Genomic DNA, 56,146 nt, shown 5'->3' with positions numbered 1-56,146 from the left:
GCTCCATCTCCTGGCTCCGGATGATGGGCGCGGCTGCAGCGGTCTTGCAGCACTGAGCTTCAACAACTTCACGGCCGACCGCTCGATTCCCCTGCTCGGGACCCTCGCCCCGAAGCTCGGAGTGGTCACCGAGTTCAGCCCCGGGCCAACGGAAACACTCAACATGATCGAGCGTTTCTACAGGCAGGAGCGCAATCTGGTTGTGCGTTTTGGAGACGATGCCCTCGATCAAAGTGATGATCTGATTCAGGCACTCCAGCGCAGACCCGGGGACCAAAGCCGCTTTGTACAGACATCAGGCGACCACCTCACTCCAGCGAGTGCAGGACTCAGGCAGGGACTTCTCGGCGACTGGGCTGATGACCCAAGCCGCAGCCGACGAATCCGTCGGTTGGTCGACCTTCTCGTTGCGTGGGCCTGAGATCAGGCTCTCAAGCGATCCAGTACGGAGCGATCTTCCAGGGTGCTGGTGTCCCCTGTCACATCCTCCCCAGCAGCAAGCGCCCTGAGAATCCGGCGCATGATCTTGCCACTCCGCGTCTTGGGAAGAGCATCACTGCAGCGGATTTCATCCGGACGGGCGATCGGACCGATTTCGATGCCCACATGGGCCCGCAACTCAGCGATCAGAGCATCACTGGCTTCGCGATCAGCCTCAAGAGTGACGAACGCCACGATGCCTTCGCCTTTGAGATCATCAGGACGACCGACCACAGCGGCCTCAGCCACCGCAGGGTGACTGACCAAGGCTGATTCGATTTCCATGGTGCCGAGACGATGACCGGAGACGTTGATGACATCGTCCACGCGTCCCATCACCCAGAAGTAACCATCAGCATCCTTTCGGGCGCCATCGCCTGCGAAGTAGATGTGGCTGCCATCCTCAGGACGGATGTGTTCCCAGTAACTCTGGCGGAACCGCTCAGGATTGCCATGAACGGTACGCATCATCCCTGGCCAAGGACGGCGCACAACGAGGTAGCCCCCTTCGTTGGCGGCCACACTGTTGCCCTCGGCGTCCACCACATCGGCTTCGATCCCGGGAAGTGGAAGGGTCGCTGACCCGGGCTTGGTGGGGGTGGCCCCGGGCAGAGGGCTGATCATCACGCCACCCGTTTCGGTCTGCCACCAGGTGTCAATGATCGGGCAGCGGCCACCGCCGATCACATCCCGATACCACATCCAGGCTTCGGGGTTGATGGGTTCGCCAACGGTTCCGAGCAGTCGCAGGCTGCTCATGTCGAACTGATCAGGCACGGTCCGGCCGTTTTTCATGAAGGCCCGGATCGCCGTGGGAGCGGTGTAGAAGATCGTGACCCCGTGCTTCTGGATCAACTCCCAGAAAGCTCCCGGTTTGGAAGGTCGTGGAGCTCCCTCGTACATCACCGTGGTGGCCCCATTGGACAGCGGGCCGTACACGATGTAGCTGTGTCCGGTGATCCAGCCCACATCCGCTGTGCACCAATACACGTCGTTATCGCGGAGATCGAAGATCCACTGAAACGTGAGATGAGCCCAGAGGTTGTAACCCGCTGTGGTGTGCACCACACCCTTGGGTTTGCCGGTGGATCCGGAGGTGTAGAGCACAAACAGTCGGTCTTCGCTTGCCATCGGCTCGGCGGGGCATTCATGGGACTGACCCTCCACCAGCGCATGCCACCACTGATCACGGCCCGGCACCATGTCCACCGGCTGTTTGGTGCGCTGCACCACCAGCACGGAGGTCACCGACGGACAGGCACCGTCGGCCAGAGCGGCATCGACAGCAGGTTTCAGAGAAACGGGCTTGTCCTTGCGGAAGCCACCGTCGGCGGTGATCACGGCCTTGGCCTCACCATCGATCAACCGGTCCCGGAGCGCTTCTGCGGAGAACCCTCCGAACACCACTGAGTGGGGAGCTCCGATGCGAGCGCAGGCCAGCATGGCAATGGCCGCTTCCGGAACCATCGGCATGTAAAGGGCCACCAGATCCCCTTTGCCAACGCCCATGGACTTGAGCGCGTTGGCCGCCTTGCACACCTCAGCGTGCAGTTCCCTGTAGGTGAAGCGGCGGACATCGCCGGGTTCCCCCTCCCAGATCAGGGCAGTCTTGTCAGCCGTCTCACCGTGAAGATGGCGGTCAAGGCAGTTGTGGGAGAGATTGGTGGTGCCTCCCTGGAACCAGCGCGCGAAGGGAGGGTTGGACCAGTCGAGGACCTGATCAAACGGAGTGAACCAATCGAGTTCCTGACGAGCCGCATCGCCCCAGAACGTTTCCGGATCCTTTCTGGCCGCATCGGCCATGGCTTGGTAGGCATCCATGCCACCAATTCGGGCTGACTGAGTGAGCTCAATGGGCGGAGCAAAAACGCGCTGTTCCTTGAGCACGCTTTCGATCGTGGAACCTTCGCTCATCGCCAGCAACCGCTTGCAGTGTCTCGGCAAGGTTATCCAGCACGAAGCGCCATCGACAGTGCGTCGTTGCCAAGCGTTGCCAGGCTCCCTTCACCGTGATTGAAGCCAGACGCTACCGGTTGCAGAATGCAGATAGGAGCCGATTGACCCGCATGCCTGAGCCGGCGTCAACGCTTGCTGGAACCACAGTTCCTGAGGCATTTCTCTTCGACCTGGATGGCGTTCTTCTGGATACAGAACCCCTGCACGCGATCGCATGGCGGCAAGCAGCCTCCCACTTCGGGACTGATCTAACCGATGCAAAGCTTGCGCAGTTGCAAGGCCAGCGCCGGCAGGAGAACGCCCGGCTGGTCTGTTCTTGGATCAGTCAGCCCATCAGCCCCGAGCAATTGCTCGCGGTGCGTCAACCGCTTGCCACTGATTTGATGACCGCAGCCCCGGCGATGCCGGGAGCCGAGTCTCTCGTGCGCTACATCCATTCCCTGGATCTGCCGATGGCACTGGTCACCAGCAGTGATCAAAACTCCTTGCGACAGAAAATCCGTCACCATTCCTGGGTGAATCTGTTGCAGGTGCAGGTTTGTGGGGACGACAGGGCACTGAAAGCTGGAAAACCGGCTCCAGACCCTTACCAGCTGGGAGCCTTGAAGCTGAATGTGCAACCGGAGAATTGCTGGGCCTTCGAAGACTCCGATGCCGGTTGCCAATCGGCGCAACTCGCTGGCTGCAACGTGTGGCGTCTTATGCCATCGGCTGGACTTTCTAAGCCCAACAACTGCGAAGGAATCACCAAGATTCAGGCACTCTCCGAGGTGGAGACGCGCTTGCGAACAGTGTTCAGTACAGGCGACTGAGCACGAAGTCAGGCAATTCGAGCAAAGCCGTGCGGCAAGTGGATTCCGGCAGCCATCTCAGGGCCTCACGGGATTCCTGGGCAAAGCGTTCGGCAAGCTGACGGGTCCGAGCAATGGCATCGGATTGACGCACGATCCGGAGAGCTTCGTCGAGATCACCCTCGTTGCTGAATTCCCTTTCAATCAACACGCCGAGAGAAGGATTTTCTTCGAGCGCGTAGAGCGCTGGGGCGGTGAGGTAACCACTGGAGAGGTCACTGGCCGCGGGCTTACCGAGCTGCTGATCACTCCCGGTGAAATCGAGAATGTCATCAACAACCTGAAAGGCCAAGCCCAGTTGCCGGCCGTAGTGGTAAAGAGATTCCAATTGAGGCTCGGTGCAGCCACTGAGAACGCCCGCCGCCCTGGCACTGTTGGCAATGAGGGAGGCTGTTTTGCAGTAACTCTTCTCGAGGTAGGTCTCGAAGGTCTGCCCCGTGTCGTAACGGAACAATCCCTGCTTCACCTCTCCATCAGCCAGATCCATGATCACGCGGCTGAGGAGCTTCACCACATCGAGATTGTCCAGATTGGCAAGGTGCCAGCTGGCCTGTGCGAAGAGAAAATCGCCAGCAAGGACCGCGACGCGATGGTTGAAACGGCTGTGGACTGTTTCCACACCCCGGCGAGTCCCCGCTTCATCCACAACGTCGTCGTGAACGAGGGAAGCGGTGTGGATCATCTCGGTGATCTCTGCCAGACGCCGATGCCTTGGCGAGAGCTCTCCATCGGGGGATAAACCGCGTGAGACGAGCAGCACAATTCCCGGTCTTAACCGTTTCCCGCCGGCACTAAAAAGATGCTCAGCAGCAGCTTGCAAAATCGGATGTCCAGCACCGATCAGGCTGCGCAGATCGCTCAGCAGAATCTCGAGATCCGCCTCGACCGGCTGCAGCAACTCGGTGACGGTGGTCATGGGTCCCCTCGGTGGCGAGATCCTAGAAGGCATCGACCGAAGACTGCAGAGCAATCTGTTCGACCCGCGGGCATTGCCCCAGCCACGGCGTCGCACGATCAGCGAATCCCTGCGGATCCGATGTCACACAGATACGGGTGGCCTCGAGGGCCAGCGGCTGATCGAGGCCACCTGGCAACGGCTTGCCGAGCAGAGCATCGAGCTGGCTTGCCACGCCCAATGCCGGATCGATCAGTCGGATCGAATCAGGCAACAGATTGGAGAGGAGGGGAAGAAGCAGCGGGTAATGGGTACAACCCAGCACGATTGATTGCACCGAGGCCTCCAGAAGAGGCTGGAGATAGCCAATGGCTGCGCTGCGCAGTTCGTCACAGCTCAGGTCCCCTGCCTCGATGAGCGGAACGAAGTCCGGACAGGCCTGCTGCACCACAAGCGTTCCAGGGTGAAGGGCTTCGATGCTTTCTCGATAAGCACCGGATGCCACGGTCGCTGGAGTGGCCAAGACACCCACCCGCGACTCCCGCACCATGGCGGCAGCGGCGCCGATCAGACCGACCACTGGAACCCCGGCCTGCCCTTCAGCCACATCGCGAGCGAGAGCATTGGTGGTGTTGCAGGCCATCACCACAGTGGTGACCTGCTGATGACGCAGCCAGCCGACGACTTCGGAGGCGATAGCTCGGATCTCGGATGGAGAGCGACTGCCGTAGGGGACCCGGGCCGTGTCTCCCAGATAGATCGTGGGAACTCCCCCATGGCGTTCAAGCACACGCCGAAGCACCGTGAGCCCCCCCAGGCCGCTGTCAAACAAACCGAGACGGATGGTCAACGAACCCCCTGCAGATACTCAAGAATGCCGGCTGCAATCGCCAGTGCCAGCCTGCGACGATGGGAAGCGGTGGCGAGGCGAGCCGCATCGATATCACCGGTCACAAATCCCGTTTCCACCAGAGCTGCCGGCATGGTGGTGCGTCGAATCACAAAGAATCGGCCCCGACGCACCCCTCTGTTCGGGCTGCCTGGCGACACATTGAGCACTTGCTGCTGGATATGGGCCGCAAGACGGGCCGATCGGGGATCAGAGAAGTAAAAGGTCTCGATTCCATTCACATCCGGGCGCGACATGCTGATGGCATTGGCATGAATGCTCACGAACGCTGTGGCCCCAATCCGATTGGCCAGTGAGACCCGTGGTGGCAGGTCCACATCCACTTCAGCCGTGCGCGTCAGTGTCACCTGAACACCTTTGGCTTCCAAGAGGCGGGCGACCTGCAGGGAGATATCGAGAACGATCTCAGCCTCACGAATTCCGTTGATGCCCACCGCACCGGGGTCAGGACCTCCATGCCCTGGATCCACCACAACCCGGTACCGCCCCCGAGCGACGTCAGGCAAGCCCTCAGCGTTCACAGGTGTTTGCGTCGGCCGGATGCGCACGCCACCCCAGCGCCCGCTGCTGGCACGGTTGAGATCCCCCTCGCCGATTGACCGCAACCCCTGGGTGGGAAGCCCCTCAAACATCAATTTCCATCGATCCGGTGCCGTCCCCACCAGCCGTAGGTTCCCCGGATCAAGCGTCACCCCCTGCTGAAACTCGATCACCAGCCGGGTTGCTCCGGGTGTTGGCTTGCCAAGACGGATCTCACGAACCGGCCCCGACCCTGGAATCCGCCTGGGACGACTGAGCTCACCAGGAAAATCAATCCAAACCCGCGGCCCCTGACGACGATCACCGGCCTCGAAGAATGCATCCAGACGCGCGCCGGTCGACGTGCGCAACTGCAGAACCCCATCGTTCCCGAAGGACCAGGCCGCTAGAGCACTGGCAGCCCGAGCAGGCAATCCCACGAACCATCCAGCCGACTGCAGAGCAGCGGCAAGCAGCAGTGCGGTGAAACGACAGGGCAGCCGGGGCATGACCAAGCTCAGAACACCGTGGTTCGGCGGTGCTGCAGGCAAGGCATCTGACTGCGAATGCGAGCGAGGTGATCCAGATCCACTGGAGCGACGGCAGCCCCCTGGGACACCCCCGCATCCGCCAGAACGGTTCCCCAAGGATCGATCACCATCGAGTGACCATGGCTGAACCGACGACCGACATCGCTACCCGTCTGCGCTGGAGCCAGCACATACGCCGTGTTCTCGATCGCACGGGCTTGCAGCAGCACCTGCCAGTGGTCCTTCCCCGTAAAAGCCGTAAACGCAGCTGGAATCATCAGCAACTCGGCGCCGGCGCCGACGAGATAGCGATAGAGCTCAGGGAAGCGCACGTCGTAGCAAATGGACACCCCCACCCGACACAGTCCAGGCACATCCACCACCGGAGGGAGGGTGGAACCAGGCGAGAAACTGCTGGATTCCCTGTAGGAACTTCCGTCGGGCAGGTCCACATCGAAGAGGTGGATTTTGTCGTAACTAGCCAGAATTTGACCATCCCGTCCCACCAGCTGAGCTCTCTGCCAGGTGTGAGCACCATCACCCACCGGAACGGGAAATCCCCCGCCGAGAATCACCACCTGGTAGCGACGCGCCATGGTGATCAGAAACTGGGACGCCTGATCGGCGAGTGCCGGTGCGATCGCGAGACGCTGCTCAGGTTCACCGATGAAGGCGAAATTCTCAGGAAGTCCGATCAGCTCGGCACCCCGACGGGCCGCCAGATCAATCTGTTCTTCAGCAGCACTGAAGTTGGTCTCGGGATCTGACGTGCTGGTGAGTTGCACGGCAGCCGCCAGAAAATCACTCACAGCCATCGAATGCGTTCGATGCAAATGGTATGGCTGCTCAGACGCGGATGGCTCTTAAAACCCCTGGTTCAGTCTGTGTTGGCACCACACTCAACTGATCCAGACCGGCGCAGCAACTGAAATCGGCGTCGTGATTCCCGAGGCGCGTCAGTCGCTGGCCGTGGGACGCGACACGCAAACAGGCCTCAGGGTCGTGCTTCCACTGCGCCCACAGGGCCAGGGCCGCCTGCAGTTCATCGTTCGCAGCCTGGGCTCCGGCCGCCACTAAGGCGTCGGCCAGTGCCCCTGCCGCCAGGGAATCTTCAAGGGAGTAGGTGCCTTCCCAACCACTGCCAACCATCCACACACGCTCTGGCTTGTCGCGCAGGAGTCGCTGCGCAACCGCCATGCGGTTCGGGAGAGCCACTGTCATCACAACGGACACATCGCGAACTCTCTGAAGGGCGCGGGTGCCATTGGTGGTGCTCATGAACAGGCGTTTTCCCTGCACCACCTCCGGAATCACGGCAACGGGAGAATTCCCGAGATCGAATCCTTCGAGCATCCGGCCGCCTCGCTCTCCCAGCAACAGGCGGGTCTGTTCCGGCCAATCGCGGGACTGCAGGCGCAGCTCATCCAGATCGGCAAAGGCCTGAACCGCCTCGGCTCCGTTATGGAGTGCCCAAGCGATGGTGGTGGTGGCGCGCAGCACATCAATCACCACGGCGGCATCAGGTCCATCCGGCGAGCCAATGGCATCAGGAACATCGGCTGCCACATGGAAATAGGAAACCTGCATGGCCACGCTCATGATCCGCGTGCGTCACAGTACCGAGACCACCCACCGCTGAGGTGTTGTCTTCATGGCTCTGTTCCGCCCCGGCCCCGGCACCCGGGATCTGCGTTCCTTCATCCAACTCTTGGAAGAGCGTGGACAACTGAGGCGGATTCAGGCCCCCGTCGATCCCGATCTCGAACTGGCCGCCATCGCCGATCGCGTTCTGGCCAGTGGTGGACCGGCGCTTCTCTTCGAGAACGTGATCGGCTCCTCCATGCCGGTGGCCGTGAACCTGCTCGGAACGGTGGAACGGGTGGTGTGGAGCATGGGCCTCGATCGCCCAGAGCAACTGGAGGAGCTTGGAGAGCGGCTGGCCCTGCTGCAACAGCCCCGTCCTCCCAAAGGGCTTGGAGAAACCAAGAAGTTCGCGCGGGTGTTCTGGGATCTGGTGAAAGCACGACCCGACCGGGATCTGCTGCCTCCATGCCGCCAACAGATCTACAAAGGGGATGAGGTTGATCTCGGTCAGATCCCGCTGATCAGGCCCTGGCCAGGCGATGCCGGCGGCGTGATCACCCTGGGACTCGTGATCACCAAGGATCCGGAAACCGGGGTGCCGAATGTGGGGGTGTATCGGCTGCAAAGGCAGTCGGTGAACACCATGACGGTGCACTGGCTAAGCGTGCGTGGTGGTGCGCGCCACCTGCGCAAGGCCGCGGCCATGGGCAAAAAACTCGAGGTGGCTGTAGCCATCGGCGTGCATCCACTGCTGGTGATGGCAGCGGCCACACCGATCCCCGTCCAACTGAGTGAGTGGCTGTTCGCAGGGATTTATGCCGGCGAAGGTGTGCGGCTCTCACCCTGCAAAACCCTCGATCTGCAAGTTCCAAGCCACAGCGAAGTGGTGCTGGAAGGGACGATCACCCCTGGAGAGGTTCTGCCTGATGGCCCCTTCGGCGATCACATGGGGTTCTACGGCGGTGTCGAAGACTCCCCCCTGGTGCGCTTCCACTGCATGACCCAGCGCCGTGATCCGATCTTCCTCACAACGTTCAGCGGCCGGCCACCCAAGGAAGAAGCGATGTTGGCCATCGCTCTCAACAGGATCTACACGCCGATCCTGAGGCAGCAAATTCCTGAAATCAAGGATTTCTTCCTGCCCATGGAAGCGCTCAGCTACAAGCTGGCGGTGATCTCGATCGACAAGGCCTATCCAGGGCAAGCAAAGCGGGCAGCCATGGCCTTCTGGAGTGCCCTGCCCCAGTTCACCTACACCAAATTCGTTGTGGTGATCGACAGCCATCTGAATGTGCGCGATCCCAGGCAGGTTGTTTGGGCCATCGCTGCTCAGGTGGATCCACAGCGGGATCTCTTTGTTCTCGAGAACACGCCGTTTGACACCCTCGACTTCGCAAGCGAGCAATTGGGTTTAGGGGGTCGCATGGCCATCGATGCCACCACCAAGATCGGCCCGGAGAAAAATCACGACTGGGGAGAGCCCCTGAGCCGACCCGACGATCTCGAACAACGGGTGTCAGACCGGCTGGAGGAACTGGGGCTGGACGATCTAGCGGCTCAAGAGCCGGATCCGAGCCTGTTCGGCTACGCCCTCGATGCTCTCTTGCAGAACCGACCCATAGGATCGCGAGCATCCAAACCTTCCTGAACCACGTGACGGGATCCACCGCCGCTGCCCGTGAATTGAAAGCAGGCGGAAGCCTTAAGGGGCGTGTCAGGGTCCCGGGAGACAAGTCGATCTCTCACAGGGCCCTGCTGTTCGGAGCGATTGCCGAGGGTGAAACCACCATCGAAGGCTTACTTCCAGCCGAAGATCCAATCAGCACCGCCGCCTGCCTGCGGGCGATGGGAGCTGAGATCAGCCCGATTGCTGAAGGCGATTTGATCCGCGTCACCGGCGTCGGCCTCGATGGACTGCAGGAGCCAGACACCGTGCTCGACTGCGGCAACTCAGGCACCACCATGCGCCTGATGCTCGGGCTGCTGGCAGGCCGTCATGGGCGCCACTTCGTTCTTACCGGTGACGCCTCACTACGCAGGCGACCGATGCAACGGGTGGGCCACCCCCTAGCCATGCTCGGCGCCGAGGTCCGAGGCCGTGGTGATGGCAACTTTGCGCCGCTGGCCGTGCAGGGTCGCCGTCTGCGGGGGGCTGTGGTGGGAACCCCTGTGGCCAGTGCCCAGGTGAAATCAGCGTTGCTACTGGCGGCACTCACCGCCGAAGGGTCCACCACCGTGATCGAGCCCGCTCCCTCCCGTGACCACAGCGAGCGCATGCTGAAGGCGTTCGGAGCCGATCTCACCGTGGGAGGAGAAATGGGGCGGCACATCAGGGTGCAGCCAGGTGCTCAGCTGAAGGGACAGCACGTGGTGGTCCCGGGGGATATCAGTTCAGCAGCCTTCTGGCTAGTCGCAGGTGCTCTGGTCCCAGGTGCTGATCTCACCGTGGAGAACGTGGGGCTGAACCCCACGCGCACCGGCGTGCTGGATGTGCTGGAACAGATGGAAGCGAAGATTGAAGTGCTCAACCGCCGCGATGTGGCTGGAGAGCCCGTCGGCGATCTGCGCGTGACCAGCGGCCCACTGCAACCCTTCCGCTTCGGGGAGGACATCATGCCCCGGCTGGTGGATGAAGTGCCGATCCTCACGGTGGCGGCCTGTTTTTGCGATGGCGAAAGCCACATCAGCGGAGCTGCCGAGCTTCGAGTCAAGGAAACAGATCGCCTGGCCGTGATGGCCCGTCAACTGAAGGCCATGGGCGCTGACCTCGATGAAACACCCGATGGTCTGGTGATTCGCGGAGGTCGTCCCCTGCGAGGGGCGGCGCTGGACAGTGAAACGGATCACCGCGTGGCCATGAGTTTGGCGGTGGCATCACTGCTAGCAAGCGGTGACTCAACACTGAATCGAAGCGAGGCCGCGGCGGTGTCTTACCCCTCGTTCTGGGATGACCTTGCACGACTGCGGACCTGACCTCGGAGCACTGCACGCCTATCCGACTGCGGACGGGAGTTTCAGCCTGCAAAGCGAGCGGTTTGGTGAGGCCTTTCACAATTCCGCCGGTGCCCGCAACGAAGCCATCGCGAAGTTCGCCGTGCCAGCCCAGCTGGAGCGATTTCGCAACGGGACAGCGCTCAGGGTTCTCGATGTCTGTGTTGGCCTTGGATACAACAGCGCCGCGGTGTTGGAAGCGCTTCCCTCACCAGCTCCTGAGCTGATGTGGTGGGGGCTGGAACTCGACCGGCGACCTCTGGAGCTGGCCTTAGCCCAGCCGCACTTCCGCAGCAGCTGGTCGACATCCGTTCTGGAGATCCTCGAACAGATGCGTGATCACGGGGGTTGGCATCACACCTGCAGCAGGGGCGAGCTGCTCTGGGGAGATGCCCGGCGCATGTTGCAGATGATCCCCGGTGAACAGCATTTTGATCTAATCCTCCAGGACGCCTTCTCACCGCAGCGCTGTCCTGAGTTATGGACTGAAGAGTTCCTGGCAGGCCTGGCTGGACGCCTGGCACCAGGCGGCCGTCTGCTGACCTATAGCCGTTCAGCGGCGGTGAGAGCCAGCCTGCGACGAAACGGTTTAACCCTGCTGTCGCTCCTGCCAGCTCCGGGTGAACGACCAGGCTGGAGCAGCGGCACAATGGCCGTACGCCCCGGACCGCCGATTCCTGATGCAGGACCGGGCTGGAGAGCGCTGTTGGCCATGGAGGAAGAACACCTCCACACCCGTGCCGCCGTGCCCTTTCGTGATCCCAGCAGCGCTGATGACAGCGCTGCCATCCTGCGGCGCCGGAGCCTTGAACAGGCCAGCTGCAAGCTGGAGGCAACCAATGCCTGGCAAAGGCGCTGGCGGCAAGACGCCACCGGCTGATCCCGGTAGATTCCCCCGGGTTCGTTCTGCAGACCATGCTCGCCGTTGCCGTTCTGGCCGCAGGAAAAGGCACTCGCATGAAGAGTGCTCTGCCAAAGGTGCTGCAGCCCCTGGCAGGAGCCACGCTGGTGGAGCGGGTTCTGGCCAGTGCCAGAACACTGGCACCAGAACGCCGGATCCTGATCGTGGGGCACCAAGCCGAACGCGTAGAAGAGCAACTGAATCATCTCGAAGGTCTGGAATTTGTTCTCCAGCAACCGCAGAACGGAACCGGCCATGCCGTTCAGCAATTAATCGCTCCTCTTCAGAGCTTTACCGGGGAATTGCTGGTCCTGAATGGAGACGTTCCCTTGCTTCGAGCCGAAACGATTGAGCAGTTAGTGGAGACCCACCGCAACAGCGGTGCCGACGTGACCTTGCTCACGGCACGTCTGGCCGATCCGACTGGATACGGGCGTGTCTTCGCCGATGACGACGGTCGCGTGAGCGCCATTGTTGAGCACCGTGATTGCAGCGAAGAGCAGCGACGCAACACGCTGACCAACGCTGGCATCTACTGCTTCAACTGGAGCAAGCTCCTGGCCGTGCTGCCCAACCTCAGCACCGACAACGACCAGGGTGAGCTGTATCTAACCGATACCGTCTCCATGCTGGAGCGCGCCATGCATCTCGAGGTGGCAGACGCCGATGAAGTGAACGGAATCAACAACCGTCGTCAGCTAGCGCAGTGCGAAACCCTGCTCCAACAGCGCCTTCGCGACCATTGGATGGATCAGGGAGTGACCTTCGTGGATCCAGCCAGCTGCACCCTGAGTGAGTCATGCCGGTTTGGACGCGACGTTGTGATCGAACCTCAGACCCACCTGCGTGGTGTGTGCAGCATCGGCGACAACTGCCGCCTCGGACCTGGCAGCCTGCTGGAGGATTCCGAACTGGCCGAGAATGTCACCGTGCTGCATTCGGTGGTCCGCGGTGCCAAAGTCGCTCGCGATGTAGCGGTTGGCCCTTTTGCCAACCTGAGGCCGGCAGCAGACATCGGCGAAGGCTGCCGCATCGGCAACTTTGTTGAAGTGAAGAAGAGCACCCTGGCCGCAGGCACCAAGGTGAACCACCTGAGTTACATCGGTGATGCAGAACTTGGAACAGACGTGAATGTGGGCGCCGGAACGATCACCGCGAATTACGACGGTGTCAACAAACACCGCACCGTGATCGGAGACCGAAGCAAGACAGGAGCCAATTCGGTGCTGGTCGCCCCGGTCACCATCGGCGCCGATGTAACGATCGGAGCAGGATCCACGATCACCAAAGATGTTCCAAATGGCTCCCTGGCACTGGGTCGTGCCAAACAATGGGTGAAAGAGGGCTGGAATTCCTGAAAAAAACGTGATTGCGCTGCATTAAGAGTCAGCGATTCCGCATCAGATTGCCCCCTTGAGAAGACAAGTTCAAGGGACAATTAACTCCCAAGAAACTTATTCAAATCACCAGAATCTCTTCACGAACTGATGATGGCAAAGGGCCTTCGATGCGTGAGGTTGGAAGCATCCATCCACTGGATCCATGCACGATCACAAGCGCTACACCGTGCGCTACCGCGATGCCAACAGCAATCGCATCGAGGGCTGCTATTACGCCGGCGATGCTTTTGAGGCTCGGGTCTTGGCCATGGAAATGATCAAGTACATCAAAGATCACCCCAACGCGATCGATCTGATCCGCTGCGAAGAGGGCCACTCCAGCCTGATGGCCGCCTGATCACCCGATCAACGAGTTCTGCAGGGGGGGAATCAGGCGCTCCAGCGCCACACCACGGCTGGCCTTGAGCAGCACCGTGTCTCCTGGCTTCACCCATGCGCATAAAGGCAGAGCCGCTTCCTCAGGGGTCTGAACCCGTGCAAAACGACCCAGGGAGCAAGCCGTGGCCTCCATCGCCTCGCCTTCGTCTCCGTCCGCGACGACCACCAGGCCATCGAGCTTGAGATCAACAGCTCTCTGAGCCACACGCCGGTGCAGTTCAACGCTGCGACTGCCGAGCTCCAGCATGGTTCCCAACACAGCAAAGCGACGCCCCGGTTGGTGAGCGAGCAATTCAAGAGCGGCCAACACCGCTTCCGGTGAGGCGTTGTAGGTCTCATCGAGCAGGGAAATGCCGCCCACGCTCAGACGCTTGTTCCGTCCACCCGGCATCGCCACATCCATGGCCTCAAGAGAGTGCAGGGGCACCTCGAGTTCGGACGCAACCGCCAGAGCCAACATGAAGTTGCGGGCGTTGTGACGCCCCTCGAGAGGGCAGCGGAAGCGCAGACCTTGGAACGCCAGCGATTGATCCTCCGGCTGGAAATCACCAACAAGATCGGGATCCGGCAGCGCTGCTGAGGTCAGTCCACTCACCTCAGGGCCGCCCTCGGGCTCATCTCCCTCGAGGGCAACGCGCAGAATGCGGCCCGTCCAGCAGCGCGATAACGCATCCTCCAGAAGCGCATCGCCAGCCGGGATCACCACAACCCCACGGGGCGAGAGTGCGGCAGTGATCTCACATTTCGCGGAGGCAATGGCCGCGCGGCTCCCGAGCCGCCCGATGTGCGCCGTGCCGATATTGGTGATCACAGCGATCTCCGGTTCCGCACAACAGGAGAGACGTTCAATCTCACCGGCTCCGCGCATTCCCATCTCCACAACCACGGCCGCATGGTCGCGGTGCGCTCCAAGGAGGGTGAGCGGCACACCGATGTCGTTGTTGTTGTTGCTGTCGCTGGCTTGCACATCGCCCAGGGGTGCCAGTGCCGAGCGAATCAATTCGCGGGTGGTGGTTTTTCCGGCTGATCCGGTCACTGCCACCACGGCAGCGTTCAGTTGGCGGCGATGGAGGGTGGCCAGCTGTTGGTAGGCCTCGAGCGTGTCCGCCACTTTCCAGTGCAGCAGCCCGTCTGGCACAGCATGGGCGCAGTCGCTGGCCACAAAGGCAGCCTGTGCTCCTTTCTCAGCAGCACTGCTGAGAAAGCGATGGCCATCGAATCGCTCCCCGCGCAGCGGGATGAAGAACGATCCCGGCTCCAGTGTGCGGCTATCGGTGCAGACCGGTCCAAGGGCCTGCGACAGATCCGGGGAAGGACCACCCGCCCAGAGGGGCTGCCCCCAGAGCTCCACCAGCTGGGAGAGCTGCAGTGTCACGGTGTTTTCTGCGGATCGAACATGATCATGCCGTTGCCGACGCGGGATGGCCGTGCCAGCAGATGGTGGCCGGCATCCTCCAGGGTGAGATCGTCGTAACCCTCCTCCTGAAGCTGCTGCCACCAGGCTTCAGTGCGATCAAGCCGTTGGGATGGCGCCAGGGCCGCCCACTGCTTGGCATCAAGCGTCAGCACAGCTCCATTGCGCTCCGGGACCGGTTGCGCTGTCAGCAGCAAGCCCTCCGGGAGGGCGGAATCACGATCCGCATCAGCCAGAAGCCTGAGGAGGGGGGTGACCTGCAACAGCGGGACCTCTGGCTCGGCAGCCGCAGGTTCGGCAGCGATGGAATCGAGTGACAGATCCTGAGGAGGATCGATGGGAGCAGCAACAGGCTCAGACGGCACGGGCTCCGGAATCGCTGCCAGAGGTTTGGCCTCGGGCAGTGGTGTGGTGAGAATGCGCTCGATGCCTGGAGGATCCGGGGCCTCCTCAGGCGCGAGCGCTCCCTTGAGCTGCAGTCCCCCCAACACCAGCAAGGCGACCACGAGCACCAGGAGCAGCGGCCAGAACAGAGGCGCTAGATCCTCGGGCCAGAACGCCGGTGTGGAGAGATCTCCCTCCCGATTGCGGCGCCAGAGTTCCTGAGCCCGTAGGCGCAAGTCAGCCAGTGCAGCGGGCACATCACGGCGCAGGGCTTCCCATGGACTCTGGTAGGGAGCTGGTAAGGCGCCTTTGTCCTGGGGTTCAGCCATACACAATCATCGTCGCTGTTTGCCGAGCAGCCTGGCGAGGGGGTTACGACTGGTGCGCACCGGGGTTGATGCACTCGATGCCTCGCTGCTTTCGATGGGGCCTTCATCAGCAGGGGAGAGAGCCTGTGGGGCTCCACCGTGACGGGAGGGATCGGCTTCCTGACCCTGGGAAAACTGCTCCACTGCAGCAGCATCAGGACTGGGCTCCTTGAGGCCGCAAACATCGCGGTACAGATGGTCGTACTCCAGTGCTGAACGAGCCCAGCTGTAGTCCTGCTCCATCCCCCGCAGCTGAAGATCCTTCCAACTCTCCTGATGGCGGAAGGCCTCCCAGGCACGAACCAAGGCGGTGTAGAAATCCACTGGCTCGAATCGGTCGAAGCAGAATCCCGTACCGGTCTTCTGCCGGGGATCGTGGGGGGGCACCGTGTCCACCAACCCGCCAACCTTGCGCACCACAGGCACGCAGCCATAGCGCATGGCATAGAGCTGACTGATGCCGCAGGGTTCGAAGCGGCTGGGCATCAGGAAGGCATCGCTGCCTGCATAAATCAAACGCGAAAGGGCATCGTCGTAGGTGAGGAAGACGGCAACACGTCCTGGGTGGCGTGAGGCCAGTTGCCACAGACCGGACTCCAGACCACGATCCCCGGTTCCCAGAACAACAATCTGTGAATCGGTATAGGCGAGAAGACGGTCCGCCACCTGCAGCAGCAGATCCACTCCCTTTTGATCCACCAGACGGCTCACCATGCCCACCAGGAAGGTGTCAGGGTTCACTGCCAGTCCCATGCGTTCCTGCAGGACCTGCTTGCAGGTGGCTTTCCCAGCCAGGTTGGTGGAGCTGAAGGTCGCCGGCAAAGCCTTGTCTGTGGCTGGATTCCAGGCCTCGAGATCGATGCCGTTGAGAATGCCGCGCAGCTTGCCGGAGATGTAGTTGAGCAAGCCCTCTAACTTCTCGCCGTATTCAGAGGTGCGGATTTCCTGGGCGTAGGTGGGCGATACGGCGTTGACCCGATCGGCGTAAAGAAGCGCAGCGGCCATGGTGTGGTCTCCCTGCATGTACCAGGGACACCAGGTGATGCGATCCAGCTTCCAGCGCCAGGGTCCCTGGTACTTGAGGTTGTGGATCGTGAACACCGTGCTGATCTCAGGATCCTGGTGCATCCACACCGGAATCATGCCGGTGTGCCAGTCGTGGCAATGCAGAACCTGGGGCTTCCAGACATTCCAGGCGAATTCCGCCGTTGCGCTGGCGAAGAAAGTGAACCGCCAATCTTCGTCTTCACCGCCATAGATCCGCTCGGGATCAAACACAGGGTGACCCACTAGGTAGAGCGGCAAACCATTCGTAGGGTGTCGCGTCTCAAAGACAGCGAATTCCGTCCCCATGGTCTGGGCACGCCAGATCGGTTCCGCAGGGATGTCGAGAGAGCTCCAAAGCTTGCCGTAACCAGGCAAGATCAAGCGCACATCGTGACCGAGCTGTGCCAGGGCCGGCGGCAGCGAGCCGACCACATCGCCCATGCCACCCACCTTCACCATCGGTGCACATTCGGCGGCAGCAAAGAGCACGCGCATGGTCAGTCAAACCGGTTGGGCGGCGCGACTTTAAGCGCATACAGCTGGGTTCAGAGGTCGGTCAAGGAAGCACTGTCACGGGAGTGCCGACCCGGACCATCTCAAAGATCTCCTGCACGTTCTCTTCGTAAAGGCGAACACAGCCATGGGACACAGCCCGTCCCACCGTCCAGCGGTAGGGGGTGCCATGAAACCCTGCCACCGTGCAGCCATCGATATCGAGATACTGCTCACCATCCCATCCTTCGCGGCCCTTACAGTCGCGATGAAAGCCGATCCATCGGGATCCCAACGGATTGGTGGCCTCCTCCGGGCCCAACAGTTCGCCGCTGACAGGGTGCGTCCATACCGGCTCTTTCACCTTCTGCATCACACGGAACCGCCCAGCAGGGGTTTCCCAGCCAACCGTGCCCACGGCCGCGGGGAATCGGCGCGTGAGTAAACCATCGTGGAGCACAAGCACCTGCCGGTGCTGGCGATCGAGCACAAGTTGCAGCCCCACACGCTGCAGGAGATCCGCCGGGACGCGGGCCATCGAATCGGCATCGCTCACCGGTGCTGCCAGGGGAGGAATCGGATCCGGTTCCCGTTCTGTTGAAGTCTCAGGCGCCTCAACCTGGGGGAGATCGGCCGCCTTGACAGCCCTCAGCGAGGCGAGCGGCTGGAGCGCAACCAAGGCAAGCAGTGAAAAAGTTGCTGGAAGGATGCGTTGGAGCATCGCGGCGCCGAGACGGAGTGAACGATGCAACTTTTTTAGCTAGGGGAGCCAGGGGGAGGCCGAGAAATCAGGATCTCGCTTCTCAAGGAAGGCGTTGCGCCCCTCCTGCCCCTCCTCCGTTCGGTAGAAGAGATGGGTGGCCTGACCAGCCAGCTCCTGAATGCCCGCCAGGCCATCGGTTTCGGCATTGAAGGACGCCTTCAGGCAGCGGATCGCCGTGGGGCTGTGCTGCAGAACCTCCAGGGCCCAACGCACGCCCTCAGCTTCAAGCTTGTGCAACGGAACGATGGCATTGACCAGTCCCATCTGCAGGGCCTCCTCCGCTCCGTAGCGACGGCAGAGAAACCAGATTTCCCTGGCCTTGCGCTGACCCACGACCCGGGCCAAGTACCCGGCACCGAAACCGCCATCAAAGCTGCCGACCCGCGGGCCGGTTTGACCGAACACGGCATTCTCTGCGGCAAGGCTTAGATCACAGAGCAGATGCAGCACCTGTCCGCCACCGATGGCATAGCCAGCCACCAGGGCAATCACCACCTTGGGCAGGCTGCGGATGATCCGCTGCAAGTCGAGCACATTCAGCCTGGGCAGGCCGTCCTCATCGAGATAGCCGCCATCACCGCGCACGCTCTGGTCGCCACCGGCGCAGAAGGCATAGCCACCATCGTCCGCAGGACCGACACCGGTGAACAGCACCACGCCGATGCTGCTGTCGTCGCGGATGCGGGTGAAGGCATCACAGAGTTCCACCACCGTGCGGGGGCGAAAGGCATTGCGCTTGTGCGGGCGATTGATGGCCACCCGCGCGATGCCCGGCTGGGCTCGATGCAGCAGCACGTCGCTGTAATCCCCCCAGGGCTGCCACACCACACCCGGATCACCAGGAAGCACGGATTGGGAGGTGGGATCGGCCATGGAGGCGGTGGAGATCAGCCTTCTTTTGTACTGCCTTGAACAGCGCAGAGCGCCTGTTCCACCTCTCGCCGCAGCCTCTGCCGCAGGGCGGCATCAGCCATGCGATTCGTACAGACCCGCAGCAGCACCGGTCGCCTCTGGTCCAGTCCCCACTCCAGGGCATGGGGCAGATCCTCGAGGCAGGCCAGCTGACGGGTGGGCACGCCGTGGGCCCTGGCCAACGCCAGTGGATCCACGGCCTGGGGCATGGCGAACAGATGGTCAAACGCAGCGGCCGGCACGGTTGGAATCGGCAGTTGCCCGAAGATCCCGCCGCCGCCGTTGTCGATCAACAGCACCAACAGAGGCGGAGCTGAGGCCGACGCCAACAGCCAGCCATTGCTGTCGTGCAGGAGTGCCAGATCGCCGGTGAGCAGCACCAGGGGGCCGAGCTCCCGGGACAGACCGACCGCGAGGGAGAGAGTGCCATCGATGCCGGAGGCTCCGCGAAAACTGAAGCACCGGCGTTGGCCGGAGTCGGCTGCTGCAAAAGCCAGCCAGTCCCGCACGGGACTGCTGGCGGCCAGCATCACGGGCAGGGCTGGCGGCAACAGCTGCGGCAGACGCCGCATCAAGGCCGGTTCGCTGACAGGGCCGGCTGGGGGCAAGTGCTGGGCGAGCGCACGCTCCACACTCGCCTCCAAGGCACGCCATGCCGTGAGCAAGGCGCTCGGACGCTCCCCAGTACGCACCTGCTGGGGACAAACGCCCTGCCACCAGCTGGACAGCCCCAGGCTGCACTGGCTGGCAAGGCCCAGGGGGTCGAGGCTGCGGCAGTCCCCCTCACTGATGAGCCATTGGCCTGGTCCCAGCGCGCGCAGCCAGGCTTCAAGCCGGCGGCTGGCCGGGAGAGGACCGAGGCGCAACACCTGAAGCGACGGCTCAGGCGTGGGCAATCCGGCCGGCAGCATCAGGTCCCAATAGCGGATCACCCCCGGTAAGTCCTGGGGTGCAGCAGCCAGAGGATCCAACAGCACAGGCCAGCCGCTGGTGAGGGCCAACTCCTGCAACGCCCGCTGGTAAGCCGGAAGGTCCGCCTGCAGACCACGCCAGGGTCCTGCCACCACCACGCCCGGACGGGACCAGTCCGGAACCGGACCATCCCAGGGTGTGGGGAGTGGCTCAGCAGGACAACGCTCGCCACCAGCGGCCGGTAGGAGTTGCCACGCCGACCAAAACGCCTGCTGCTCGCTCTCGCTGGGATGGAGTGGTTCCTCGAACGGCACATTCAGGTGCACGGGCCCAGCCGATCCCAGCGCCCTCTCCCAGAGCGTCGACGCCAGGGTCTGCAGCTGAACGTCGCCCTGGTGGTGAAGCCCCTCGCCTGGGGTGCTCAGAAACGCGCGGCAAACAGGAGCAAGAAACTGCTCCTGATTCACGGTTTGGTTGGCGCCGCAGTCCTTCAGGCGCGTCGGTCGGTCGGCCGTGAGCAGCAGCAGGGGAATGCAGGAACGATCAGCCTCGACGGCTGCGGGCAGAAGATTGGCCACAGCCGTCCCAGACGTGGTGATCACCGCTGTGGCACGACCGGACGCCAGGGCGAGCCCGAGCGCATGAAAACCAGCTGAACGCTCATCGATCGCGGTCACCAACGTCAGCCCCCCCTGCCTGGCCAAGCCGCCGGCCGCCAGGGCCAGAGGTGCGGAACGGCTGCCAGGGCAGAGCACAATCTGCCGAAGTCCCTGGTGCTGCAAATGGGCCAGGAGGCTCACAGCTGCCTTGAGATTGGCGATGGCGTGGCTCAGACCGATCGGCAGCGCTGATGCGATCCTCGTTCAGCGCCTACCCCCGGGTCCGTCCCTTCGATGCCCAGCCAACCCGATCAGACCGACTCACGCCGGAGTGGCTGGATCTCCCTGCTGCTGTGGGTCGTTCTGGCACTGCTGCTGCGCTGGCAGGTGCTGGAACCTCGCTGGATTCCATCAGGGTCGATGCTGCCAACCCTGCAGCTCCAGGATCGAATTCTGGTGGAAAAGCTGAGGCCGAGGTTCGATCGCGCCACCCACCAGACCCTGCCCCTGAACAGCATCGTGGTCTTCGCCGTTCCTCCCCAACTGGCAGCTGCCGGCTACGACCCGAATGCGGCGCTGATCAAACGGGTGGTGGGTTTGCCCGGCGATCAGCTCGAGGTTCGTGATGGACAGCTGCTGCGCAACAACAGCGTGGTGAACGAGCCCTGGCTGGATGAAGCGATCGACTACGCCATGGAACCAATCACCGTGCCTGATGGCACGGTGTGGGTGATGGGCGACAACCGCAATGCCAGTCTCGACTCCCATCTGTGGGGCTCCCTGCCGGACAACCTGGTGATCGGAACAGCTGTGTGGCGCTACTGGCCCCTGGCACGGTTCGGTCCGATTCGGTTCTCACAACCGGATTCAACTGTGACGCAGCACACAGCTGCGATAGGTTCAGGGTCCTGACGGAGAGCGGCGGGATGTTCAACCCGGAGTTCCTGACCACGGACAGCCAGGACGGACAACCCGTCAACGGACTGATTCAGTACCTGCAGGATCAATCGCCTGATGTGCTGCAACGCGTCGCGAAATCCGCGAGCAACGACATTCAGGATGTGATCCGACACAACGTGCAGGGTCTGCTGGGAATGCTTCCTGGAGAGCAGTTCGAAGTGAAGGTCACCGCCAATCGCGACAACCTGGCCAACATGCTGGCCTCCGCAATGATGACGGGGTATTTCCTGCGTCAGATGGAGCAGCGCAAGGAATTGGAAGAAGCGATGTTCGGCGACGAAGACATGGCCATCGGCCCCGACGACGAACTCAATCTTTGAAGGGGTCAGGCGGTACGAGCTTGTAGCGCAACAACGTTGTGTCGATCCCGGCAAGAAAGTCCCAGCTCCCCTGATCTGGGGCCCAGGGCCTCTGGAGTAGTTCCGCCTTGAACGCACTGACGATCTCAGGGGTGAACGCCAGAGGAGCGCTGTAGTGCGCTGGCACCAGCCAACGCATGGACTCAAGGCCTGCCAATTCATCCAACCAGCCGAGCAGGGCTTGGCGTGCCCGCGGTAGCACCAGCCGCTCCAAAACCGGAGCGACCTGCAGACGCGGTGCAGGGTCCCCCATCAAGGCCGCCGCCGCCTGTTGCCAGCCGTCCTTCCAGGAAAAGGGATAGAGCCCGAAGTGCTCACGGGGCGAGCGCAAACCGGGACGAAACGCCTGGCGAAGCACCTGTTGCAACGAAGGAACGTCCAGGGGTTCCGGCCTCAAGTAGGAGGCGAACAGCACAAGCCGGGCCCAACCGCGACGTCGTGCTTCAACTGAATCCAGAAGCGGCTCATCGCCCCGCTCGCGGGCATGGAACAACAGCGGGGTGGGGTCTGGATCGAACACCGCGGAGGGCTCAGCACTGATCCCCACCAGTGCATCGGTCACCAGAAGGGTCCCGGAAGGACGGTGAAAACAGCTGATCTCCTGAAATCGCCCCACGCCGAGGTCCAGTGGACCGAGAGAGACCCAGTGGCAGATCTCTGGATGGGGCACCCCGTCGTCGAGCAGAACCCGGGTGCGACGTTTCGGCACTCCTAACCAGCTGAGGGGAAGTTGCACAGGGAAACTCCACTGGCCAGGGCACACCCACAGATCGGCCTGCGGGAACGCGCGAGCCAGAGGTCCTAGAGGAAGCTTGTGCTCGAGCCCCGATGCCGTCGGCATCACGATGGTCTGCACGGGTCCATGGACAGCCTCCAGATCCGCGAGTTTCTTCAGAAGCTCCCGGGTGGGCGGCAGGGGATTCACCAACATCAAGCCGCCGGGAACCCTCACCACCGTGAGACGAATCGGCACAGCCACGTAGTACACCCCTTGAAGCTGCTCAAAGCTCCAGAGCTCACCGGGGATCAGCTCACTGAACACCGTGCGGCGGCGTCCATAGGGATAGAGCGGCAGCAGCGGCCACCAAGGCCAGCGTTGGTCGGCTGGCGAGATGCCCTCAGTTGCACTCAGATCACTTGCCATCACTCAAATTGACTGTTCCGTTGTTCCAGGTTGTGCAAGTGGGCATAACCTTGTGCAAGTGGTTTTAGGGACAACTTAGGGATAAAATAGGCAGACAAGCCGCCCTGTCCCTAGATGACAGACACCACTGGGCAACGCCGAAACAGCGCAAGGCTGAAGCAGCTCTCCCAGTATCTCCGGACCGTTCATTCAGAGCGGTATGGCCTATCTCTCAGGCGCAAAAGCAGACCTAACGGTCAGGAGCTGATCTACCTCTCGTTCAGGACGCGACCTGATGGGGGGGGAGATCAGAAGTGGCTGAAACTCAATGCGTCCTATGAGGACACAGACCTCGCTATTTCGCGTGCCATCGATCAGGCCTTAGCCGACTTCGACAGCAACGTCAAAAGGAATGCGGGTGGTCCTGTTGGTAGCTCACTTGGTGTCTATCAAAGACAGGCTTTAAGCCGCATCGAAACAGACGGGAACTCTGAGAAGCACGCTGCTCGTCGTGTGAAGTGGCTTAAGAGCTGCGTTCAGTGGCTCTCCGAAAACAACGGCAGGGCTACGAGCCGAGAGGATCTGCTGCGTTGGATCGCAAGTTGGCCAGCAGAAGCGAGAAGTCGTCGCGATGCCATCTCCTCTGCATGCCTGATCTTCGGGATCGCGACAGATGGCAAGCAACTCAACCCAGGCAAAGAGTTTGCTTACCAAGAACCCCAGGCAGGGCAGGGACGACCGATTGATCCTGAAGAGGTACAGCGCGTCATCTTGAAACTCTGGGATCGAGCTGAAACCTCTGAGCTTGCTCATGCAGCCGCATGGCTGACGTCTTGGGTTGCTCTCACCGGTGCTCGTGGCGCGATGGTAATGGCCTCACAACTGTTGTGGACTCCTCCAGGAAGGGTGGAAGTAGTCGTTGGGGGTTATGTGGAATGCCGTGATAGCAAAAGGGGTAGGAATCGGCAGGCACAACTCTGTCCTTCATGGAAAGAGCTTCTTGAAGCCGTTGGGATTGAAAAACTGAGCACTCCTCCGCAACGCCTCCGAGATGCCGCCAGTCCATGGAATGAGAAACCCAACCAAGAACAACAGAGGAGAACAGAACAAGAGCTCAACGCCATTCATGGCTGGATCTGGCGAGAATTCTCAGAAGAGCGCGGATTGAGAGCTGATCGCGATTTCATCGGGCTACGCACTCTTCGGCACAACGCTGCGCGACGACTGCTGGAGGTGAAACAGCTCGACCTTCTACAGATTGCAGGTCTTCTCTCAACATCTGAGGACATGCTCAGGAGGACGTATTCCGACCATCACCGCTTCCGCTCGAACGAGATCATCAGAGAGGTCTTCGGGTAGATCTCTGAGTTCAATAAAGGCTATGAAAGAAATCTCCAACGAAGATCTGAGAGACATCCAGATTCCTGATCCTGAAAGTGGCAGTGATCGATGGATCCACTTCGCACACACCATTAACGGCTACGAAGTTGACCCATTGATCAAGCAGACAGATCAACGCTCTTCTATTCACACTGCACGAACACTTACTGAACTTCGATGCGCCTTATTCCATCTCGCGAGAGCCGATCGATGGCAGGGAGCTACAGCGCCTGTGCCGGGCCTTGAGGAAGATGTTGAGACGCTCCTACGGAAGATTCGCGCAAAAGTTGCTGCGGGCGAACTGGAATAGAGGCTTGCCAAGCCACTTAAAAGACAGCAATCACTGTGGCAAGTCTCATTTTGTCCCTGAAATGGCACTCAGGCCGTCACAGACGCCCCAATGTCATCAGAACTGCTTCTTGATTCCAGAGGAATTCGCCGCGCGGTGACAACGGGTTGATCTTGCGGCGGTGAAGCCCATCCCGAAGAAGACCTGCCCTGAGCATGTTCCCAAGAGTGTTGCGATGCACCCCGAGACAAGAGGTCAACTCTCTTGTACGCATCCAAGTAATCGGAGTGTTCGACATGTGAATCAACCATCTACTACAAACTACCCGTGTTGATCGAAGGAGCTGAAAGTGAAGCCATCAGCGAACTTAGTTGTGTCTTCTCACCTTTGCGGATAATCGCCTGCAACTCAGGTGATATTCAGGATTCGCATCAGCTCAGTTGTCATTCAAAAGCTCAGATATTCCGAGCGCCGTTGCCTCGATGTTCATTGAACCCTCTACTGCTTTGCAGATTGCGGCAATCACGGAAGGTAGCTCTCGTCCATGGAGGACAGTGCCGGCCTCGAGATGGTGCTTCAAGCTGCGCTCGACCAAGGCAAGCAGCTCGTCCGCTCGTTCTGCAACGGTTCGTGCTCTTGCGAGCTGTTCTTGTCTAAAGGTCTCGAGCTGTTCCTCATATCGCTCGAGCTCTGCTTCAGTTCGTGCTTCTGAGACTGTCTTCAGCTGCCCTGAGTCGTAGTCAGCTAGGCGCTCACTCCAGTTCCAATGATCCGCTCGTCGGCGAAGGGTTGACTCAGAGCAACCCACGACAACTGCTGTCTGCCTGAACTGACGAGCAGGTCCAAATTCCCGGTGCACAAGGAGCTGCTCGAAGGAATCTGCGGGCTCGCCGGGAAGCTGGGGAAAGGAGGTCATCGTTAGCTGCTCTTTCCTTGAGGGTTCCAATAAGCGTCAGAGAGACCTAAACGGCTTCAACTACATCTCGATCTAAAAGCAAAGAGAAGCTCAAGTAACCCCCAGTAATTTGAAGAATCAGCTCTCTAGTCGTTGGTAAGCAAATCACGTCCTCACAACTCCTCTGATCGGCAAGGTGGTCATCAGAGACTTGGTAAGCCCGGATATGACTCTCAGAAAGTCCAGGCAGAAATCAGGCGAATTCCCGAATTTCTTGAAGCGATAGGCATTAAGGCATCGGAGGTATGTCTCACGCTCTATGGCGGAGATGGCGGCAACTGGCACTGGCAAAAGGTTGATGGTGCAACCCACTGCAGGCCTGTCGATATCAATCTGATCCAGGAACAAATTCTGGACTGGTCAATTGATGGATTCCATCGTCAGGGTCACCAACTCGGTTTTTACCCGATGTTTGGCGGCAGCACCAAGGCGCAGTCACAGGGCTCGCCGTGCCTCAAGGTTGAGTGCGACATGCTGCCAAAGGATCAGCAACTTGCAGTGCTGCGGGCCTTCGAGCACACCTACGACGTCCGCTTCACGATCGTCGACACAGGAGGTAAATCGCTTCATGCCTATCTCTCAATAAATGAGGTCATCACCGTGGAGCGCTATCAGCTGGTGTGCCGGTGCTTCCACGAACGGCTAGTAGATGTGGCTCGCATAGACGACATCCACTACAAGGCCGACGACGCCGTAAGCCGAATCACTCAAGCCATGCGGCTGCCTGGTGCAATTCATAAGAAGACCGGAGAAGTCGCCACAGTGCTGCAACTCGGCAAGCAATGCTCCCTCGAGCAGATCGAGTGTGGCCCTAAGGATGTCGATGACTTCCGAAAAGAGTCGACCACCCGGCGAGCAGTCGCTTGCACTTGCACCGCTGGCCGTGTCCTCGGTTACGAGGGCGACGAGGCCATGCAAATCCTCGCGACGATTGCTCAGGTCTGGGACAAGCGCATTCCAGGTGAGGCCACTTATCCGAAGGTTCTGCCACTGGTCGCCAATCTCACATCTGTTTTAGGAGCCGAACAAGCCGCCCAGCTCCTCTACGACCAAGGCCATTACGACAAGGTCGGTGAGCATGACCTCAAGGGCCTATTGGAGTGGTGCTCGTCGTTTGTAGAGCCAGTAAATCCAGCAGATGCCACTGCGCGGCTCATCTCGATGGCCGCTACCAGGTACGGCTGGGAACGTCCCAGGGCCTCCACCTCAATCGTTGCTGACCCCGCTACAGAGCTCATCAACAGTGAGGAGGAGCTACGGGCAACTCTCAAGGGACGATCGATCCTGACCAACTGCCGGACCGGGAAGGGCAAGTCAAAGCAAGCCCTCGGGGAGGCAGTCGACATGCACCGGGAAAGCCGCCAGCGGAATGGTGATCGCTCGAAGTTCTCTGTTGGCTGCATCAGCCCCCGTCGAACAATCAACGCACAGAACGCTCAGATCACAGGTGGCCGCGACGTTTCCACAGGTCGCGGGTCTCTAGAGGACTTCTACATAGCCTGCCTCCAGTCTTGGGGTTTAGATCACAAGCGCCATGGCAACGAGCTGCTCTGGCGCGACGGTGTCATGCCAGCAGCAGGGTTGTTGATCATCGACGAGCTCCGCCAGGTAATGGAGGCCGTGTTGTTAGGCAAGGCTGGGCCAGGGGAGTTCTGGGGGTCGCCTGGGGAGCGCGTTGAGACGTTCTGTCGGTTGGTCTGGACAATCCGCAACGCCGCCCAGGTCTACGGGATGGATGCTCAGCTAGGCGCACCTGAGATCGACTTCATAAACAGCGTCCGCGAGGTAAATAGGTCTCTGCCTGTGATCGGCAACCCAAGGGAAGAAAACGGCGGGGTGTTCCGCTGGACGAACAAGCAGAACATCTGGAGAGCAGCGCTACTGGAGACGATTCAGGACGCCGATAGAACAAAGCCTGTACTGGTTGTCACGGGCGCTAAGGGGGAGGAGAAAGACGACTCCACTAGGGGCATATCTGCCTGGGCACTTAAGCGTTTCATCGAAATCGAGACAGCCGAGGAGATCACTTCACCCCAGCTGGACCATCCGGTGACCTTCTCACGTTTGCATGTTGTCGTAATCGACAGCCTCAATAAAGACGAGACCGAGCAGCGGAAGATCCTGATGGAGAAAGACATGGGCATCGCGGACGTCGTCATTGTCACGCCCGTCGCTCAGTCGGGTTTCTCCTTTATCGGTGACTTCCATCAAGTCGGCTTCGTTGCTGGTGGCCTGACTCTGCCGCCAAACTGCGTCTCGCAAGGCGCGCGCAGAGAGCGGACCCTGGGGACTTGCTATGGCTACCTGCCTCGCACCGAGGTCGACCAGAGCTGTCCGTTCTTCACTTCAGATCCAGAGGAGAATGCCAAGGTCATCCATAAGGCGTTGCTCGAACATGACCGCGACATCAACACCCTTGGCCCGGTCGAGGAGCTGATGATCGCTACATCACTCGCCTATTACGAGCGGTCGATCACAGAACTTGCGTTGTTCACTGACTATGCCTTGGCGTACTTACATCAAGACGGTTGGACCTTAGAAGCATTAGGCGATTTTGAGCACGGTCAGAGGGGACGTAAACGGGTCGCCAAAGTAGCCAATATTCTGGGAATGACACCCTTTGAGGAGCTGTCACCTGTCAAGCAGCTGATTCTTAAGGGTCTGATTGGTCTATTGAACGCGGAAGAAGTCGCAGCCATTGAACGCAAGGCAGTTGGCGGTGGCCTCGTTGATCTGGTCGGAGCCAACGCAGCCAAGGTCGTTGATCTCTTGCAGCGCTCAGGGTTAGTTCAGCTATGTGACGGGACGCCTAGACCCAAGAACGACCCCCAGATCGTTGCCTGTGGTCAGGTTCTGCAGTCACCAGAGGCAATAGAGCTGTTTAAGCGGTCCAGCACTCTCCAAGTTCGGGCCAGTCGCTCAAAGCACAAAGCAGCCAACGCGGTAAAAGCCATTGGCGTCATCGTCAAACAGCTCGGTGGCCAATGGAAGCGCTGCGGAGACGGTCGGTCCAAGATTCTGGGGGAATTACCGCTACCTAAACAATGCCGTTAAGGCAAAACGCTCTATAGAAGACTTGCCTTAAGCGCATTTTTTGAGAGATCGACGTCACCTCACCAGGTACAGGCCCTGCATCACCGACGATCAAGCACCGGCATCGCCACCATCCAAGGCAAAACCGTCACACCTAAAACAATCGCTTCTAACCCCAGGCTGCAGTTGCACACACTCCTGCCCAGTTGCACAACAAACGAGGGACATTTCAGAGACACGACCCTTAAATCCACTGCAAATAAACACTCTCAAGCGGCAGCAGCGGCCAGAAACCCCAGTACTGGTCGGCACGACTATTCATGGCCAAGCCTCTCGCGCACCCTGGATTCGATAGCTCCACCCCCATGATCACAGGTCTTGATCACCGATCGAGCACCCGCAGCAAAAGACCAGATTCAACCGAAGCCTGAGCACTGCGCTGATCGCGCAACGCATCAACGGCCGCCGCAGCGCTCCCAGGTGTTCAGCATCGTGTTGAGTTCGGCTTCCAGGCTCTGTAGTTCGTGGACGCGCTGCTGAATCTCGGTGAGCTTGCCGCGGATCGTGGCCTGGAGATCGTTGCAGGTGCAATTCCCGGATCGCCGTGCACCCAGCACAGTGCCAACCGTCGCCAGCGGTAGATCCATGGCCCGCAGACGGCGGCAGGTGGAAAGGGATGCCCCAGGACCCAGGCAAGAACGAGCATGGGCAGCGATGCACCCAGTGCCTTGACGGTGGCAATCTGAATCGGATCGCGCAGACTCAGGCGTTGGCTGAGGTTGTTGTCGATCCCCCAGGCCAGGGTCGCCAGAGCGATCAGGGCAGCTCCGGTGGCATTGACACCGCCGAGTGATCCATCCGAAAGAACGATGGCCCCAGCGATGGTGAGCGCTGCTGCCGCAGCGCCGCGTTTGCCGAGATGTTCACGCCCCACCAGAACAGCGATGGCCAGGGTGAAGACGGTCTCAAGGTTGAGCAACAGTGAACTCGATGCGGCTGGTAACCGCGCCAGGCCGTGAACCAGGGCAACGGGCCCGACGATCCCGCCCAGAAGGATCAACCCAGCCAAGGCAGGCGCATCACGCCGTTGGAGGGGGCTTTCATCCTGGGTTCGGCCTTTCATCAGCCGAACAATCGCCAGAGCCAGAGTCGTCCCTGCGTAGAGCAACCCGGCAATGCTCAGGGACGAACCGCTGGCCGTGAACGTACTGATCAGTGGGGCGCTGCATCCGAACAGCACGGCCGCAGCGAAGCCAGAGAGTTGACCGCATCTCAAGGATGCCATCGGTTTGATCGGGTTGCTGAACTTCACTCAGTTCTGGCTGCTGTCCTTGGAAGCATCCAGTGCGTTGCGCAACATCTGCGTGTTGCCTCTCAGGAGCACATCACCTTGACGAACACCCTGAAGGATTTCCGCTTGCCCCGCCGTTTGCTGGGCCACCACCACAGCAACCTGTTCCACAGCCCCCCGTTGATAGCGAAAGACCACCGGTGATCCATTGATCAGGGCAATGGAATCCTGCGGAACAATGAACCGTTGCTCGGAGGATGGGATCTGCACAAAGGCCGTGATAGCTGTTCCGATCGGTGGGAGTTGAGCATCAATAGGTTGCGCGCGGAGCAGCATCACGCGCCCGGCGGTTTGCGCATCAGGTGCCACAGCGATCACCCGTGCCTGCAGCGTCTGAGCTCCCGCTCGAACGCGCAGCAGCTGTCCGGTCCTGATGTTCGTGGCGAGTCCCGGTGACACGAGGAAGCGAAGCTCACCCCCTGTGACATCACTGATCTGGGCCACGTCTTCCCCCACAGACAGGACGGCACCGGGTGAGGTGCTCACAGCAGTGACCTGACCGGCAATTGGACTGCGAATCAACAGACGCCCTGAATCATCAGGCTTCCCTAGCGCTGAAGCCTTGGCAGCGGCTGCCCTGGCTGTCGTCGCGGCTGTAACGCTGGCGATGCGGCGGCTTTCCAGCTCCTGGGTCGAGAGTGCACCTTGCCGTGCCATGGGTTCGGCAAGGCGGTACAGGTATGCGAGCGAGTGCGCCGTGGCCTGCGCTGCATCGGCATCGGCGCGTACAGCAGCCGCATCAGCGCTTTGGACTTCTGCGATCGGTTCGCCAGCACGAACACGGGTGCCCGGTGACACCATCAGACGTAAAACACGTCCCGCCACAGGCATCCCCACGCTTGAGCGCGACGATGTTGCTGCTTCAACAAAACCAGTGATCGGACGTTCCGTGCCCGAGCTCAGTTCGGGGCGAACAGTGGTCAATCCCAATCGCCGAAGCTGGTCTTCGCTGAGAGCCACGCTGCCATTGGCATCCGCACGGTCCATCGCCGCAACCGATGGCGCAGAGACCGGCCGGCTGCTCTGGCGACCCACACCGATTCCAACCAGCAGAGATGCGGAGATCGCCAGAGGAAGAAGCACGCCGGGTTGGCGCAGGTGATGCGTGAGGTGGTTAAGGCTCAGGTTCATGACGGGAGAGAGGCAAGAGACGACGCCGAACCGTCGCGGGCGGGCAGCAGCCAATGGCCAAAGCGTGCATAGAGCGCCGGGAGCACCAGCAGGGTCAGGGCCGTGGAGGTGGTCAATCCACCGAGCACCACCACAGCCAACGGTTGCAGGATTTCATTCCCGGCCCCGAAAGCGAGTGCAAGAGGCAAGGCTCCGAGTGCCGAGGAGAGGGCTGTCATCAGGATGGCGTTGAGGCGCTCCAGGCTTCCCTCACGGATCACCTCGCCCAGGGGTTGCCCTGCGCCGTGGCGGCGGTTGTAGTTGTCCACCAGCAACAACCCATTGCGCACGGCGATGCCAAACAGCGTGATGAAGCCGATCAACGAGGCGATCGATAGCACTCCTCCCGTGAGCAACACCGCCACCACACCTCCGATCAGGGCCAGGGGCAGGTTGAGCATGATCGCCACTGTGGCGGGCACTGATTTCACCGAAATCACCATCAGCACACCGATCACCACTGCGGCAACAGCGCTGTAGAAGACCAGAGACGCGGTTGCCCGTTCTTCTGATTCGAACTGGCCGCCGTAGCGGATCGTGTAGCCCTGAGGCAGTGGCACCTCACGGGCAATGGTGCGCTGGATGTCTTTGACGACAGTGCCGAGGGGCCGGCCGCTGACGTTGGTGGAGACCACGATCATGCGGGAAACATCTTCTCGGTTGACGATGTTGGCCCCCAGACCTTCCTCAACCCAGGCAACACTGCCGAGAGGAACGGTCATGCCAGAACCTGAAGGCCACCGGCAACGAGCGGATGGCCTCCAGGTTCTGGCGAGCATTCTCCTGAAGCTGCACGAGCACATCGCTGCGCACACCCCCTTCCACCACGTGGCCCACCACCTTGCCGTTGAGCGCGATCTCCACTGCTTGCGACAGCTCCTCCACCGTGAGCCCCAGCGCCGCCGCAAGCGGGCGGTCGTAGTGGATCTGCACCTGGGGAATCGGCAGCTGCGGTTCCAACTGCAGATCCACCACTCCATCAATGGGTTTGATGGCCTTCTCCACCGCCTCACCGATGCGGCGCAGTTCGCCTAAATCGGTGCCGTAGATCTTGATTGCAATCGCGCTGCGCACCCCCGAGAGCACCTCATCCATGCGATGCGAGATGAAGCCGCCGATGTTGGGCGCCACACCGGGCAGCTTTAAAAAAGCCTGCCGCAGCTCGGCAATGGCAGCGGGCCGATTGGCCATGGCTTGATCGCTCAGTTCCACATCCACGTGAGCTAGGTTCACGCCGGCCCCATCGGCATCACCGGGGGCGCGGCCCGTGCGCACCTGCACCCATGCAAACAACGGGTTGTTCTGCAGCGAACGGGTCAGTGCAAGCCCCGCTCGGTTGGTCATCTCCAGTGACACCCCGGGGTAGAGCACCATCGAACTCACCAGCGATTGTTCGCGGAATTCCGGTAGAAACACCCGGCCCAGTGCCGGCAGGATCGTTGTGGTGGCGACGATCAGCGCCAGAGCGATGGCCAGCACGCGCTGCGGTGATCTCAGCGCTAGATCCAAGATTGGCCGGTAGAGCCGCTCAGCCCGGTTAGCCAGCCAGGTGTTCTCCTCTGGCAGCTCCGCAGGCGCAAGCAAGATGGCGCACAACGCGGGAGAGAGCGTTACCGCTACGAGGGTGGAGGCCGCGATCGACAGCAGGTAGGCCAGGCCCATCGGCGCAAAGATGCGCCCTTCTACGCCGGTGAGCGAAAAGATCGGCGCAAACACCACCACGATGATCACGGTGGAGAACAGCACGGGCTGGCGCACCTCTACCGAGGTGTCGAACACCACCTGCAGGGGCGATTTGGGCGTGTCGCTGGCCCGGTTGCGGCGCAGCCCCCGATAGCAGTTCTCCATGTCGACGATCGAGTCGTCGACCACCGAACCGATCGCCACCACCAGCCCACCCAGGGTCATGGTGTTGATGCCCAGGCCCAGGCTCTTCATCAACATCAGGCCAATCAGCAGTGACAGCGGAATGGCGCTGAGGCTGATCACGGCGGCGCGCCAGTTCATGAGAAACAGCACGATCACCACCGAAACGATCACCACCCCCTGGAGCAGCGACTCGCTCACATTGCGGATGGCACTATCGATGAAATTACTCTGACGAAATGTGGTCTGGACCTGCACATCGCTCGGCAGCGTGCGGTTCAGCTCGGCCAAGCGCTGCTCCACTGCCCGGGACACCGTGGGGGTGTCCACATCGGGCTGCTTGGTCACCATCAGCACCACAGCTGGCTTGCCGTTGAAGCTGGCGTCACCGCGTTTGAGCGCTGCACCGCGCTTCACTTCTCCCAGTGTTGAGAGCAGCACCGATCGTCCCTGCTCGCTCTTCACCGCCGCATCCGCCAGATCGCTCACCTGTGTGACCTGAGCCAAGGGGCGAATCAACCGCTCCTGGCCACCCCCGATCAGAAAGCCTCCAGGGCTGGTGGCCATCGCCGAGCCAACACCCTCCATCACCGCCTTGAGCGAGACAGCCTGAGCCTGCAGCTCCTGGGGATCAAGGAGCACCTGAAATTGCTGCTCATCGCCGCCGTAGATCGTCACCTGGGCGACGCCGGGCACCGCCAGGATCGACTGGCGATAGGAGCGCAACACCAGCTGCTGCAGATCCATCAGCGATGTGGCGCCATCGCCGTTCACGGTGAAGGCGACCTGCAGGATTGTGCCCAGAGGCGACACCAGCGGGGAGAGCTCGGGGGGATCTGCATTGGTAGGCAGCTGGGCGCTCACCTGTTGCAGCCGCTCCGCCACGGATTGGCGGGCGCGGTAGATGTCGGCGTTCTGGTTGAACACCACCTGCACCATCGACAAACCCGGCTTGGAGGAGGAGCGCACGGTCTCCACCCCGGCAATGCCATTCACTGCCGATTCGATCGGCAGCGTGATGCGGGTTTCCACTTCTTCCGGTGAGAGCCCAGCGGCGCTGGTTTGCACATCCACCTGCGGCGGCGCGAAGGGGGGAAACACATCCAGGGGCATCTGGCTCACCGCCAGCAGGCCCCAGAGGCTGATCACCACCGCGGCGGCAACGATCAGCCAGCGGCGTGCGATCGAAAACCGCAGCGTTGTGTTGAGCAACCGCTCAAGCATCCGTCTTCCTGCGGCGGTTCAGCCAGATAGCCCCAGCGGTGAGTACGACAACCGCGCCAGCTGCCAGGGCGGGAATGGGTAGAGCGGACGGGCTCGCCGTCGCGCTGTCCTGTGGCGCAGCGGCTTTGTTATCTGCTGCCGGCTCAGCCTGTGGTGTCTTCTTCGATTCGGCGTACAGCGAGAGGGCGCCAGAGATCACCACCTCGTCGGTGGGATCAAGGCCCTCGGTGATCACAACCCGGTCACCCTGTCTGGAACCCGTCACCACGAGAACAGGGTCGTAGGTGGTCTGGGTTTGCACGAACAGCAGTGGCTTGCCATTCGCATCGACTAGAGCAGTGGAGGGAACCGAGAGCCCATCCGGCCCGTCTTCCGGCGTTGCCGTGGCCACCCCCAACAGGGCATCGGTTTCGGCGTTGCGGCGCACCTGGCGTGCGTCGCCCTGCTGCTGAAACTCATCGCCATGGCCCACATGCGCCAGGGCCAGGGGCGTGGCGATGGGCGCTGCGAGTAAGGCTGTGGCAGCAAGGCTGGCGCTGGCCGCCAGCTGCAGGATTCGGGGAAGCAAAGGCCTGGGGAAGCACTGGATAGGCGGAAGTTGGCACAACCGGGATGAAAAACAGATGAAATCCACTGCCCTCACTAAGATCTGTGCCCTGTTGATCCGCCACGCCGATGCCCATGCGGATCCTGTTGGTGGAGGACGAGATGGATCTAGCGCGATCCATCCAGGCAGTCCTGGAGGGCCAGGGCCATGTGGTGGATCACTGCGTCAGCGGTCAGGACGGCTGGGTGCTTCTGGGGAGTGATCAGGCCCACTACGACCTGGGAATTCTTGATTGGATGCTCCCGGAGCTCAGCGGCCTCGATCTGTGCAGGCGAACGCGATCGCGGGGCCTGGCGCTACCGCTCTTGCTGCTCACGGCCCGTAACGAAACAGCCGACCGGGTTGAGGGCCTGGATGCCGGCGCGGACGACTATCTGAGCAAGCCCTTCGCGATGGAGGAGCTGCTCGCACGGGTACGGGCGTTGCAGCGGCGACAGCCCAGCTATCGGGCGCCGCTCCTGGAAGCCGGTTGCTTCCGGCTGGATCTCGCCGCGGGGCAGTTGCTCGTGGCAACAGCCGCAGCTGAGGTTTGCATTGAGCTCTCCACGAAAGAGCAGCAACTGATGAGCTATTTCCTGGAACACCCCGGTGAGGTGATTTCCGGCTCACGCTTGCGCAACCAACTGTGGAATCTGCAGCAGGATCCCATCAGCAATGTTGTTGCCGCCCAGGTGCGATTGCTGCGGCGCAAGCTTGCTTCTCATGGGCTTGCTTCTCCGATTGAAACCATACCGAGTAAGGGGTATCGGCTGAACCCGCATGCTGCGGTGTTGCTGTGATGACCATCCAAACGCCAGCGCATCGCCTGTTATTTCAAGCTCGATTGAGACTGGCGGGACTCTCCTTGCTGGTGATGGGTGCACTCCTTTACGGCGCGGGGTTCGCGATGGGACGGCTGTTGCTGCAGAGCCAGGACAGCGCCATCCGGCGTGAACTGCAAGCTCTTGCCGGCACCCTGCACGACAGTCTCAAGCCTGACCTGCTGCCGCAGGCGGCCCGGCCCACGCCCGCACTTGTTTCGGTTCTACCGGGCCTCTGTATTGCAGGAGAGCCTTGCAAGGCACCGGATTCATTGGTTGAACGCCATGCCATCAGTGCCACCGATTCCGACCGCTACAAGCTGCGTGTTCTCGATCCCAACGGTGCTCTGCTGGCCAGCTCCCCCGGGGCTCCGATCCTGCTCCCGCCAGCGGCTGATCAAGGTTGGCAGCTCACGCAAGAACCCGCTGGCCGGCGCTGGCTCACCTACTCCATTCATCTGCATCACTCCAACAGCAACAGAGAACCCGTCTGGGGATTCCTTCAGATTTCACACAGCCTGAACGATCTGGACCGGGAAGCACAACAGCTGGTGTGGTTGGGACATGCTGTCTTCCTCGTTGCGCTGCTGGCCATGGGCGCTGCCAGCTGGTGGCTGGCTGGATTGGCGATGGCACCATTACTGGAGGCCTATCAGCGACAGGAGCAGTTCAGCGCCGATGTGGCCCACGAATTACGCACCCCGCTGGCCAACTTGATGGCAGTGGTGGAGACAGGACGCTGGGATCGGGTGCTGGCCCAGGGCCGGCGCCTGCAGAACCTGATCGGCGACCTGTTGTTGCTCGCCAGCCTTGAACGACCCTGCGAGCGGGAGCCGGCAACGGTGTGTGATCTCGCCGAGATCACGGCCGATGTGATGGAGGATTTTTCAGAGACAGCTGCGGCTGCTCAGGTGAGCCTGATTCACACGTCATGGATGTCCAGTGCCAAGGTGCTTGGGGCGGAGACAGAACTCAGCCGGCTTGTGATCAATCTGCTGAGCAACGCGATGCAGCACAGCCCAGCAGGTGGCGCGATCGACGTCTCCCTGAAGCACCAGGGTCGCCATTTCCAGCTTTCAATCACCGACAACGGACCTGGCATCGCTGAGGAGATGCAGGGCCGAATCTTTGATCGCTTCACGCGACTGGATCCGTCTCGCTCACGCCTCCAGGGTGGCAGTGGGCTGGGGCTGGCCATCGCGCAAGCCATCGCCGTCCGCCATCGCGCAGCAATCCAGGTGCACTCCAGGACTGGATGCGGCAGCTGCTTCTCCCTGGAGATTCCGGCGGCTGAGCCACCCCATTGACTCTCCACCGACTGGAGTGTTTACGGTGGAAGCAGTCGCCGTCCTCCTGTGCCTCTGTTGATGCCTCCAGTCGCCGCCATACCTGTGCCTGCGGTGGTTTCCGCCTATCGCTCCCCAAGCTGTGGCTGCTGCAAAGGCTGGCTGGACCACCTCAGGCAAGCCGGCTTCACAGTGAAGGACTACGTGACGAGCAACCTTGCGAGCATCAAGCAGCGCTACGGCGTTCCACCTCAGCTGCAGTCCTGTCACACCGCCCGGATTGGGGGTTACACGGTTGAGGGTCATATTCCAGTGTCGGCGATTCAGCGGCTGCTGAAGGAACGCCCACAGGTGGCCGGAATTGCCGTACCCGGTATGCCGCTCGGTTCGCCCGGCATGGAATCACCGTTCAAGACAGAGAGCTACACGGTGTTCACCTTCACCGAATCCGGCCGGACCCAAGCCTTCCAGACGGTGGAGGGTGATGGCTAAGCCGGAACTCAGCGCTGTGCGTCTCTACAGGATGGAGACGCCCGAGCATGCCTGTCCGTGGGGGCAGCGCGCGCTTCAGCTCCTGCGCGCCCAGGGGATTCCGTTTGAGGATCATCCTCTGCGCAGCCAGGCGGAGGTGGAAGCCTTCAAGCATGCCCACGGTGTGACCACCACGCCGCAGGTGTTTGCCGGCGCGGAGCGCATTGGGGGCTACACCGAGCTGGCGAAACGGCTTGGTGTCACCGCGGAAACAGCAGAGGTGTCCTACGCACCAGTGATCGCTGTGTTCCTGAGCGCTCTGTTGATCAACCTGGCATTAGGGGGCGAAATCCGGGGCTACATGGGCCTGGCGATCTGCCTGTTGGCGATGCTCAAGCTGATGGATATTGCGGCATTCGCTGCAAGCTTCCGCAAATATGACCTGCTCACGCAGCGTTGGCAGGCCTGGGGAAAACTGTATCCCGCTGTTGAGCTATTGGTGGGACTTGGGATGCTGCAATCGGCCGAGAGTATGGGCCTTGAAGCTGTGATTGGCGTGACAGCAGTGCTTCTCGGTGTGATGGGCATGGTCTCCGTCGGCAAAGCCGTGTTCGTCGATCACCTGGCACTGAACTGTGCCTGCGTGGGCGGCAACTCCCGCACACCGCTGGGGGTGGTGAGCTTCGCTGAGAATCTGATCATGGGGCTGATGGGTTTGGCGATGTTGATTCAGCCAGTGATGGCTCTTGCTTCTGGGGGTGCGTTGTGATCAGCCGGCGCTCCTTTCTCGCCCTGGCAGCCGGTGGCACTGCAGCAGCCTCAGTCGCGGCTCTGCGCCATGGCTGCCATGGCTGGGCCGCAGATCCACGGAGGAGCATCAACGCGGCGGCGACGTCGCCAGTGCGCTCTCAAGCTGGCCTGCTGGAGCTGGATCTGGTAGCGCAGGAAACGTCCATCAGCATCCCTGGCACATCAGGACGGGCACTCACCTACAACGGCTTACTCCCTGGCCCCCAGCTTGAACTGCAGCCTGGTGATGCGGTGCGGATCCAGCTGCACAACCGCCTGACTCAGCCAACGAATCTGCACTACCACGGCCTGCACATTCCACCCAGCGGAGCAGCCGACAATGTGTTCCTGAGGGTTGCTCCTGGCCAGCGACAGAGCTGCAGCTTCTCCTTGCCGGACAATCACCCGGCGGGCCTCTTCTACTACCACCCCCATCACCATGGAACGGTGGCTGACCAGGTGTTTGGTGGCCTGGGTGGTGCGCTGCTGGTGAGAGGCGATCTCGATCGCATCCCTGAAGTGCAGGCGGCCCAGGAAGAAGTGCTTGTGCTCAAGGATCTTCCAGCCGCCAACCAGCGCTCCGGTTCTGGTGTGATGCTTGGCCGAGAAGGCTCGATTCTGAGCGTGAACGGCCAGGTGAAGCCCGAGCTGCAGGTTGCAGCCGGCGGCTTGCTGCGCCTACGCCTTCTCAACGCCTCCAATGCCCGCTTCTGGCGACTGGCGCTGGAGGGTCACACCATGCATCTGATTGCCACTGATGGTGGTGCACTGGAGCAACCACTGCCGTTGCAGGAGTTGCTGCTGGTGCCCGGCGAGCGTGCCGATGTGTTGGTGCAGGTGGCTCCCGAAGGTGGTCGGTTTCGCTTGAACAACCTCCCCTACAGGCGCCTGGGGCGCCCAATGATGGGCGGCATGGGTATGGGCATGGGTATGGGCATGGGTATGGGTATGGGCATGGGGAGAGCGGTGTCTGGCCAGGAACAAGCTGATGTCATCGCAACGGTGAGCACCAATGGCGTTGTAGCGCCGCAGCCTCTGCCGCAGCAGCTCTTAGCGGTGGAGGAGCTCCCCAGCCCGCTGCGTACGCGCCGATTTGTGATGAATCACGGCATGGCACCAGGCATGGGCATGGCCTTTTTGATCAACGGCCAGAGCTACAACCATGGGCGCATTGACACGCGCGTGCAATTGGGAGACACAGAGGACTGGGAGCTGCTGAACACAGGCGTGATGGATCACCCCTTCCATCTGCATGTGAATCCGATGCAGGTGATCAGCCGCAATGGCAGGCCTGAGCCCTACCGGGCCTGGCGGGATGTGGTGCTGGTGCGCCCTGGCGAAACCGTGCGCGTGCGCACCCGCTTCAGCGACTTTGCTGGCAAGAGCGTGTATCACTGCCACATCCTCGATCACGAGGAGCTCGGCATGATGGGCAACATCTTGATCGAAGCCTGAGTACTGAGCTGATCACGCGACTGATCAAGCCCCGCCACAAGGCTCCCAGCTCTTCAACATCGTTTTGATCTCAGTCTCCAGCACCTTCAATTCATCCAGGCGCTCATGAATCTCGCTTAATTTTTCGCGCATCGTGGTCTTGAGATCACTGCAAGTACAGATTCCAGATCGCTGTGCCTGAATTACTTTTTTCACCAAATCAAGAGGCAAGTCCATGGCCCGCAGACGAAGGATTAGACTAAGATCGTCAAAAACAGACTCATCAAACAATCGATATCTGGAATCGGTACGTGATACTGGCAGCAATAAACCTTCATCACAATAAAAACGAATCGTTTTCACCGAAATGTTGCTTCTTGCAGAGACAACTCCAATCTTGAGTAGATCGCCAGGCGCTTTAGGCACGAAGGGTTGACTCTCCACTTACTGGAGACTCCACAATAGCGACGTGATTGTTCTTTCCATGCGTCGAATCGCTTTTGCTCTGGCCGCCATCTCGGCACTGCCCCCTCAAGTCGCATTGGCCCAAATGGACCATGGGATGCATCACCCAGCACCTGAAAAAACGAAAGAGGCTGCACCCCCCCATTCCGGCAACCATCAGCACCATGCCCATGGCATGGGACCAGCAGGCAGCACCTACGACCTGCGCTTTATCGATGGCATGGTCGAGCATCACACCGGGGCGTTGCGGATGAGTGAGTACGTCTTCAACATCGGCGCCCCTGGGGTGGGGGCGTTGGCAAACAGCATCTGGAACGAGCAGGCCCGTGAGATCAAGGCGATGCGCCAATGGCGCAAAGCCTGGTATCCGGATGCACCGGTTTATCCCGTGGCATTGCGCCCTAACGGGGACCCCAACTCCATGGCAGATCTGGTGCGCATGAGTCCTGATGTGATTGCCGCGATGCGCATGTCGGGAACGAAGCCAACGCGCGACAACAGGGTGCAGTGGTTCTTAGAGGGAATGATTGAGCACCATGGAGGCGCACTTCAGATGGCCCATGAGGCTCGGCAAAACTCCACCAACCCCACCGTCCTTCGCCTGGCGCGCGAGATCATCGTCGCCCAGCGCAAAGAGATCATCGAACTCCGCAAGATGCTGCAAAGCGGAGGACTGAATAAGCCGGACTACTACAAATTTGATGGCCTTTTCGCGCTGTGAAAGCAATCACTTTTAATGCCTTCACCACAACGATGATGGGATGGATCTCCATCTCATTCGCCCTCGTCGCTGCTTTCGTTGTCCATCCCATGGCCAGCCATGCTCACAGCAAAGGCATCTACCAATCCAAAGCTGACGCGCAACAACGTGCCAGTGAGATTGGTTGCAATACGCTGCATCAGAACAACGGAAAGTGGATGCCCTGCGCAGATGAGCGTAAACTCCACCGCCAACTTCGCAAGCAATGAACCAACGACCGCTTTCACGGCGAGCACGCAAAGTTCACCGTTGGCTGGTTCCAATCGCCGCTGTTCCGTTGCTGATCACCGCAGGCACGGGATCTCTCTACAGCTTGCTCTTGGAGCAAGACATTGATGCCTTCTGGCTGCTGAAGATCCACACCGGGAATTTCGGTGTTCTGAATCTTCAGCCCGTCTACCCAATGCTCTTGGGTGGGCTCACCGTCATCGTCACAGTTTCGGGTGCAGCGATGCTGTTAAAACCATCGCGATGACCCCCGTTCCCCGAAGCGGTCTCCCTGAAACCGCTTAATAACGCGCGAAGACGGAGGTTGTTCCGTCATGGGCAATGGCAAGCACCTCGAAACGTTCAGCCTCGACGCCAGCCACCTCCATCCCGGGAGAACCCATTGGCATCCCTGGAACTGCCAGACCTCGGATATTGGGCCGTTCTGTCAAAAGACGCTGAATCGCAGAAGCGGGCACATGCCCTTCGATCACATACCCCTCCACAACCGCGGTATGGCAAGAAGCTTGTTGTGGGCTGATGCCACGCGCTTTCTTCACGGCATCCATGTCCTCGGTGACATGGTCCTCAATGCGGTATCCCGCTGAAACGATGTGGGATCCCCATGACGTACAGCAACCGCAACTCGCCGATCGATACACCGTCATCTGAGGCCCGGTCGCCCCACTGTTGACGGGCATCGCAGCATCCCCTTTCACATCACCATGCGCCTCAAGCGGTTGACTCGCTGAAAGCAGCGAGACGACTACAAAGGCTCCAACCAAGCTCTGTCGCACGGCAGCTGAACACAGATGCGCAAAACGCGAAGCGTTCATGGATTCCTCAATGCAGCGAATTGAATCGACTCTCCGCATTATCGCGAGTTGCTCATAAACACACCCAGTTGCACAAAATTCCAGGGACAACTCGGGGACCAGCCCTTCAGACCTGTTCCAACAACTGGAAGCCAAGTGGCAGCAGCGGCCAGAAACCCCAGCGCTGATCCGCAGGATTCACACCAGCTCCAGCCACCACACTCCCCATCAATGCAGTGATTCTGCAGAGGAATGGATCAGGCCAGGGTCAAACCACCCACTCCGGCGCAGAGCTGCACCACTCGCTACGCAAGTGGTGCAGTTGTCTGAATGCATTGAGGGCATGAAAATTGTCCAGCTAGTTGACTGATTCAAAGTCGCCTGGCATCCAGCTTTTTTCGAACCATGGTTCAAGCGGTCCGTAAAGGCGAAGAATCGCGTTGTATCCCTTTCCGGGCATGGTCTGCACCCAATTCCCTTCTTGTCCTTCCGGAGCCTTAGGGCCGAAGTAGACGGTCGCAGATCCATCGGGATTCAGTTTCACACCTTTTGAGTTGCTATCTAACCCACCGGTGACTTGATCGGTCTCGAGGATCGATCGGGTCTGATTGTCGTAGACCATGAAAGACCAGAAGTCTTTGGCCGGGATCGGCGCTGGCAACGTCACCTTGTAAGTCTTCGCTCCATTCAGAGGCACACCATTGCTATCAGTAGTGGCCATCGCATAGACCGATCCCTTGCCAACCATCGGCTTCACCATCATTGGGGTGCTGCCCGTGGCGTAGTAGTAAAAGATCAGGCGATCATCTAAAACGCGCTCGCCATTGTTGAGAAACTCATGGCTGCCTCCAGCCAGAGGGGAATACCACTGACGCTTCCCTGGGTAAAAGTAAACCTCTTCATTACGAGGGCTGAAGACGACAGTCCGGGCATAGGCATTGGCGATGGTGGAAGCCTCGGCGAGGATCTTCTTCATCCGATCGTCCGGGTTGAACGTCTGTCCTTTTTTGATGCCAATCGCCCCAGCTTGCCCTACCAGCTCAGGATCCCAAGCGGTCGCGGGCTCATACTGAATCACTTCATTGAGCTCATCAAAGAAGCTCGCGTCATTGGCATGAATAGTGTTGTATTGCTTACTGGAGAGATTGATAAACCCAGTCGGCTTCGGATTGTTGGCATCAGCAAGTGGATAAATCTTGAAGGTTTTCTTGAAGGCCTCAATGGCCTCCTTCGTTGCACCTGGCTTGGCGGCAATACGCATCAACGCCCAATGACGGTAGGTCGATGTCCTGGAAACGAAATATCCTTCGGGGATCTCCCCTTTATAATCAGGACCTACGAAAAGGTATTTGCCACCTTTGCCCTTGTCGGCGCCAACCACCCCCAGGTCCGTGACATAACGGAAGAAAGCATCATTCACAAAACCAAGCACCGGTGTGCCAATCTCGATCACCACGGGTCCGTCTTTTACATCAACTTCCGCATGCACGTAAGGCGTGGTCGTCTGTGGCGTGAGCCACAGGGAGCGGGCATTCATCAACTCTTCAGTGATCCCCACTGAGTGGTTGGGCACCAGACCGATTTTGACGTGCCCGTTCAGCATTCCATACATCGAAGCGGCTGGTGTTCCATTGATGAACAGTTCAACCGCCCGGGAGATGTCCACGAAGTTGCTCACTTTGGAGGCAGTTTCCTTCGTTGGAAAACCGTCTTGAAATCTCAGTTCACCGAGATAGCTGCTCTCCATCTTGTCGGGAGTTAGCAATTGCTCGGGAACCTTCGCTTTATAGGTTGGGCTCTCCTGCGCTTGGAGGGGTAAAACGGCAATTGACCCTGCAAAAAATGCTGCAGTGAGGGTGAGTCGATTGATTTTCATTCTCAAATCTCCTTGTTGTTGAATTGAATTGCCTGAAAACTTTGATGTGATCGGAAGGACTGAACACACGTCCCTAGTAAAACTTTCGCTAGCAGACCCGAAGCGAGGCTTGCTCATGTAGTCATTAGTTCACAGGCATGATGTCCTGCAAGGGATAGGTCTGATCGAAATAGGCCTGAGTCGGTCCATAAAAGCGCAGGTAGGAGAACCAGCTCTCATCAGGATTGGTCTGGATCCAATTGGCTTTTTCAACGCCAGCCGGTAATTCAGGGCTAAAGTGCACCGTCACTGAACCATCCTCGTTCTGAATCAGACCGGTTCGCGAGCTCAATGCAGCCCTTCCTTCATCGTTGAGAATCAGCGTGCGCGTATTGACGTCATAAACCACAATCGACCAGAACACCTCAGCCGGCGCATTGGGGGGCATCGTCAGCTTGTAGTGCTTGTCGCCCTCGAAAAAGTTGCCCTTACCATCCTTGTAAGCCGTACGGTATTGCTGTCCGATGCCTGCCTGCTCGATGTAATAAGCCTTACCCCTTGAAACAGCCTCCCAGGTAAAGGCAGCCCTGCGATACAGCTGGTCCATATCACCGTCTCGATCGTCCACCGTGACCACCATCAGCTGATCCCAGTTCGTGCCCTTGTAGGGAGCGTTGTTCGAGAAAGGCTTATCAAAGGTGATCGATTTGAGCATCGCCTCACCGATCACGGCAGCTTCTTTCAAGACTTCAGCTTGAGCCGCCGTGGGCTGAAAAGGTTGACCCTTCTCCAAACCAAGCGAAGCGAGCATGCTCAGAAAAAAACGATCGCGATCTTCAAAAACTTCGCGATCCATGATCTTCTTCAATGCCTGCCAGTAGGCCATCCCATGGGGCTGCCATTGCCCCCACTCCGTGCTTTCGTCCACATCAATGATCGGATGCAGGGTGGGATTGGCCCGTTTTGCGTAAGGGAAGATGCGGAAACTTGATAACAGCTGATCCGCCTCAGCAGGATCAGGCATCAAAGCCCTGATCCCGAGAAACACAATGTTCGAGCCGTTACGGATCACGGTGTACTCATTGGCATCCAAACCATTTGGAATCGCCATCTCAGGCGCAAGGATGAGCAGCTTCGCGCCATTGCCTCGATCCGGACCAGACATCCCAAAATCATGAATGCCACGCTGCCAGATGTCATTGACAACTCCTGCTGACATTCCTTTAGGAATGTCAAAAACCAATGGCCCTGTTCTTGAAAGATCAGCAAAGGCAACTGCATAGGGAGTGGTGGCATTTGCCGTCAGAATTCCCTGCTTCGCCTTAGGAGAGATCATCCGCACGATCTGACCATCCTTGGCCCCGAAAAGCTCTTCATGGGACTCAAGCCATCGGGCATAACTAACAATCGGAACGGCCCAGATGTACGCCTGCGTTGCCTTGTGAAAATCGAGCTCGTTCTTAAGAGTCTTGATGGTCTCAAGACTGGGGTAACCGCCTGCAAAACCACCCTTGGTGAACGTGAGCTCACCAATGCGAGACCTCAGATTCTTCGGTGAACTTTCTCCATAGGCCCTGAATTCACCGGGACTGAGTTCATCTTTGATGTTTGTGACATCAACCGATTGGGCATGGGTGATCAGTCCCCGATCAGCCAATCCACCAAACACCATCCCAAAAGACAAAGCAATCGCAAGAGAACGCATAAAAATGAAAACCTTGACGTGGAACAAATTTTATTAATCATATTTGCGCCAAAAAGAATGTTGGTCCTGATAGTGCATATTTTTTCTTATGGCGGCACGCAGCGCTGCCAACCGATCGTCAGCAGTTTGATCCACATCTCGATGCTTAGATGCCTCAGCATCCGCTGCTGTCTAACGGGTTGCCCAAGCCGTGCTGACAAGGAGCGTTAGCTCAACAGAACGAACGAAGCATGTTGCGTAGCTGCATCGAGCTTGATCTGGATGAGCATCCCGTCTTGCCTGTTCACCAGCCAGACCGGATGGCGTTTCTCCAGCTGCTGTCGACCGACTAGCCAAGCCCAGAGATCCTGGTCTCAGCAACAACTCCTCAAGCCGCTCCCGCTTGAATCCCATAAGCCATAAGTAAGGATAATAGCGACGTATCCCAGTCCCGCCACTTCAAGGTTCCCAGCCTCGTGATGCTTATCGAGGAGTCGAGCAGTTGCCCACAATCACGCCCAGTTGCACAAAATCCCAGGGACGATACAGGGACAAGCCTTTCAGACCTGTTTCAACAACTGAGAACCAGGTGGCAGCAGCGGCCAGAAACCCCAGCGCTGATCAGCAGGATTGACGCCAGCATGCTCCCCATCAATGCAGTGATTCTGCAGAGCGATGGAGCAGGCCAGGGGACACCCTCGAACACCGGCACTCAACAGGGCTATGAGTGCCCCAACTGAATGCCCTAAACACTCGCTGCAATGGAGAAATCAATTCAAAACGAGTGGTCTTCCACCCTTTGCTGTTCACAACTGAATCAGGAAAGCCGTGTTCACGCTCAGATCGAACAATCAAACAACCTGTAAGAGGAAGAGTCCGTTTCAAAGGAAATACCCTCTTCTATATCTACTCAAAGAAAAAGCCCCTGGTTGTTTGACCAATCAGGGGCTCTATTAAAAACCGTCAAAGGCTCAAATCTGTAGAGTTGACTGCTCAGGCCCAGCCGTTGATCGATTGCGATTCAACATAGGCGGCAACATCAGCGATGTCGTCTGGACCAAGCTTCCCGCCAAACGCAGGCATGCCGTTTTTGCCATTGGTCACCTGGTAAGCGATTGCTTCTTCATGGCCTTCGTTGTAGTTAGCCAGGTAAGCCTTGAGATCGTCCTGTTGGAGCGTGCGTTGACCGTTAACAACGTTGCCTCCACCCATATGACATGCAGCGCAGTTGGCAGAGAAGATCTGCTCGCCATGCGCTGAATCAGCAGCGGACACCATGGATGGGGCAATAAGAGCGATCAAAGCCGCCAGCGCGAGAGACAGAAAGTGACGCATTCGTAGGTCTTTTGACTCATGCATGATTCCACTGAAGCTCCGCGACCTTCAGAAGAAGAAAAGATTCTTCAAGAAATCTCGAATCAGGCCATGGCAGCGGCCGGAACAAAATGTTGGCCCTGAATTGAACGAGGCACTGCATCCCTCTTGCTCCGTTTCAGGAGGCACAACAACATCTTCGGCGCACTGCTGTCGTCAATTGCATCGTGAGGGTTGAATCCGATCGACCGATGAAGCGCGCAGCTCTGTTGTTCAGTTCCATCTTGGTGATGTCCGCAGGTTCAGCCTTCGCCAACCCCCACGGTGATCAGCCGAAGCAGGCGATGTTCAAGACCCAGCAGGAGGCAGAAGCAGCAGCGCCAGAGTTCGGCTGCAAGGGGGCACACCAAATGGGATCCATGTGGATGGTGTGCTCCAAACACGGGGAAGCGGAGCAGCATGGACATCACTGATCACCATGGCCTGAGGAATGGAGAACACCCGCCTCGAAGCAGACTTAGGTAACCCCATCCATCGCTGGGTCGTGGTCATCGCTGCAGCGCCGCTGCCAACGCTTGATTGCTGAACGTCCCCGCATCAGTCGCGCTTCATAGCCGTCTACAGAGAAAAGGCGGGACTGGCTGCTGAATTGGGGTAGACCTTGCAAAAGCGGAAGATGCATGTGTAAGTGCTGACACCCTCTCCCTCTTAATGGTCCTATCGGCGCAAGACGAGAAAAACCGGCAGCTCTGTCTGGGGATCGCCTTTGTGGCAGCAGCCTCGGCTGTCTTGATCGCTTTGGTCTTGAGGCTGGGCTACTGCTGCGAGTGGTTTGGAATTCACCCGAAGCTGGGCTGATCGGCACCAAGACGGCTCAGGAGACAGCAATTCAAGATTGAACGGATGATTCAGGGCTTGCCTTCACAAAAGGCAGTAGGCAACAGGGCCATGAGCCAACAAAATCTGCACAGTGAATGATCGCCGCATGAAGGTGCTGCCCCAACTCCAGAACCTTCTGATCACTGCGTGTTTAGGGCTGCTGTTGTTGTGCAGCGCAGGCCGCGTGGACGCGTGCGTTGAAGGGTTGGCTTGGGGAATGCCGTTGGAGCAGGTGACCACCCATATGGGTGAAGGGAAAACCGTGAACGAAGAGCGGTCCGGTCGCTACGTGACTCGCGATGTGTTTCTGGATCGGCTGCCCGTCTCTCAGGCCACCTTTGAAGTCGATCCCGAAAAAGGGCTAACGAACCTGGCTTACGAGTTCGCCATCGATGACATGACTGAGGTGCTTGCAGGCCTGCGCGCTCGACACGGCCCACCCCTGAGCACAAGCCTTGAGCACGACAGCCACAACGACCAGGTCTGGGTCTGGAACACAGGTGAAGACCTAATCACAGCCGTGAAGTCAGAGAGTGACAGTCAACAGGCTTTTCTGATCTCTTACCGGCCAAGCCGATTGAAGCCCGAAACGCTTTAAAGAGGCTTCCTTCTCAGTCCATGCAAGGGACTCTGCTGCTTCCCGAGATTCACGTTTTCAATCCAGAGGCATTTTTCAGCTAAGGAATAAGTTGTAGTTGCACACCATCCGGCCCAGTTGCACAAAGTTCCAGGGACAACTGGGGTCCAAGCCCCTCAGACCCAGTTCACCAGCTGGAAACCAAGTGGCAGCCAATTCCTGAAGAGGGGCGCTGAGTGACCAAGCCGCCGATCACTCTGAAGCAGCAACACTTGCATTGCCCTTTCAAACACCCTTCATCCGTTGAGAAGACTCATCAATAGAGCCGAATTGAGCCAGTTCTAGAGGAGTTGGCTGCAAAGTCTTTGCTAACTGAAGAAGATCAGATGCCAGCTGATAATCCCCCTCAAGATAAAGCACCTTGCAAAGTGAAATCACCTCTCCATAATCAGCAGCAGAAGATCCATTAATAAGACCACGCGCGGTGCCTCGGGAGACAACTAATTGCAGTTCAATACTCATAGACAAACCATAACCAATGCGGCAAAGCACGAATCAAGAACTACAGGATCAGTGCGGAATCAAAACATCATCCCGGCTTCCGATCCAAGCCAATTATTGATGCGTATCAAGCCATATTGACCTTGGGATAATCATCAAAACACAACTTAATATCTGCACTTGGCTTCTTGCCTGAAGCAAACAGCCAAAAACGATCCGTTCATCAGGAAATGGGTGATGCGTGGAAGTTCCAGCGCTCCCCGTCTTCAAGCCACAGCTCCCAGGCCAGACGGGATCCATCGCGAAGCTGCAGCTGCCCCCCAAAGCCCGCGGGAGACGGCTGGTAGAGATCGCTGATCTCCAGCGCAGGCTCTCCATCACGGGTGAACAGCACCTCCACTCTCTTGCCGATTCGACGGCCAAGGTCTCCGCGGAGCTCCTCGATGGTCATGCCTGGGCTCTGCTGAAATCCAGCACCAAATCGCCGAGATCATCACGGCTAATCGTGAAGCAGAAGCCATCAAGGGTGCCGCTCCACGAACCCGCAGAGGCATCCGCCTCCAGCCCCACAGGCGCTTCCACGCGGTGATCAAAGAGCGTCTGAAAACAGTGCGCCGCCACCCGCGCCGCCTGATCGGCATCCATCTCGTCGAGCTCGTGGGCAGCAACCGGGCAACCCTCGAGCAGCTCTGCATCGATCACATTGCCCATCCCCACATCGGCGACCAGCGCAGCAAGAGCGTCATTCATGCCCGATTCGGCCATCGTCAAGTTCAGATCAACAGGCCGATCAAAGCACCTCTGCGTTGTCGATAGCGTGGTGCCCTTCGTTCTCCCGTGCGTGATGGCCGCCAAGACCCTCCCGAGCACGGGTGCCGTGACCGGCATCAAGGAAACCCTCGACTTCTTCGGCGACCCCCAATTCGCGCAGAAGCGCTTCACGGCCCATGGCGACGTGTTTGAAACGCGGCTGCTCAACCAGCGCCTCGTGTTCATTCGCGGGGAACAGACCATTGCTGATCTATTCGCTCAGGAGGACGTCCTCGAGGGTTGGTGGCCAGAGAGCGTTCGCCAACTTCTCGGCAACCGCTCCTTGGCCAATCGCAGCGGGGACGGTCATAAAGCGCGCCGTCGCGTGGTCGGCCAGCTGTTTTCCGCAGCAGCTCTGAGCCGCTACACCCCCTCGATCGCCGTACTGGTGGAGGAGCTGGCAGAGGATCTAATCCAAGCCAAGGCACCGGTTCAGCTCGTGCCCTGCATGCGGCGCTTCGCCTTTGCCGTGATCGCCACCACCGTGCTGGGCCTGGATACCAGCGACCGGCAGGCCCTGTTCGCCGACTTCGAAATCTGGACCCGGGCCCTGTTCTCGATTCCCGTCGCCATTCCTGGCACTCCCTTCGCCAAGGCCTTGGAGGCCAAGAAGCGCCTGCTGGGTCGCCTGAAACAGGTTGTGGCCCAGACATCAGCAACGCGGGGAGGCCTGGACCTGCTCAGCGGTGGCCTGGATGAAGCAGGGATTCCACTCACCGATGACGATCTGGTGGAACAACTGCTCCTGCTGCTGTTCGCCGGTTACGAAACAACCGCGTCGTCGTTGAGCTGTCTGATGCGCGCCCTGTTGCTTAACCCCGATGTGGAGCAGTGGTTGTTGCCGGAACTGCTGGATCAGCCCTGGCCCAACCTGACGACCCGTAGCTGCCCGCGCCTGGACGCCACCGTGCTGGAAGTGATGCGCCTGACGCCGCCAGTGGGTGGGTTCTTCCGCAGAACCAAGCAAACCGTTGAATTAGGTGGTGTGGCGGTCCCACCAGATCGGGTGATTCAGGTGGCGCTTGCAGCCGACCTTGGCGATGGATCCAGCGACCTGGCAGAGATCAGGCCGCAACGGCACCTGGATGGATCGTTCAACCAAACCCTGTTGCCCTTCGGCGGCGGCGGCCGCGTTTGCCTGGGCAAGGCGTTGGCTGAGCTGGAGATCCGTCTGATGGCCATTGGGCTTCTGCAGCGCGTGCGGCTGGAGTTGGCACCGGATCAAGACTTGACGCTTCAGCAGATCCCCAGTCCCTCACCCCGGGGAGGGTTGCTGGTGACAGCATCCGCCCGCGACAAGTCGTGAGGAAGCCAAAGGGAACCGCTCAGGGATCGTCCTGTGACGGGCTGGAGTCGGTGAGGGTCTGGTAAAGCCTGAATCCACCCCAGCCCCACAGCAGAGACCAAAGAACGAAGGTGATGGCTGTGCCGATCTGGCCTGTTTCAAGCGAATAAACGCCGAACTCAATCAATCCGGCGTCGATCAACGATCCTCCAACACCCCAACCAAGAACCCAGGCGAAGAGAAAGCCAATGGCCTGCAGATTTCCTGTCATGAATCAATCAGGGGTTATGAACTCTTGAAGAGCTCGTCGGTCATCTCCCGATAAGGATTGAACGACACTCCGGGGCGACGCTTGCGAACCGGAAGAGTGGTGCCGGGGAGGAGATTCTCGGGTGCGTAGGTCACCAGAACCACCTCAGGCTTGCGGCTCTCCTCTTCAGCCAGTTCACGGGCGATGGCCTCAGCGGTGGTGAGCGATTCACCGGAGGCAAGTGAATCTTCTGCAGCTGCAAGCTCAGAAGCGGCGGCGGGCTTCTCGGCGCTGGACGGCTCGGGCAGCGTCGGTGCGGGGAGTGGCCGCAGAAGCACCAGTCCCACCGCCAGAACGAGCAGCGAGGCAATGGTTCCGCTCAGGCCTGGCAAGCGTCCATAGAAATTCCAGACTGTGCCGGAAACGGCAAGGCCCAGAACACCAGTGGCGGCGGCTGCAGGCCCGGCCAGGCGACGAACGAGGGCGATCACGGGCTCTGCAACAAAACTCAATCCTGTCGAAAAAGAGAGGCAACTGCGGGGGGCCGCAGGTCAGCCATGGATGAGCCGGAACAAGGCCGCTTCGGCGCAGAGGCCGGGGCCAAAGGCCAGGGCCAGGCAGGGGCCAGGGTTCGCTGAGTGGCGCAACCGCTGCAGGATGAACAGCACCGTGGCGCTAGACATATTTCCGTGGTCGTGCAGCACGGCCCGTGACGTTTGCAGTTGCTCAGGGCTCAGTTCCAGCACCTCACCGCAAGCCGTGAGAATCCTTGGCCCGCCGGGATGCATTGCCCAGCTGGTGATGGACGCGGGAGAGAGATCCCAAGCGCCCAACCAATCATCCAACCAGGGGCGCAAGGCCTGCGCCACGGTCTGCGGCACCTGCGGCGACAGGCCCATGGAAAAGCCGTGATCAGTGATTCTCCAGTGCATCAAGCCAGCAGATCTGGGGATCACGGTGGACCCATTGGTCTCCAGCACAAGAGCCGGCAGCGATGTGGAACGTTGCGCCGAGGCCACCACGGCAGCGGCACCATCGGCGAATAGGGCATTGGCCACCACCTGTTCGGGATCACCGCCGTACTGCAGATGCAGGCTGCAAAGCTCCACGCAGCAGATCAGAACCACGGCGTCGGCATCGGCTTCAGCAAACGCCCGAGCCACCCGCAGGCCATTGAGCGCTGCATGGCAGCCCATGAAGCCCACGTGAGTTCGCGCAACATCGGCACGCAACCCAAGCCGTTCGATCAGAGCAAGGTCCACCCCCGGAGCCTCGAAGCCAGTGCAGCAGACCGTGATCAGATGGGTGATCGCCTCAACCGCGACCCCAGACTCAGAAAGGGCTGCTGAGCTGGCTTTCAGCGCCAGCGCAGCGGCATGGCGCTGAAACACATCCATGCGCTCCTCTGTGGAGGGGCTGGTGCTGCCGTAGAAGGGCACCCGCTCCAGAAACGAGTCGTCGTCACCGTGATCAGCGATCAACACACTGCCGCGGCGACGCACGCCGCTGCGCTGATGGATGCGTTGCAGCAGCGCTGTCTGCCGGCTGTCGCCACCACTGACATGCTCGGCCAAGGCAACCGCCTCATCGCGGGTGATGGAACCGTGGGGAACGGCCGTGCCGATGCCATGCAGTGTGAGGGCCATCAACCGATCTCCGCTGGGGGCACCTGCACGCGGTTCACGCGGCGCACGATTCGCTCCGGGAGTGCCGGCCAGACCCTGCAGAGGCTGAACAGGCTTGAGGTGAGCATCGGGCGCTGCAGCACTGTGGCCAGAGCCCTGCAAACCCTCTGACGCCGCACAACCAGGGACTCCAGGGTCTGAAGCCAGCGATGCTCCAGGCCTGGGCTCCAGTCAGCCAGCCCCGCAACGACAAATGGAGCGGCAGCAGCCCCAGCAGTGAGTGCCCAGGCCATCCCCTCGCCGGTGAATGGTTCCACGTAACCGGCGGCGTCACCGATCAGTAGACAGCGGCTGCCGGCAACCGCTAGAGGGCGGCGGGTCAAGGCTGGCGTCAACTGCCACTGCCCGGCCATGAGATCGGCAGGCAGGTCAAATCCCGCGGACAGGAGAACGGATCTTGCGGCTCCAGCGGGACCTCCTGCAGCCGCGACGCAGGAGCGATCGAAAGCCGCCGCCAGGTTCAATGCTCCATCCTCCCGTTGCACTAATCCCACATATCCCCCGTTTCCCAGGGCCATATGGATCACGTTGTTGGCGTAACCATGGGCCATGGACGGCAGCACACAGCCAGCCCCCACCCGGGATGTGGCGACGGTTTCAACGCTGGAGTGCTCGGGGCTGCAGTGGTTCACCAGACCGGCCGCCACGAGCACAACCCTCGCTTTCACCTCCTCCTGTGGCCCTCCAGCAGCTGATTTGAGCCGCACACTCCGCGTCGCGGAACACGCCGGACCCAGCTGTCCCCGCGTCTGAAAGCGAATCGTGGCACCAGCAGCAGCGGCTGCCTCCAGCAGGGCCTGATCAAAACGTTCCCGGGAGAGCACCCACCCACCGGGCAGGGAAAGAGCCGCAGCCTGGCCGTGGAAGCCAATACGCAACTGCTGCAGCGGCTGGGCACCGCAACGCGCCATCAGATCTCCCTGACCAACCGCCTCCAGCACCCCTTGGGCCTGCGCGTTGAAACAACATCCGCACACCTTCCAACGGGGAAAGGCGCGCTTTTCCACCACGAGCACCTTCAGTCCCCTTCGGGCGCAGTCGAGAGCAGCGATCCCTCCAGCGACACCGCCGCCGATCACCACCACATCCCAGATCGGGCCGATCACAACGGTGGACTCCAGATCAGCCTTTGGCGCTGAGGCCAGAAGCGCTGAAGCGTTGCCCCGAAGAGTCCCGCACGCTCGGCCAGCCTTTCAAGTTCCTGGGGAGTGAATGCTGCTCGCACCGACAACGGGCCATCGGTATGCACCACCCATGAACGGCTGAGCAAGCGCGTCCCCCCCCAGGCCAGGGCATAACCGAGTCGACTGCGGATTAGATCGTCAACGATCACCAGATGCTTGGCGCGCGCTGCCATCACCCGAAACAGTGTCACCACAGCGTCATCGTCGAGATGGTGGGCGAACAGCGTGCAATACACAACATCCACTTGATCCTGAGCGGGCTCCGCGAGGGCATCGGCCACGCTGAACTCCACCTGTCCGCCCCTGCGTTGGGCATTGCCGCGGGCCAGACGGATCGCTTCGGGATTGAGATCACAGGCACGGATCTCCAGCGCCAATCCTGAACGCCTGGCCATCCGATCGAGATCAATAGCAATGTCACCGCCGCCGCAGGCCAGCTCCAGAACGCTGATCGGTTTTGAAACCGATGCATGCAGCTCCTGCAGCGAACGCAGCAATCCGGAAGAACTGCGGCTGATCGCGTTGATCCGGCGCAGACCGCGAAGGGCACGGGCATGCTCTGCGGGATCCAGCCCTGGCTGATCCATCACTTCGGGCTGACGGTCGCGTTGATTCAGTGCCTGACCCCAGCGCATGCATTGCTCAGGCGTTCTTCTAGACGCTAAGCACGCGAAGAGCGATGGGCATTGTTAAGGTTTGTATCTCGCGGAGTCAGCCATGACCGATTACACCCCATTCATCATCGGCATGGTGGTTTTTGGAGTCGTCATCACGGCCGCTGTCGTTTACGTGCTGTCTCAGCCAACCGACCTGCCTTCACTCAAGAAAAAGGATTAATTTCGATGGCTGGTTCTTTGTTTCCCCTGGTTTACGCAGCTTGCCTGCTTTTTCTGCTTCTCCAGGCTTTCAAAATGATGCGTCCGGGCAAAGCTGTCATGGCTCGCGCCATGCAACGCAATGATCGCACCGGGCTGGTCACAACTCACCCTGAGTTGCTCAACGAACAAGGCGAACTCACCAAAGACGATCTGCTTGTTGTGCGTTTTCCCGATCAGGGTTCATTGGAAAGCTCCACGAATTAATAGGTCGTTATGGTCAGCCAGCTCACGGCAATCAACATTGCCAAGATGATCACCATCGCGATTGTGATTGGCTTGATTGCAATCGTGGGCATTTCAGACCAGCGACAGATTCTTTATGCCTGCATGCACATCAGCTACTGCGTGTGGTGGCTCGTTGAACAACGGATCTATCCGGAACGAAGAACGTTTTTATTCCAGGAAAAGGTTGGCCCTGTAGGACTGATCAGCGCCATCTTGATCATCGGTGTGTTTTATTCACTTCCGGCCTTTCTTGCTTTTTTCAACCCAAATCCACTCACCATTGCTGCCACAGCAACGGCGATCCCACTGTTTTACTTCGGCAGCTTGATCAACACGTCTGCCGACGTCCAGAAAATGACGGCGAAAACATTGGGCCGCGATCTGGTGAGTGATGGAATCTGGAGCAAGATCCGCCACGTGAACTACAGCGGAGATCTGATGCGCTATCTCAGTTTCGCTGTAGTTGCAGGTTCGGCCTGGGCCTTTCTTGTCCCCCTGGCGATCGCAGCTCTCTACCTCCAACGCATTGGAGAGAAAGAGACGTCGATGGGCGCAAAATATCCCGATTTCGCGGCCTATCGTCAGCGCACAACCCGATTAATTCCCTGGGTTTGGTGATTTCGGCGATGGATTGCCAATCCAGTGCCACATCACATGAATTTGGCTAGTGGTATGGCAGCGTCATCCCGTCCATGCCTTCAAGCGAATCCTGGAACAGAGAGGGGCTCCCTGGATGGTCTTATCGAAGCGAGCGAATCCTTGAACTAGAAAAAGAGCGTGTGTTTCTGACCCATTGGCATGTTGTCGGGCATGCCAATGACATACCCGAACCAGGGGATTGGCTCAGCTTCGATCTCCTCGGGGAAAGAGCACTGGTCATTCGTGGCAAGGATGGAACCATCCGCGCTTTTCAAAACACCTGCCGCCATCGAGGATCACGCCTCGTTGAGGGAGACAAAGGGCATTGTCGTGGTGCCTTGCTCTGCCCCTTTCATGCCTGGGTTTACACGCTCGAGGGACAACTGAAAACCCCTTCGCAGCCCGACAAGTTTCCAGCCCTGGATCCAAGCGAGTGGAGCTTGCAGGCGCTGGATCTTGAAGAATGGAGAGGATTCCTGTTTCTTCGGTTCGAACCGGGCCCCCAGGGATCCGTGGCCTCCCTGATGGCACGGCATGAAAAGGAACTGGAGATCTACCCCCTGGAAACTCTGCAACCTGCGAGCGGCTTTTACACCAGTCCGATTCAGGAGGTGAACTGGAAAGCCATGGTCGATGTCGACAACGAGTGTTACCACTGCCCCTCGGCACACCCAGGACTGACTGATCTCTATGGCAAGGGATACGAAGAAGGGCCCTGGCTCGATGGCACCCACCGAATTCGGGGCCCTT

55 protein-coding genes and 2 pseudogenes (2 of these 57 only partly in view) are annotated in these 56,146 nt (G+C 59.8%); 26 read left to right on the top strand and 31 right to left on the bottom strand.

The window, feature by feature from the left end; genetic code table 11:
* Positions 1–421, top strand: the 3' portion of a protein-coding gene (locus SynPROS71_RS05715; protein ID WP_186597317.1) for a DUF1350 family protein. It extends 305 nt beyond the left edge of the window; the window shows 421 of its 726 coding nt (coding positions 306–726); its start codon lies off the left edge, out of view; it ends in the stop codon at positions 419–421.
* A 2-nt stretch (positions 422–423) separates the two neighbouring features.
* Here the strand turns inward: SynPROS71_RS05715 and acs are convergent, their stop codons facing one another.
* Positions 424–2,394: an acetate--CoA ligase gene (gene acs, locus SynPROS71_RS05710; protein ID WP_186597315.1), complete on the bottom strand. Its 1,971-nt coding sequence runs from the start codon at positions 2,392–2,394 to the stop codon at positions 424–426.
* A 152-nt stretch (positions 2,395–2,546) separates the two neighbouring features.
* Between acs and SynPROS71_RS05705 the strand changes: the two genes are divergently transcribed.
* Positions 2,547–3,248: an HAD family phosphatase gene (locus SynPROS71_RS05705; RefSeq protein WP_186597313.1), complete on the top strand. Its 702-nt coding sequence runs from the start codon at positions 2,547–2,549 to the stop codon at positions 3,246–3,248.
* Here the strand turns inward: SynPROS71_RS05705 and sds are convergent.
* The 5 genes from sds to SynPROS71_RS05680 are packed head-to-tail and all read right to left on the bottom strand — an operon-like array spanning position 3,232 to position 7,728.
* On the bottom strand, positions 3,232–4,203 hold the full coding sequence (gene sds, locus SynPROS71_RS05700) for a solanesyl diphosphate synthase (protein ID WP_186597311.1): 972 nt from the start codon (positions 4,201–4,203) through the stop codon (positions 3,232–3,234). The two genes, SynPROS71_RS05705 and sds, sit on opposite strands and share 17 nt — an antisense overlap.
* A 22-nt stretch (positions 4,204–4,225) precedes the next feature.
* A complete protein-coding gene (gene murI / locus SynPROS71_RS05695) occupies positions 4,226–5,032 on the bottom strand; it encodes a glutamate racemase (RefSeq protein WP_186597309.1) in 807 nt (268 codons plus the stop codon).
* Entirely contained in the window at positions 5,029–6,120 is a 1,092-nt protein-coding gene (locus SynPROS71_RS05690) for an N-acetylmuramoyl-L-alanine amidase (RefSeq protein WP_186597307.1), read from the bottom strand. The genes murI and SynPROS71_RS05690 overlap by 4 nt, the downstream gene beginning before the upstream one ends.
* 8 nt (positions 6,121–6,128) lie before the next feature.
* Positions 6,129–6,950 (bottom strand): carbon-nitrogen hydrolase family protein, encoded by an 822-nt coding sequence (locus tag SynPROS71_RS05685; protein ID WP_186597904.1) that lies wholly within the window; start codon positions 6,948–6,950, stop codon positions 6,129–6,131.
* A 37-nt stretch (positions 6,951–6,987) separates the two neighbouring features.
* Positions 6,988–7,728 (bottom strand): 2-phosphosulfolactate phosphatase family protein, encoded by a 741-nt coding sequence (locus SynPROS71_RS05680; RefSeq protein ID WP_186597903.1) that lies wholly within the window; start codon positions 7,726–7,728, stop codon positions 6,988–6,990.
* A gap of 64 nt (positions 7,729–7,792) precedes the next feature.
* Between SynPROS71_RS05680 and SynPROS71_RS05675 the strand changes: the two genes are divergently transcribed.
* The 5 genes from SynPROS71_RS05675 (at position 7,793) to SynPROS71_RS05655 (ending at position 13,354) form a co-directional block, all read left to right on the top strand.
* Entirely contained in the window at positions 7,793–9,373 is a 1,581-nt protein-coding gene (locus SynPROS71_RS05675; protein ID WP_186597305.1) for a UbiD family decarboxylase, read from the top strand.
* Between the two features lie 5 nt (positions 9,374–9,378).
* Entirely contained in the window at positions 9,379–10,698 is a 1,320-nt protein-coding gene (gene aroA, locus SynPROS71_RS05670) for a 3-phosphoshikimate 1-carboxyvinyltransferase (protein ID WP_186597303.1), read from the top strand.
* Positions 10,673–11,596, top strand: coding sequence for an MnmC family methyltransferase (locus SynPROS71_RS05665; protein ID WP_186597301.1), 924 nt, complete (start codon positions 10,673–10,675; stop codon positions 11,594–11,596). The genes aroA and SynPROS71_RS05665 overlap by 26 nt, the downstream gene beginning before the upstream one ends.
* 35 nt (positions 11,597–11,631) lie before the next feature.
* Positions 11,632–12,975 carry a bifunctional UDP-N-acetylglucosamine diphosphorylase/glucosamine-1-phosphate N-acetyltransferase GlmU gene (glmU, locus tag SynPROS71_RS05660; protein ID WP_186597299.1) on the top strand — a complete coding sequence of 448 codons (1,344 nt, stop codon included), beginning with the start codon at positions 11,632–11,634 and terminating at the stop codon, positions 12,973–12,975.
* 184 nt (positions 12,976–13,159) lie between these two features.
* Positions 13,160–13,354 (top strand): hypothetical protein, encoded by a 195-nt coding sequence (locus SynPROS71_RS05655; protein ID WP_186597297.1) that lies wholly within the window; start codon positions 13,160–13,162, stop codon positions 13,352–13,354.
* On the opposite strand, the gene murF is transcribed toward SynPROS71_RS05655, so the two are convergent.
* The 6 genes from murF to menD all read right to left on the bottom strand — a co-directional run bounded on the left by murF (position 13,355) and on the right by menD (position 20,487).
* Positions 13,355–14,770 carry a UDP-N-acetylmuramoyl-tripeptide--D-alanyl-D-alanine ligase gene (gene murF / locus SynPROS71_RS05650; protein WP_186597295.1) on the bottom strand — a complete coding sequence of 472 codons (1,416 nt, stop codon included), beginning with the start codon at positions 14,768–14,770 and terminating at the stop codon, positions 13,355–13,357.
* Positions 14,767–15,522 (bottom strand): hypothetical protein, encoded by a 756-nt coding sequence (locus tag SynPROS71_RS05645; protein ID WP_186597293.1) that lies wholly within the window; start codon positions 15,520–15,522, stop codon positions 14,767–14,769. The genes murF and SynPROS71_RS05645 overlap by 4 nt, the downstream gene beginning before the upstream one ends.
* A 6-nt stretch (positions 15,523–15,528) precedes the next feature.
* Entirely contained in the window at positions 15,529–17,103 is a 1,575-nt protein-coding gene (gene glgA / locus SynPROS71_RS05640) for a glycogen synthase GlgA (RefSeq protein ID WP_186597291.1), read from the bottom strand.
* A gap of 61 nt (positions 17,104–17,164) precedes the next feature.
* Positions 17,165–17,821 (bottom strand): L,D-transpeptidase, encoded by a 657-nt coding sequence (locus tag SynPROS71_RS05635; RefSeq protein ID WP_186597289.1) that lies wholly within the window; start codon positions 17,819–17,821, stop codon positions 17,165–17,167.
* Between the two features lie 39 nt (positions 17,822–17,860).
* Positions 17,861–18,736: a 1,4-dihydroxy-2-naphthoyl-CoA synthase gene (menB, locus tag SynPROS71_RS05630; RefSeq protein ID WP_186597287.1), complete on the bottom strand. Its 876-nt coding sequence runs from the start codon at positions 18,734–18,736 to the stop codon at positions 17,861–17,863.
* A gap of 14 nt (positions 18,737–18,750) precedes the next feature.
* Positions 18,751–20,487 (bottom strand): 2-succinyl-5-enolpyruvyl-6-hydroxy-3-cyclohexene-1-carboxylic-acid synthase, encoded by a 1,737-nt coding sequence (gene menD / locus SynPROS71_RS05625; protein WP_186597285.1) that lies wholly within the window; start codon positions 20,485–20,487, stop codon positions 18,751–18,753.
* A gap of 93 nt (positions 20,488–20,580) precedes the next feature.
* Between menD and lepB the strand changes: the two genes are divergently transcribed.
* On the top strand, positions 20,581–21,198 hold the full coding sequence (gene lepB / locus SynPROS71_RS05620) for a signal peptidase I (RefSeq protein ID WP_186597284.1): 618 nt from the start codon (positions 20,581–20,583) through the stop codon (positions 21,196–21,198).
* Between the two features lie 14 nt (positions 21,199–21,212).
* Positions 21,213–21,566 carry a DUF760 domain-containing protein gene (locus SynPROS71_RS05615; protein ID WP_186597282.1) on the top strand — a complete coding sequence of 118 codons (354 nt, stop codon included), beginning with the start codon at positions 21,213–21,215 and terminating at the stop codon, positions 21,564–21,566.
* Here the strand turns inward: SynPROS71_RS05615 and SynPROS71_RS05610 are convergent.
* Positions 21,556–22,749, bottom strand: coding sequence for a DUF4336 domain-containing protein (locus tag SynPROS71_RS05610; RefSeq protein WP_186597280.1), 1,194 nt, complete (start codon positions 22,747–22,749; stop codon positions 21,556–21,558). The genes SynPROS71_RS05615 and SynPROS71_RS05610 overlap by 11 nt on opposite strands.
* Before the next feature lie 114 nt (positions 22,750–22,863).
* Between SynPROS71_RS05610 and SynPROS71_RS05605 the strand changes: the two genes are divergently transcribed.
* From SynPROS71_RS05605 to SynPROS71_RS05595, 3 genes are all read left to right on the top strand, one after another.
* Positions 22,864–24,087, top strand: coding sequence for a hypothetical protein (locus SynPROS71_RS05605; protein ID WP_186473050.1), 1,224 nt, complete (start codon positions 22,864–22,866; stop codon positions 24,085–24,087).
* Positions 24,088–24,941: 854 nt separating this feature from the next.
* Positions 24,942–25,109: a hypothetical protein gene (locus SynPROS71_RS05600; RefSeq protein ID WP_186597278.1), complete on the top strand. Its 168-nt coding sequence runs from the start codon at positions 24,942–24,944 to the stop codon at positions 25,107–25,109.
* A 651-nt stretch (positions 25,110–25,760) separates the two neighbouring features.
* Positions 25,761–28,406 (top strand): hypothetical protein, encoded by a 2,646-nt coding sequence (locus SynPROS71_RS05595; protein ID WP_186597276.1) that lies wholly within the window; start codon positions 25,761–25,763, stop codon positions 28,404–28,406.
* A 434-nt stretch (positions 28,407–28,840) separates the two neighbouring features.
* Here the strand turns inward: SynPROS71_RS05595 and SynPROS71_RS13855 are convergent, their stop codons facing one another.
* The 5 genes and pseudogenes from SynPROS71_RS13855 to SynPROS71_RS05575 form a co-directional block, all read right to left on the bottom strand.
* Entirely contained in the window at positions 28,841–29,032 is a 192-nt protein-coding gene (locus SynPROS71_RS13855) for a MerR family DNA-binding protein (RefSeq protein ID WP_255442426.1), read from the bottom strand.
* 224 nt (positions 29,033–29,256) lie between these two features.
* Positions 29,257–29,670: pseudogene (locus SynPROS71_RS13850) on the bottom strand (EamA family transporter); the annotation flags it as partial.
* 27 nt (positions 29,671–29,697) lie between these two features.
* A complete protein-coding gene (locus tag SynPROS71_RS05585; protein WP_115070378.1) occupies positions 29,698–30,867 on the bottom strand; it encodes an efflux RND transporter periplasmic adaptor subunit in 1,170 nt (389 codons plus the stop codon).
* Positions 30,864–33,996, bottom strand: a pseudogene (locus SynPROS71_RS05580) (efflux RND transporter permease subunit). The gene SynPROS71_RS05585 and the pseudogene SynPROS71_RS05580 overlap by 4 nt, the downstream one beginning before the upstream one ends.
* Positions 33,989–34,564 carry a hypothetical protein gene (locus tag SynPROS71_RS05575; RefSeq protein WP_226424080.1) on the bottom strand — a complete coding sequence of 192 codons (576 nt, stop codon included), beginning with the start codon at positions 34,562–34,564 and terminating at the stop codon, positions 33,989–33,991. Before SynPROS71_RS05575 ends, SynPROS71_RS05580 begins: the two are co-directional and overlap by 8 nt.
* 107 nt (positions 34,565–34,671) lie before the next feature.
* Between SynPROS71_RS05575 and rppA the strand changes: the two genes are divergently transcribed.
* From rppA to SynPROS71_RS05550, 5 genes are read left to right on the top strand one after another with little or no spacing between them, the layout of a single operon-like run.
* Positions 34,672–35,382: a two-component system response regulator RppA gene (gene rppA / locus SynPROS71_RS05570; protein ID WP_363159579.1), complete on the top strand. Its 711-nt coding sequence runs from the start codon at positions 34,672–34,674 to the stop codon at positions 35,380–35,382.
* Complete coding sequence (locus tag SynPROS71_RS05565) at positions 35,382–36,710, top strand: cell wall metabolism sensor histidine kinase WalK (protein ID WP_186597274.1); 1,329 nt, start codon at positions 35,382–35,384, stop codon at positions 36,708–36,710. The genes rppA and SynPROS71_RS05565 overlap by 1 nt, the downstream gene beginning before the upstream one ends.
* Before the next feature lie 60 nt (positions 36,711–36,770).
* A complete protein-coding gene (locus tag SynPROS71_RS05560; protein WP_115070381.1) occupies positions 36,771–37,181 on the top strand; it encodes a DUF411 domain-containing protein in 411 nt (136 codons plus the stop codon).
* Complete coding sequence (locus SynPROS71_RS05555) at positions 37,174–37,929, top strand: MauE/DoxX family redox-associated membrane protein (protein WP_115070382.1); 756 nt, start codon at positions 37,174–37,176, stop codon at positions 37,927–37,929. Before SynPROS71_RS05560 ends, SynPROS71_RS05555 begins: the two co-directional genes overlap by 8 nt.
* A complete protein-coding gene (locus SynPROS71_RS05550) occupies positions 37,926–39,404 on the top strand; it encodes a multicopper oxidase family protein (RefSeq protein WP_370586622.1) in 1,479 nt (492 codons plus the stop codon). Before SynPROS71_RS05555 ends, SynPROS71_RS05550 begins: the two co-directional genes overlap by 4 nt.
* Before the next feature lie 24 nt (positions 39,405–39,428).
* On the opposite strand, the gene SynPROS71_RS05545 is transcribed toward SynPROS71_RS05550, so the two are convergent.
* Entirely contained in the window at positions 39,429–39,809 is a 381-nt protein-coding gene (locus SynPROS71_RS05545; RefSeq protein ID WP_255442423.1) for a MerR family transcriptional regulator, read from the bottom strand.
* Between the two features lie 58 nt (positions 39,810–39,867).
* Here SynPROS71_RS05545 and SynPROS71_RS05540 point away from each other — a divergent pair, with 58 nt between their 5' ends.
* Genes SynPROS71_RS05540 through SynPROS71_RS05530 form a run of 3 tightly spaced genes read left to right on the top strand, consistent with a single transcriptional unit; the run spans position 39,868 to position 41,083 of the window.
* Positions 39,868–40,569, top strand: a complete 702-nt coding sequence (locus tag SynPROS71_RS05540) for a DUF305 domain-containing protein (protein WP_186473044.1) — start codon at positions 39,868–39,870, stop codon at positions 40,567–40,569.
* A 32-nt stretch (positions 40,570–40,601) separates the two neighbouring features.
* Complete coding sequence (locus SynPROS71_RS05535; protein ID WP_131455963.1) at positions 40,602–40,817, top strand: DUF3721 domain-containing protein; 216 nt, start codon at positions 40,602–40,604, stop codon at positions 40,815–40,817.
* Entirely contained in the window at positions 40,814–41,083 is a 270-nt protein-coding gene (locus tag SynPROS71_RS05530; RefSeq protein ID WP_131455619.1) for a hypothetical protein, read from the top strand. Before SynPROS71_RS05535 ends, SynPROS71_RS05530 begins: the two co-directional genes overlap by 4 nt.
* 34 nt (positions 41,084–41,117) lie before the next feature.
* Here the strand turns inward: SynPROS71_RS05530 and SynPROS71_RS05525 are convergent, their stop codons facing one another.
* From SynPROS71_RS05525 to SynPROS71_RS05510, 4 genes are all read right to left on the bottom strand, one after another.
* Positions 41,118–41,651, bottom strand: a complete 534-nt coding sequence (locus tag SynPROS71_RS05525; protein WP_185189735.1) for a DUF411 domain-containing protein — start codon at positions 41,649–41,651, stop codon at positions 41,118–41,120.
* Positions 41,652–41,988: 337 nt separating this feature from the next.
* Complete coding sequence (locus SynPROS71_RS05520; protein ID WP_255442420.1) at positions 41,989–43,623, bottom strand: DUF1254 domain-containing protein; 1,635 nt, start codon at positions 43,621–43,623, stop codon at positions 41,989–41,991.
* A 7-nt stretch (positions 43,624–43,630) separates the two neighbouring features.
* On the bottom strand, positions 43,631–44,821 hold the full coding sequence (locus SynPROS71_RS05515) for a DUF1214 domain-containing protein (protein WP_255442487.1): 1,191 nt from the start codon (positions 44,819–44,821) through the stop codon (positions 43,631–43,633).
* Positions 44,822–46,162: 1,341 nt separating this feature from the next.
* The gene (locus SynPROS71_RS05510; RefSeq protein WP_038004231.1) at positions 46,163–46,504 is read right to left on the bottom strand and encodes a c-type cytochrome; all 342 of its coding nucleotides are present in this window, start codon (positions 46,502–46,504) and stop codon (positions 46,163–46,165) included.
* A 230-nt stretch (positions 46,505–46,734) separates the two neighbouring features.
* Here SynPROS71_RS05510 and SynPROS71_RS14000 point away from each other — a divergent pair, with 230 nt between their 5' ends.
* Together SynPROS71_RS14000 and SynPROS71_RS05500 are read left to right on the top strand one after the other, a co-directional pair.
* Positions 46,735–46,956: a DUF3721 domain-containing protein gene (locus tag SynPROS71_RS14000; protein ID WP_186597270.1), complete on the top strand. Its 222-nt coding sequence runs from the start codon at positions 46,735–46,737 to the stop codon at positions 46,954–46,956.
* A gap of 512 nt (positions 46,957–47,468) precedes the next feature.
* Positions 47,469–47,960 carry a hypothetical protein gene (locus SynPROS71_RS05500; protein WP_186597268.1) on the top strand — a complete coding sequence of 164 codons (492 nt, stop codon included), beginning with the start codon at positions 47,469–47,471 and terminating at the stop codon, positions 47,958–47,960.
* Between the two features lie 264 nt (positions 47,961–48,224).
* On the opposite strand, the gene SynPROS71_RS05495 is transcribed toward SynPROS71_RS05500, so the two are convergent.
* The 3 genes from SynPROS71_RS05495 to SynPROS71_RS05485 all read right to left on the bottom strand — a co-directional run bounded on the left by SynPROS71_RS05495 (position 48,225) and on the right by SynPROS71_RS05485 (position 49,205).
* Positions 48,225–48,491 carry a hypothetical protein gene (locus tag SynPROS71_RS05495; RefSeq protein WP_255442418.1) on the bottom strand — a complete coding sequence of 89 codons (267 nt, stop codon included), beginning with the start codon at positions 48,489–48,491 and terminating at the stop codon, positions 48,225–48,227.
* 172 nt (positions 48,492–48,663) lie between these two features.
* The gene (locus SynPROS71_RS05490; RefSeq protein ID WP_186597266.1) at positions 48,664–48,891 is read right to left on the bottom strand and encodes a hypothetical protein; all 228 of its coding nucleotides are present in this window, start codon (positions 48,889–48,891) and stop codon (positions 48,664–48,666) included.
* Positions 48,888–49,205: a hypothetical protein gene (locus SynPROS71_RS05485; RefSeq protein WP_186597264.1), complete on the bottom strand. Its 318-nt coding sequence runs from the start codon at positions 49,203–49,205 to the stop codon at positions 48,888–48,890. Before SynPROS71_RS05485 ends, SynPROS71_RS05490 begins: the two co-directional genes overlap by 4 nt.
* 79 nt (positions 49,206–49,284) lie before the next feature.
* Between SynPROS71_RS05485 and SynPROS71_RS05480 the strand changes: the two genes are divergently transcribed.
* Entirely contained in the window at positions 49,285–50,556 is a 1,272-nt protein-coding gene (locus SynPROS71_RS05480) for a cytochrome P450 (protein ID WP_186597900.1), read from the top strand.
* Between the two features lie 19 nt (positions 50,557–50,575).
* On the opposite strand, the gene SynPROS71_RS05475 is transcribed toward SynPROS71_RS05480, so the two are convergent.
* From SynPROS71_RS05475 to SynPROS71_RS05455, 5 genes are read right to left on the bottom strand one after another with little or no spacing between them, the layout of a single operon-like run.
* Positions 50,576–50,806, bottom strand: a complete 231-nt coding sequence (locus SynPROS71_RS05475) for a hypothetical protein (RefSeq protein ID WP_186597262.1) — start codon at positions 50,804–50,806, stop codon at positions 50,576–50,578.
* Positions 50,807–50,820: 14 nt separating this feature from the next.
* On the bottom strand, positions 50,821–51,276 hold the full coding sequence (locus tag SynPROS71_RS05470; protein WP_186473029.1) for a hypothetical protein: 456 nt from the start codon (positions 51,274–51,276) through the stop codon (positions 50,821–50,823).
* 60 nt (positions 51,277–51,336) lie between these two features.
* Positions 51,337–52,431: a type III polyketide synthase gene (locus tag SynPROS71_RS05465; RefSeq protein ID WP_186597260.1), complete on the bottom strand. Its 1,095-nt coding sequence runs from the start codon at positions 52,429–52,431 to the stop codon at positions 51,337–51,339.
* Positions 52,431–53,573, bottom strand: coding sequence for an NAD(P)/FAD-dependent oxidoreductase (locus SynPROS71_RS05460; protein WP_186597899.1), 1,143 nt, complete (start codon positions 53,571–53,573; stop codon positions 52,431–52,433). The genes SynPROS71_RS05465 and SynPROS71_RS05460 overlap by 1 nt, the downstream gene beginning before the upstream one ends.
* Entirely contained in the window at positions 53,573–54,289 is a 717-nt protein-coding gene (locus SynPROS71_RS05455) for a class I SAM-dependent methyltransferase (protein WP_186597258.1), read from the bottom strand. Before SynPROS71_RS05455 ends, SynPROS71_RS05460 begins: the two co-directional genes overlap by 1 nt.
* Positions 54,290–54,496: 207 nt before the next feature.
* On the opposite strand from SynPROS71_RS05455, the gene SynPROS71_RS05450 reads away from it, so the two are divergent.
* The 3 genes from SynPROS71_RS05450 to SynPROS71_RS05440 form a co-directional block, all read left to right on the top strand.
* Positions 54,497–54,736, top strand: a complete 240-nt coding sequence (locus SynPROS71_RS05450; RefSeq protein ID WP_186597256.1) for a DUF2973 domain-containing protein — start codon at positions 54,497–54,499, stop codon at positions 54,734–54,736.
* Positions 54,737–54,745: 9 nt separating this feature from the next.
* A complete protein-coding gene (locus SynPROS71_RS05445) occupies positions 54,746–55,375 on the top strand; it encodes an isoprenylcysteine carboxylmethyltransferase family protein (RefSeq protein ID WP_186597254.1) in 630 nt (209 codons plus the stop codon).
* A 74-nt stretch (positions 55,376–55,449) separates the two neighbouring features.
* Positions 55,450–56,146: the 5' portion of an aromatic ring-hydroxylating dioxygenase subunit alpha gene (locus tag SynPROS71_RS05440; protein ID WP_186597252.1), read on the top strand. The gene runs 434 nt beyond the window's last position; only the first 697 of its 1,131 coding nucleotides appear in the window; its start codon is at positions 55,450–55,452; its stop codon lies off the right edge, out of view.

The organism is Synechococcus sp. PROS-7-1, assembly GCF_014279795.1.
Lineage (GTDB): Bacteria > Cyanobacteriota > Cyanobacteriia > PCC-6307 > Cyanobiaceae > Synechococcus_C.
Note: the sequence above shows the minus strand (reverse complement) of the source record. Positions and strands in the feature narration are given on the sequence as shown.

What these genes read in the sequence shown, in the direction of transcription:
- SynPROS71_RS05540 (WP_186473044.1), top strand. Translation starts at nt 39,868, where the DNA reads ATGCGTCGAATCGCTTTTGCTCTGGCCGCCATCTCGGCACTGCCCCCT.
- SynPROS71_RS05445 (WP_186597254.1), top strand. Translation starts at nt 54,746, where the DNA reads ATGGTCAGCCAGCTCACGGCAATCAACATTGCCAAGATGATCACCATC.
- SynPROS71_RS05500 (WP_186597268.1), top strand. Translation starts at nt 47,469, where the DNA reads ATGAAGGTGCTGCCCCAACTCCAGAACCTTCTGATCACTGCGTGTTTA.
- SynPROS71_RS13855 (WP_255442426.1), bottom strand. Translation starts at nt 29,032, where the DNA reads ATGGATCTACCGCTGGCGACGGTTGGCACTGTGCTGGGTGCACGGCGA.
- SynPROS71_RS05490 (WP_186597266.1), bottom strand. Translation starts at nt 48,891, where the DNA reads ATGACCATCGAGGAGCTCCGCGGAGACCTTGGCCGTCGAATCGGCAAG.
- SynPROS71_RS05520 (WP_255442420.1), bottom strand. Translation starts at nt 43,623, where the DNA reads ATGAGCAAGCCTCGCTTCGGGTCTGCTAGCGAAAGTTTTACTAGGGAC.
- SynPROS71_RS05535 (WP_131455963.1), top strand. Translation starts at nt 40,602, where the DNA reads ATGATGGGATGGATCTCCATCTCATTCGCCCTCGTCGCTGCTTTCGTT.
- SynPROS71_RS05615 (WP_186597282.1), top strand. Translation starts at nt 21,213, where the DNA reads ATGTTCAACCCGGAGTTCCTGACCACGGACAGCCAGGACGGACAACCC.
- lepB (WP_186597284.1), top strand. Translation starts at nt 20,581, where the DNA reads ATGCCCAGCCAACCCGATCAGACCGACTCACGCCGGAGTGGCTGGATC.
- SynPROS71_RS05510 (WP_038004231.1), bottom strand. Translation starts at nt 46,504, where the DNA reads ATGCGTCACTTTCTGTCTCTCGCGCTGGCGGCTTTGATCGCTCTTATT.
- SynPROS71_RS05450 (WP_186597256.1), top strand. Translation starts at nt 54,497, where the DNA reads ATGGCTGGTTCTTTGTTTCCCCTGGTTTACGCAGCTTGCCTGCTTTTT.
- SynPROS71_RS05455 (WP_186597258.1), bottom strand. Translation starts at nt 54,289, where the DNA reads ATGCGCTGGGGTCAGGCACTGAATCAACGCGACCGTCAGCCCGAAGTG.
- rppA (WP_363159579.1), top strand. Translation starts at nt 34,672, where the DNA reads ATGCCCATGCGGATCCTGTTGGTGGAGGACGAGATGGATCTAGCGCGA.
- sds (WP_186597311.1), bottom strand. Translation starts at nt 4,203, where the DNA reads ATGACCACCGTCACCGAGTTGCTGCAGCCGGTCGAGGCGGATCTCGAG.
- SynPROS71_RS05665 (WP_186597301.1), top strand. Translation starts at nt 10,673, where the DNA reads ATGACCTTGCACGACTGCGGACCTGACCTCGGAGCACTGCACGCCTAT.
- SynPROS71_RS05690 (WP_186597307.1), bottom strand. Translation starts at nt 6,120, where the DNA reads ATGCCCCGGCTGCCCTGTCGTTTCACCGCACTGCTGCTTGCCGCTGCT.
- SynPROS71_RS05530 (WP_131455619.1), top strand. Translation starts at nt 40,814, where the DNA reads ATGAACCAACGACCGCTTTCACGGCGAGCACGCAAAGTTCACCGTTGG.
- SynPROS71_RS05675 (WP_186597305.1), top strand. Translation starts at nt 7,793, where the DNA reads ATGGCTCTGTTCCGCCCCGGCCCCGGCACCCGGGATCTGCGTTCCTTC.
- SynPROS71_RS05655 (WP_186597297.1), top strand. Translation starts at nt 13,160, where the DNA reads ATGCACGATCACAAGCGCTACACCGTGCGCTACCGCGATGCCAACAGC.
- SynPROS71_RS05480 (WP_186597900.1), top strand. Translation starts at nt 49,285, where the DNA reads ATGGCCGCCAAGACCCTCCCGAGCACGGGTGCCGTGACCGGCATCAAG.
- SynPROS71_RS05555 (WP_115070382.1), top strand. Translation starts at nt 37,174, where the DNA reads ATGGCTAAGCCGGAACTCAGCGCTGTGCGTCTCTACAGGATGGAGACG.
- glmU (WP_186597299.1), top strand. Translation starts at nt 11,632, where the DNA reads ATGCTCGCCGTTGCCGTTCTGGCCGCAGGAAAAGGCACTCGCATGAAG.
- SynPROS71_RS05600 (WP_186597278.1), top strand. Translation starts at nt 24,942, where the DNA reads ATGGAGGACAGTGCCGGCCTCGAGATGGTGCTTCAAGCTGCGCTCGAC.
- acs (WP_186597315.1), bottom strand. Translation starts at nt 2,394, where the DNA reads ATGAGCGAAGGTTCCACGATCGAAAGCGTGCTCAAGGAACAGCGCGTT.
- menB (WP_186597287.1), bottom strand. Translation starts at nt 18,736, where the DNA reads ATGGCCGATCCCACCTCCCAATCCGTGCTTCCTGGTGATCCGGGTGTG.
- SynPROS71_RS05525 (WP_185189735.1), bottom strand. Translation starts at nt 41,651, where the DNA reads ATGAACGCTTCGCGTTTTGCGCATCTGTGTTCAGCTGCCGTGCGACAG.
- SynPROS71_RS05645 (WP_186597293.1), bottom strand. Translation starts at nt 15,522, where the DNA reads ATGGCTGAACCCCAGGACAAAGGCGCCTTACCAGCTCCCTACCAGAGT.
- SynPROS71_RS05485 (WP_186597264.1), bottom strand. Translation starts at nt 49,205, where the DNA reads ATGGCCGAATCGGGCATGAATGACGCTCTTGCTGCGCTGGTCGCCGAT.
- SynPROS71_RS05465 (WP_186597260.1), bottom strand. Translation starts at nt 52,431, where the DNA reads ATGGCCCTCACACTGCATGGCATCGGCACGGCCGTTCCCCACGGTTCC.
- SynPROS71_RS05610 (WP_186597280.1), bottom strand. Translation starts at nt 22,749, where the DNA reads ATGGCAAGTGATCTGAGTGCAACTGAGGGCATCTCGCCAGCCGACCAA.
- SynPROS71_RS05635 (WP_186597289.1), bottom strand. Translation starts at nt 17,821, where the DNA reads ATGCTCCAACGCATCCTTCCAGCAACTTTTTCACTGCTTGCCTTGGTT.
- SynPROS71_RS14000 (WP_186597270.1), top strand. Translation starts at nt 46,735, where the DNA reads ATGAAGCGCGCAGCTCTGTTGTTCAGTTCCATCTTGGTGATGTCCGCA.
- SynPROS71_RS05680 (WP_186597903.1), bottom strand. Translation starts at nt 7,728, where the DNA reads ATGCAGGTTTCCTATTTCCATGTGGCAGCCGATGTTCCTGATGCCATT.
- SynPROS71_RS05565 (WP_186597274.1), top strand. Translation starts at nt 35,382, where the DNA reads ATGACCATCCAAACGCCAGCGCATCGCCTGTTATTTCAAGCTCGATTG.
- glgA (WP_186597291.1), bottom strand. Translation starts at nt 17,103, where the DNA reads ATGCGCGTGCTCTTTGCTGCCGCCGAATGTGCACCGATGGTGAAGGTG.
- SynPROS71_RS05605 (WP_186473050.1), top strand. Translation starts at nt 22,864, where the DNA reads ATGACAGACACCACTGGGCAACGCCGAAACAGCGCAAGGCTGAAGCAG.
- SynPROS71_RS05705 (WP_186597313.1), top strand. Translation starts at nt 2,547, where the DNA reads ATGCCTGAGCCGGCGTCAACGCTTGCTGGAACCACAGTTCCTGAGGCA.
- SynPROS71_RS05515 (WP_255442487.1), bottom strand. Translation starts at nt 44,821, where the DNA reads ATGATCTCTCCTAAGGCGAAGCAGGGAATTCTGACGGCAAATGCCACC.
- SynPROS71_RS05595 (WP_186597276.1), top strand. Translation starts at nt 25,761, where the DNA reads ATGTTTGGCGGCAGCACCAAGGCGCAGTCACAGGGCTCGCCGTGCCTC.
- SynPROS71_RS05560 (WP_115070381.1), top strand. Translation starts at nt 36,771, where the DNA reads ATGCCTCCAGTCGCCGCCATACCTGTGCCTGCGGTGGTTTCCGCCTAT.
- SynPROS71_RS05585 (WP_115070378.1), bottom strand. Translation starts at nt 30,867, where the DNA reads ATGAACCTGAGCCTTAACCACCTCACGCATCACCTGCGCCAACCCGGC.
- SynPROS71_RS05475 (WP_186597262.1), bottom strand. Translation starts at nt 50,806, where the DNA reads ATGACAGGAAATCTGCAGGCCATTGGCTTTCTCTTCGCCTGGGTTCTT.